51 protein-coding genes, 1 tRNA gene, 5 pseudogenes and 1 riboswitch (1 of these 58 only partly in view) are annotated in these 56,871 nt (G+C 59.0%); of the genes and pseudogenes, 15 read left to right on the forward strand and 42 right to left on the reverse strand.

Annotation, left to right across the window (positions count from 1 at the left end):
- Window positions 1-271: 271 nt before the first annotated feature.
- A pseudogene (locus FHR87_RS12915) lies at window positions 272-863 on the reverse strand (transposase); the annotation flags it as partial.
- Here FHR87_RS12915 and FHR87_RS12925 point away from each other — a divergent pair.
- Window positions 841-1,598: pseudogene (locus FHR87_RS12925) on the forward strand (IS630 family transposase). The pseudogenes FHR87_RS12915 and FHR87_RS12925 sit on opposite strands and share 23 nt — an antisense overlap.
- Window positions 1,599-1,610: 12 nt before the next feature.
- Here the strand turns inward: FHR87_RS12925 and FHR87_RS12930 are convergent.
- Both FHR87_RS12930 and FHR87_RS12935 read right to left on the reverse strand, forming a co-directional pair.
- Complete coding sequence (locus FHR87_RS12930; protein WP_183167148.1) at window positions 1,611-3,428, reverse strand: ABC transporter ATP-binding protein/permease; 1,818 nt, start codon at window positions 3,426-3,428, stop codon at window positions 1,611-1,613.
- Window positions 3,429-3,627: 199 nt separating this feature from the next.
- On the reverse strand, window positions 3,628-4,818 hold the full coding sequence (locus FHR87_RS12935; RefSeq protein WP_183167149.1) for an N-acetylmuramoyl-L-alanine amidase: 1,191 nt from the start codon (window positions 4,816-4,818) through the stop codon (window positions 3,628-3,630).
- Window positions 4,819-4,932: 114 nt separating this feature from the next.
- Between FHR87_RS12935 and FHR87_RS19255 the strand changes: the two are divergent.
- Window positions 4,933-5,184 (forward strand): annotated as a pseudogene (locus FHR87_RS19255) (IS4 family transposase); the annotation flags it as partial.
- Window positions 5,185-5,340: 156 nt separating this feature from the next.
- Here FHR87_RS19255 and FHR87_RS12940 read toward each other — a convergent pair.
- From FHR87_RS12940 to btuB, 15 genes are all read right to left on the reverse strand, one after another.
- Complete coding sequence (locus tag FHR87_RS12940; protein WP_183167150.1) at window positions 5,341-5,817, reverse strand: Hsp20 family protein; 477 nt, start codon at window positions 5,815-5,817, stop codon at window positions 5,341-5,343.
- Window positions 5,818-5,990: 173 nt separating this feature from the next.
- A complete protein-coding gene (locus FHR87_RS12945) occupies window positions 5,991-6,377 on the reverse strand; it encodes a septal ring lytic transglycosylase RlpA family protein (RefSeq protein WP_183167151.1) in 387 nt (128 codons plus the stop codon).
- A 252-nt stretch (window positions 6,378-6,629) separates the two neighbouring features.
- Window positions 6,630-7,358, reverse strand: coding sequence for an adenosylcobinamide-GDP ribazoletransferase (locus FHR87_RS12950; RefSeq protein WP_183167152.1), 729 nt, complete (start codon window positions 7,356-7,358; stop codon window positions 6,630-6,632).
- On the reverse strand, window positions 7,343-7,936 hold the full coding sequence (locus FHR87_RS12955) for a histidine phosphatase family protein (RefSeq protein WP_183167153.1): 594 nt from the start codon (window positions 7,934-7,936) through the stop codon (window positions 7,343-7,345). The genes FHR87_RS12950 and FHR87_RS12955 overlap by 16 nt, the downstream gene beginning before the upstream one ends.
- The gene (gene cobT / locus FHR87_RS12960; protein WP_183167154.1) at window positions 7,933-8,991 is read right to left on the reverse strand and encodes a nicotinate-nucleotide--dimethylbenzimidazole phosphoribosyltransferase; all 1,059 of its coding nucleotides are present in this window, start codon (window positions 8,989-8,991) and stop codon (window positions 7,933-7,935) included. The genes FHR87_RS12955 and cobT overlap by 4 nt, the downstream gene beginning before the upstream one ends.
- Complete coding sequence (gene cobU, locus FHR87_RS12965) at window positions 8,988-9,509, reverse strand: bifunctional adenosylcobinamide kinase/adenosylcobinamide-phosphate guanylyltransferase (RefSeq protein WP_183167155.1); 522 nt, start codon at window positions 9,507-9,509, stop codon at window positions 8,988-8,990. Before cobU ends, cobT begins: the two co-directional genes overlap by 4 nt.
- 43 nt (window positions 9,510-9,552) lie before the next feature.
- Window positions 9,553-11,004, reverse strand: a complete 1,452-nt coding sequence (locus tag FHR87_RS12970) for a cobyric acid synthase (protein WP_183167156.1) — start codon at window positions 11,002-11,004, stop codon at window positions 9,553-9,555.
- Window positions 11,001-11,987: a threonine-phosphate decarboxylase CobD gene (cobD, locus tag FHR87_RS12975; protein ID WP_183167157.1), complete on the reverse strand. Its 987-nt coding sequence runs from the start codon at window positions 11,985-11,987 to the stop codon at window positions 11,001-11,003. The genes FHR87_RS12970 and cobD overlap by 4 nt, the downstream gene beginning before the upstream one ends.
- Window positions 11,980-12,897, reverse strand: coding sequence for an adenosylcobinamide-phosphate synthase CbiB (gene cbiB, locus FHR87_RS12980; RefSeq protein ID WP_183167235.1), 918 nt, complete (start codon window positions 12,895-12,897; stop codon window positions 11,980-11,982). The genes cobD and cbiB overlap by 8 nt, the downstream gene beginning before the upstream one ends.
- Entirely contained in the window at window positions 12,897-13,541 is a 645-nt protein-coding gene (bluB, locus tag FHR87_RS12985) for a 5,6-dimethylbenzimidazole synthase (protein WP_183167158.1), read from the reverse strand. The genes cbiB and bluB overlap by 1 nt, the downstream gene beginning before the upstream one ends.
- Window positions 13,538-14,833: a cobyrinic acid a,c-diamide synthase CobB gene (locus tag FHR87_RS12990; RefSeq protein WP_183167159.1), complete on the reverse strand. Its 1,296-nt coding sequence runs from the start codon at window positions 14,831-14,833 to the stop codon at window positions 13,538-13,540. The genes bluB and FHR87_RS12990 overlap by 4 nt, the downstream gene beginning before the upstream one ends.
- A 205-nt stretch (window positions 14,834-15,038) precedes the next feature.
- Window positions 15,039-15,347, reverse strand: coding sequence for a hypothetical protein (locus tag FHR87_RS12995; protein ID WP_183167160.1), 309 nt, complete (start codon window positions 15,345-15,347; stop codon window positions 15,039-15,041).
- 1,017 nt (window positions 15,348-16,364) lie between these two features.
- Window positions 16,365-16,973 (reverse strand): cob(I)yrinic acid a,c-diamide adenosyltransferase, encoded by a 609-nt coding sequence (cobO, locus tag FHR87_RS13000; RefSeq protein ID WP_338021251.1) that lies wholly within the window; start codon window positions 16,971-16,973, stop codon window positions 16,365-16,367.
- On the reverse strand, window positions 16,970-17,542 hold the full coding sequence (locus FHR87_RS13005) for a hypothetical protein (RefSeq protein ID WP_183167161.1): 573 nt from the start codon (window positions 17,540-17,542) through the stop codon (window positions 16,970-16,972). The genes cobO and FHR87_RS13005 overlap by 4 nt, the downstream gene beginning before the upstream one ends.
- 25 nt (window positions 17,543-17,567) lie before the next feature.
- Window positions 17,568-19,448: a TonB-dependent vitamin B12 receptor gene (btuB, locus tag FHR87_RS13010; RefSeq protein WP_183167162.1), complete on the reverse strand. Its 1,881-nt coding sequence runs from the start codon at window positions 19,446-19,448 to the stop codon at window positions 17,568-17,570.
- 81 nt (window positions 19,449-19,529) lie between these two features.
- Window positions 19,530-19,755, reverse strand: a riboswitch (cobalamin riboswitch).
- Between the two features lie 265 nt (window positions 19,756-20,020).
- Here btuB and FHR87_RS13015 point away from each other — a divergent pair.
- Entirely contained in the window at window positions 20,021-21,307 is a 1,287-nt protein-coding gene (locus FHR87_RS13015) for an acid phosphatase (RefSeq protein ID WP_183167163.1), read from the forward strand.
- Between the two features lie 52 nt (window positions 21,308-21,359).
- On the opposite strand, the pseudogene FHR87_RS19260 reads toward FHR87_RS13015, so the two are convergent.
- Window positions 21,360-21,464, reverse strand: a pseudogene (locus tag FHR87_RS19260) (CDP-alcohol phosphatidyltransferase family protein); the annotation flags it as partial.
- Window positions 21,465-21,697: 233 nt separating this feature from the next.
- Here FHR87_RS19260 and rfaH point away from each other — a divergent pair.
- From rfaH to gmd (FHR87_RS13035), 4 genes are all read left to right on the forward strand, one after another.
- Window positions 21,698-22,228 (forward strand): transcription/translation regulatory transformer protein RfaH, encoded by a 531-nt coding sequence (gene rfaH / locus FHR87_RS13020; RefSeq protein ID WP_183167164.1) that lies wholly within the window; start codon window positions 21,698-21,700, stop codon window positions 22,226-22,228.
- Between the two features lie 306 nt (window positions 22,229-22,534).
- A complete protein-coding gene (locus FHR87_RS13025; RefSeq protein WP_183167165.1) occupies window positions 22,535-23,899 on the forward strand; it encodes a UDP-glucose dehydrogenase family protein in 1,365 nt (454 codons plus the stop codon).
- Between the two features lie 138 nt (window positions 23,900-24,037).
- Complete coding sequence (gmd, locus tag FHR87_RS13030) at window positions 24,038-25,162, forward strand: GDP-mannose 4,6-dehydratase (RefSeq protein WP_183167166.1); 1,125 nt, start codon at window positions 24,038-24,040, stop codon at window positions 25,160-25,162.
- A 115-nt stretch (window positions 25,163-25,277) separates the two neighbouring features.
- Window positions 25,278-26,402 carry a GDP-mannose 4,6-dehydratase gene (gene gmd / locus FHR87_RS13035; RefSeq protein ID WP_183167167.1) on the forward strand — a complete coding sequence of 375 codons (1,125 nt, stop codon included), beginning with the start codon at window positions 25,278-25,280 and terminating at the stop codon, window positions 26,400-26,402.
- Between the two features lie 123 nt (window positions 26,403-26,525).
- Here gmd (FHR87_RS13035) and FHR87_RS13040 read toward each other — a convergent pair whose 3' ends face one another.
- From FHR87_RS13040 to FHR87_RS13065, 7 genes are all read right to left on the reverse strand, one after another.
- Window positions 26,526-27,236 (reverse strand): SOS response-associated peptidase family protein, encoded by a 711-nt coding sequence (locus FHR87_RS13040; RefSeq protein ID WP_183167168.1) that lies wholly within the window; start codon window positions 27,234-27,236, stop codon window positions 26,526-26,528.
- A 116-nt stretch (window positions 27,237-27,352) separates the two neighbouring features.
- Window positions 27,353-27,535: a hypothetical protein gene (locus FHR87_RS13045; protein WP_183167169.1), complete on the reverse strand. Its 183-nt coding sequence runs from the start codon at window positions 27,533-27,535 to the stop codon at window positions 27,353-27,355.
- 250 nt (window positions 27,536-27,785) lie between these two features.
- The gene (locus tag FHR87_RS13050; protein WP_183167170.1) at window positions 27,786-28,082 is read right to left on the reverse strand and encodes a hypothetical protein; all 297 of its coding nucleotides are present in this window, start codon (window positions 28,080-28,082) and stop codon (window positions 27,786-27,788) included.
- A 52-nt stretch (window positions 28,083-28,134) separates the two neighbouring features.
- Window positions 28,135-28,263, reverse strand: coding sequence for a hypothetical protein (locus tag FHR87_RS19490; RefSeq protein WP_275944079.1), 129 nt, complete (start codon window positions 28,261-28,263; stop codon window positions 28,135-28,137).
- Between the two features lie 233 nt (window positions 28,264-28,496).
- Window positions 28,497-28,790, reverse strand: a complete 294-nt coding sequence (locus FHR87_RS13055) for an alcohol dehydrogenase catalytic domain-containing protein (protein WP_246336029.1) — start codon at window positions 28,788-28,790, stop codon at window positions 28,497-28,499.
- A 15-nt stretch (window positions 28,791-28,805) separates the two neighbouring features.
- Window positions 28,806-30,119 carry an MFS transporter gene (locus FHR87_RS13060; RefSeq protein WP_183167171.1) on the reverse strand — a complete coding sequence of 438 codons (1,314 nt, stop codon included), beginning with the start codon at window positions 30,117-30,119 and terminating at the stop codon, window positions 28,806-28,808.
- A 92-nt stretch (window positions 30,120-30,211) separates the two neighbouring features.
- Complete coding sequence (locus FHR87_RS13065; RefSeq protein ID WP_183167172.1) at window positions 30,212-31,726, reverse strand: mannitol dehydrogenase family protein; 1,515 nt, start codon at window positions 31,724-31,726, stop codon at window positions 30,212-30,214.
- A 628-nt stretch (window positions 31,727-32,354) separates the two neighbouring features.
- Between FHR87_RS13065 and FHR87_RS13070 the strand changes: the two genes are divergently transcribed.
- A complete protein-coding gene (locus tag FHR87_RS13070) occupies window positions 32,355-33,248 on the forward strand; it encodes an AraC family transcriptional regulator (RefSeq protein ID WP_183167173.1) in 894 nt (297 codons plus the stop codon).
- A 1,050-nt stretch (window positions 33,249-34,298) separates the two neighbouring features.
- Window positions 34,299-35,981, forward strand: a complete 1,683-nt coding sequence (locus FHR87_RS13080) for a glycoside hydrolase family 13 protein (RefSeq protein ID WP_476693170.1) — start codon at window positions 34,299-34,301, stop codon at window positions 35,979-35,981.
- A 170-nt stretch (window positions 35,982-36,151) separates the two neighbouring features.
- Here FHR87_RS13080 and FHR87_RS13085 read toward each other — a convergent pair.
- From FHR87_RS13085 to FHR87_RS13130, 10 genes and pseudogenes are all read right to left on the reverse strand, one after another.
- Window positions 36,152-36,453, reverse strand: a pseudogene (locus FHR87_RS13085) (integrase arm-type DNA-binding domain-containing protein); the annotation flags it as partial.
- 171 nt (window positions 36,454-36,624) lie between these two features.
- A tRNA-Arg gene (locus FHR87_RS13090) sits at window positions 36,625-36,701 on the reverse strand.
- Between the two features lie 193 nt (window positions 36,702-36,894).
- The gene (ahpF, locus tag FHR87_RS13095; protein ID WP_183167175.1) at window positions 36,895-38,454 is read right to left on the reverse strand and encodes an alkyl hydroperoxide reductase subunit F; all 1,560 of its coding nucleotides are present in this window, start codon (window positions 38,452-38,454) and stop codon (window positions 36,895-36,897) included.
- 365 nt (window positions 38,455-38,819) lie between these two features.
- On the reverse strand, window positions 38,820-39,350 hold the full coding sequence (locus tag FHR87_RS13100; protein ID WP_183167176.1) for a DUF3299 domain-containing protein: 531 nt from the start codon (window positions 39,348-39,350) through the stop codon (window positions 38,820-38,822).
- Between the two features lie 183 nt (window positions 39,351-39,533).
- Window positions 39,534-39,785 carry a GlsB/YeaQ/YmgE family stress response membrane protein gene (locus FHR87_RS13105; protein ID WP_183167177.1) on the reverse strand — a complete coding sequence of 84 codons (252 nt, stop codon included), beginning with the start codon at window positions 39,783-39,785 and terminating at the stop codon, window positions 39,534-39,536.
- Between the two features lie 105 nt (window positions 39,786-39,890).
- Window positions 39,891-40,982: a 5-(carboxyamino)imidazole ribonucleotide synthase gene (locus FHR87_RS13110; protein ID WP_183167178.1), complete on the reverse strand. Its 1,092-nt coding sequence runs from the start codon at window positions 40,980-40,982 to the stop codon at window positions 39,891-39,893.
- A gap of 57 nt (window positions 40,983-41,039) precedes the next feature.
- Window positions 41,040-41,531, reverse strand: a complete 492-nt coding sequence (purE, locus tag FHR87_RS13115; RefSeq protein WP_183167179.1) for a 5-(carboxyamino)imidazole ribonucleotide mutase — start codon at window positions 41,529-41,531, stop codon at window positions 41,040-41,042.
- Between the two features lie 159 nt (window positions 41,532-41,690).
- The gene (locus FHR87_RS13120) at window positions 41,691-42,830 is read right to left on the reverse strand and encodes an HD domain-containing phosphohydrolase (RefSeq protein ID WP_338021252.1); all 1,140 of its coding nucleotides are present in this window, start codon (window positions 42,828-42,830) and stop codon (window positions 41,691-41,693) included.
- Window positions 42,831-43,117: 287 nt separating this feature from the next.
- Entirely contained in the window at window positions 43,118-44,923 is a 1,806-nt protein-coding gene (gene oadA / locus FHR87_RS13125) for a sodium-extruding oxaloacetate decarboxylase subunit alpha (RefSeq protein ID WP_183167180.1), read from the reverse strand.
- A 60-nt stretch (window positions 44,924-44,983) separates the two neighbouring features.
- Entirely contained in the window at window positions 44,984-46,399 is a 1,416-nt protein-coding gene (locus FHR87_RS13130; protein WP_183167181.1) for an acetyl-CoA carboxylase biotin carboxylase subunit, read from the reverse strand.
- A gap of 191 nt (window positions 46,400-46,590) precedes the next feature.
- Here FHR87_RS13130 and FHR87_RS13135 point away from each other — a divergent pair, with 191 nt between their 5' ends.
- The gene (locus FHR87_RS13135) at window positions 46,591-47,553 is read left to right on the forward strand and encodes a LysR family transcriptional regulator (protein ID WP_183167182.1); all 963 of its coding nucleotides are present in this window, start codon (window positions 46,591-46,593) and stop codon (window positions 47,551-47,553) included.
- On the opposite strand, the gene FHR87_RS13140 is transcribed toward FHR87_RS13135, so the two are convergent.
- On the reverse strand, window positions 47,495-47,710 hold the full coding sequence (locus FHR87_RS13140; RefSeq protein WP_183167183.1) for a PA3496 family putative envelope integrity protein: 216 nt from the start codon (window positions 47,708-47,710) through the stop codon (window positions 47,495-47,497). The two genes, FHR87_RS13135 and FHR87_RS13140, sit on opposite strands and share 59 nt — an antisense overlap.
- 111 nt (window positions 47,711-47,821) lie before the next feature.
- A complete protein-coding gene (gene hexR, locus FHR87_RS13145; RefSeq protein ID WP_183167184.1) occupies window positions 47,822-48,703 on the reverse strand; it encodes a transcriptional regulator HexR in 882 nt (293 codons plus the stop codon).
- Window positions 48,704-48,823: 120 nt separating this feature from the next.
- Here hexR and zwf point away from each other — a divergent pair, with 120 nt between their 5' ends.
- Complete coding sequence (gene zwf, locus FHR87_RS13150) at window positions 48,824-50,269, forward strand: glucose-6-phosphate dehydrogenase (protein WP_183167185.1); 1,446 nt, start codon at window positions 48,824-48,826, stop codon at window positions 50,267-50,269.
- Between the two features lie 92 nt (window positions 50,270-50,361).
- On the opposite strand, the gene FHR87_RS13155 is transcribed toward zwf, so the two are convergent.
- The 3 genes from FHR87_RS13155 to gpmI all read right to left on the reverse strand — a co-directional run bounded on the left by FHR87_RS13155 (window position 50,362) and on the right by gpmI (window position 54,761).
- On the reverse strand, window positions 50,362-51,675 hold the full coding sequence (locus tag FHR87_RS13155) for a S41 family peptidase (protein ID WP_183167186.1): 1,314 nt from the start codon (window positions 51,673-51,675) through the stop codon (window positions 50,362-50,364).
- Between the two features lie 28 nt (window positions 51,676-51,703).
- Window positions 51,704-53,041 (reverse strand): murein hydrolase activator EnvC family protein, encoded by a 1,338-nt coding sequence (locus FHR87_RS13160; protein ID WP_183167187.1) that lies wholly within the window; start codon window positions 53,039-53,041, stop codon window positions 51,704-51,706.
- A gap of 184 nt (window positions 53,042-53,225) precedes the next feature.
- Window positions 53,226-54,761 carry a 2,3-bisphosphoglycerate-independent phosphoglycerate mutase gene (gene gpmI, locus FHR87_RS13165; RefSeq protein ID WP_183167188.1) on the reverse strand — a complete coding sequence of 512 codons (1,536 nt, stop codon included), beginning with the start codon at window positions 54,759-54,761 and terminating at the stop codon, window positions 53,226-53,228.
- A gap of 175 nt (window positions 54,762-54,936) precedes the next feature.
- Here gpmI and FHR87_RS13170 point away from each other — a divergent pair, with 175 nt between their 5' ends.
- From FHR87_RS13170 to FHR87_RS13185, 4 genes are all read left to right on the forward strand, one after another.
- Window positions 54,937-55,350: a rhodanese-like domain-containing protein gene (locus FHR87_RS13170; RefSeq protein ID WP_183167189.1), complete on the forward strand. Its 414-nt coding sequence runs from the start codon at window positions 54,937-54,939 to the stop codon at window positions 55,348-55,350.
- Window position 55,351: 1 nt separating this feature from the next.
- Window positions 55,352-55,609: a glutaredoxin 3 gene (gene grxC, locus FHR87_RS13175; RefSeq protein ID WP_183167190.1), complete on the forward strand. Its 258-nt coding sequence runs from the start codon at window positions 55,352-55,354 to the stop codon at window positions 55,607-55,609.
- Window positions 55,610-55,668: 59 nt separating this feature from the next.
- Window positions 55,669-56,157, forward strand: coding sequence for a protein-export chaperone SecB (gene secB, locus FHR87_RS13180; protein ID WP_183167191.1), 489 nt, complete (start codon window positions 55,669-55,671; stop codon window positions 56,155-56,157).
- A 91-nt stretch (window positions 56,158-56,248) separates the two neighbouring features.
- A complete protein-coding gene (locus FHR87_RS13185) occupies window positions 56,249-56,704 on the forward strand; it encodes a nucleoside deaminase (protein ID WP_183167192.1) in 456 nt (151 codons plus the stop codon).
- Window positions 56,705-56,723: 19 nt separating this feature from the next.
- Here FHR87_RS13185 and FHR87_RS13190 read toward each other — a convergent pair whose 3' ends face one another.
- Window positions 56,724-56,871 carry the 3' portion of a tRNA (cytidine(34)-2'-O)-methyltransferase gene (locus tag FHR87_RS13190; RefSeq protein WP_183167193.1) on the reverse strand. It continues 380 nt past the right edge of the window, so 148 of the gene's 528 nt are visible here — the last part of the coding sequence; its start codon lies beyond the right edge, outside the window; its stop codon occupies window positions 56,724-56,726.

Below are 56,871 nucleotides of genomic sequence, written 5' to 3' on the forward strand. Positions count from 1 at the left end.
TCGGTGTAGCGACGACGGGTAATACGTTGCATGGGAACCTCCAGGTTGCGATCAAAGTATCGCTTCCTGGCGTCCGCTCTGGTGGGGCAGGTTCAAACTGCTGGGAAGCATGGGATTCGGCTCTCCAATGGAATCGGGGGCTGTCGCGACAGACTGTCGCTTAAGGGTAATCCCGAGCAGCCCTTCGATTCAGTGAGCTATTCCCCGATTTCGCCCTTGCCGGCAGGGCGTGAGTCCTATAAGCGCTTTTTCACTCTTAAAGGCATGCCTTTCAACGTCTTTTCCCCGCGCCCTTGATGACCCGATCGGTGGAAACATGGGAGCTGGCAATGGAGTCACTGACATAGCCGGCGTTAGGTCGCCCAGTCTTGGGCCCACGTTTGCTGGTGGTCAACTGCTTGGGACTGAGGCGGGCGGCCAGCGCCAGCAAGCGTTGCAGCAGGCGTTGCGGATCAGAGTCGGCACAGGGCAGATGCTCGGGCGGCACGCTCGCGATCATGCCCTCATAGGTGCTGTTGATCTCCACCGTGAGGTGGTAGGTGGACACATCACTTGCGGATGCGTTGTCCGATGGGTCTGCTCGATCACGGCCTTGAGCAGCGACAGCACGTTTATACGCCAGCACCGCCACGGCAAAGCCCAGCAGGGCCGCGCGCGGATGGCCCAGCGTCTTGGATCTCACTGTGCAACAGCGACTCCAGCCGCCCGAACAGGCCCTCGATGCGCCAGCGTTTGCGATATAGCCGCGCGATGGTGGCCGCGTCGATGGCCGCCGGCAGGTTGCTCCACAGGGCCATGATCTGGTCGCCCGATTCGGTGGGCCTAGTGAGCTGGATTTCGATGCGCCGCCAGGGCGGCGCCCGGCCAGCAGCCCCTTTTCTCTTGAACCCCGGTGATGTCGATAAGCTGCAAGGCTGGCTGCGCATGGGGTCGCTGCCTCAGCGCATCGGCCAGCGAGCCAGAATTCTGTTGCTGCTGGCCAATAGCCTCACGCCCAAGGAGATCAGCGAGCAGTTGCACGTCTGCGCGCCAGTGATCTTCAAATGGTGCAAGCGCTATCAGAAGGCTGGCCTTGAGGGACTGAGTGATCTGCGGCGCAGCGGAGCACCGCGCAAGCTCGACGCGGCGAAGATCAAGGAAATCCTGACGCTGACGACCCAGCGGATGCCGCGCGAGGCTACCCATTGGAGCCTGCGATTGATGATCAGATACGCTGGGGTCAGCATCTGGCAAGTCGCACAGGTGTGGGCGGCTGCCGATCTTAAGCCACACCGGTTGAAAACCTTCAAGATCAGTAACGATCCGCACTTTGCAGACAAAGTGGTCGATGTCGTCGGGCTGTACTTGAATCCGCCCGACAACCCAGCGCCTCATGGCTGAACGCCGTGGAGGGCTGGTTCGCTCAGCTGGAAAGACGGGCGCTTTATCGTGACGCCTTCAACAGCGTGACTGATCTGAGAGCGGCTATTCGTCGGTTCATTGAGGCTCATAACGAACATTCGGCCAAGCCGTTCCGCTGGAACAAAACGGCTGAGTCGATTATCGGTTCAGTGCATCGAGCAAAGCTGGCAGTTATTCGGAATGAGTTATTGGATTAACCAGACAGGCCACTAGGTGCGCTCCTCAACAGTCGTGTGCTGCTCCGTCAGCCTCCATGTGCCTTGTGCCTCCAGGTCCAGGCGGTGAGTGTGGAAGTTGGCCAAGGTGGCGCGGTGGCCGACGCTGACCAACATGGTGTCGCCCATCGCGTTGCGCAGCAGGGAGTAGAGGGCGTGCTCCAGACCTTCGTCCATGGCTGAGGTAGATTCGTCGAGAAAGACGATCTGCGGCCGGTTGAACAGCACTCTGGCGAAGGCCAGGCGCTGCTGCTCGCCGATTGAGAGGATGCGCGACCAGTCGTTGGGCAGGTCCAGCCGGTCCACTAGGTGGGCCAGGTTGACCTGGCGCAGCGCCTGCTGCAGACGCGGCTCGTCATCCGGCCCGCTGGCGGCGGGATAGGCGATGGCGGTGCGCAGGTCGCCCAGGGGCAGGTAGGGGCGCTGAGAAAGGAACAGCGCCGCGGTGCCGCCGGGACGTTGTACCTCGCCCTCGGCGTAGGGCCAGAGGCCGGCCAGGGCGCGTAGCAGGGTGGTCTTGCCGCTGCCCGAAGGGCCCTTGATCAGCAGCGCCTGCCCCGGTTTCAGGCTAAGGTTGAGATTCCTCAGCAGTCGGTGGCCGTCGGGGCGCAGTACCTGCATGTCGCGAATTTCCAGGGTCTGGTCGTGGTCAACCCGGCTCACTCGCGGTAGCTCGTGGGCCTGGCGGTTGGCGTCGAGGAAACCGGTGAGGCGGTCGAGGGTGGCACGGTACTGGGCGAAGGTATCGTAGGAGGAGCGGAAGAACGACAGCGAGTCCTGCACCTGGCCGAAGGCCTGGGAGGTCTGCATCACATCGCCCAGCTTGATGGCGCCGCTGAAGAAGCGCGGCGCCTGGAGGATGAAGGGAAAGACCACCGCCACCTGGCTGACGGCGAGGTTGAAGCCATCGAACTTCAGGCCTCGGAAAACCAGCGCCCAGACGTTGCTGATCAGCGCGGCGAAGCGGCCCAGCAGGGTGTTCCGCTCGATCGCGGTACCTTGGTAGAAGGCTACGTTCTCCGCGTATTCGCGCAGGCGCATCAGTGCATAGCGGAAGTTCGCGGTGAGCTTCTCGTTGAGGAAGTTTAGGCGGATCAGTGGGCGGCCGAGGCGGAAGGCGATCCAGGTGGCGATGATCACGTAAATGTACACCGCGAACACCATGGCCCGGGGGATCTCCACACTGGCGACTTGCAACGGCGCCGAGAGCCCCCAGAGAATGGCAGTGAAGGCCACCAGCGAAACCAGTGCGCTGACTGCACCGAGGACGAGGCTTACCGAGCCGGTGACGAAGGAATTCACATCCAACTCGATGCGTTGGTCGGGGTTGTCCACCGGCTCGTCGAGGAACTGCCCGCGGTAGTAAGCGTCGCCTTCCATCCAGTCGCGGGTCAGGCGGTCGGTGAGCCAGATCCTCCAGCGGATACTGAACGCCTGGGTCAGGTAGTAGTTGAACAGCGCGCGCAACACATGGATGGTGGCTAGCACCGCGAACACCCCGAGCAGGTACCAGAAGACCTTCTGATCCAGCTCCTGCAGGGCGCTGTAGAAGCCGTTGTACCAGAACGAGAAGAGCACGTTCATGCGTACTGAGAACAGCGCCAGCACCAGCAGCAGGGCGAACACCAGCAGCGGATGCCAGCTGTGCTTCGGGCTGAGGTAGGAGCCGGCGATCTGCCAGAATTGGCTACCCCAGCGGGTGAAGCGTACCGCCAGGACCGCCGCGGCGGCGCAGGACGCGAGGGTAATGAGCGATGCGCCGGCGAGCCAGTGCAGGCTATCTTGCAACGCCTGATGCCAATCCATTTCCATGATGATTATTCGGGGGCCGTGTGAGGGGTGATTTGTCCAGGGTGTCGAGTGTCGTGCTCGATGGCGGATCGACTGGCTAGAGGCTTAGGTGGGGGCGCTGGACCTAGCGTCGGAGCCACGATAGTAGCATCGCGTCTGGGCTTGCTCATGCTGTGTTGGTTCACCGTTCGACTTCCGGTTGGGGGAAGCCATGACGGTTTCAAACGCTTTGGCTCTCCTTCATTTTTGCCAAGAGTGTGCCCTGTGGTGGTCTGGTCCTGAAGTGCTGATGCAGGCCCTCGAAGATAGCGTTGGCCACTTTCTGTTGATGACGTGGGTCAACCAGCTTCTTGCAGTCACCCGTGTTGGACATGAAACCAGTTTCCACTAGCACCGAGGGGATATCCGGTGACTTGAGGACAGCGAAACCGGCCTGTTCGACGCGTTTCTGGTGCGAGCCGGCAACGCTCTGCAGGCTACTGAGGATGTTCTTGCCGAGGTCGAGGCTGGTGGATATGGTTGCCGTCATCGACATGTCCAGGATGACTCCTGCAAGCACCGGGTCCTTGCCTTTTAGGGACAGCAAGTGCTGTGAGCCGAGTAAGTCGACGCGATTCTCACGCTCCGCAAGCCAGCGTGCTGTGGTTGAAGTAGCACCGCCTTGCGATAGAGCAAAAACCGATGCTCCGGATGCGCTACGGCGTGGCGCAGCATCAGCATGTACGGAGATGAACATGTCGGCATTGTAGCGACGGGCCACCTCGACACGCTTGCGCAGAGGTACGAAAACGTCTCCGTTGCGCACCTGGCGGGCCCTGAATCCACGCTGGTCATTGACCTTCTTCACCAGCAGGCGGGCAATGGCCTGCGCCACCACTTTTTCCTGCTCGCCTTTAAGACCTACTGCACCGGGATCCTTGCCGCCATGACCGGCGTCGATCACCACGACGATATCCCGTTGCCCGCTGCTGGCAGGAGAGGCGGGGACGACGAGATCGGCCAAGAGCGATGGTGTGCGCGGTTGGAAGTCCAGCACCAGGCGATGCCCTTTCCCTTCGGAAGGTGACAATAGAAAGCTGGTCATCTGGACGGGAGTGTTCAGATCGAACACCAGTCGTGTATTGGCTTCCTGCGACCCGCTACGCACTGACCGAATAGGGCTGTGAGCGAGTGGTAGTTCAGCGAGGTTGGTGTTCAGGCGTGTGTTATCCAGATCAACGATCACCCGCTGTGGCGCGGCCAGTTCGAAGGTCTGGTGCTTGACCGGGCCACTGAGATCCAACACCAGACGCAGCCTGTCGGAGCTGCGCCAACCCCGGACGCTAATGATTTGCTGGACTGCGTGAGCAGGGCCGGAAAAAGGCAATGCAAGGCCGACAAACAAGAGCCTCAGCAAATGACGTCGGTGCATGGGGCGGCTCCATCATTGGAAGAAAATGGATTACTATATATTTGTTATAACATAACATTTATCTTGTCCGGCCATAACTTATGTGATCTTGTGTAGGCGCCTTAAGTGAGGGGCAAGCAATTGGAGTCGCTGCTGCACAGCGAGATCCAAGGCGCTGGGCCATCCGCGCGCGGCCCTGCTGGGCTTTGCCGTGGCGGTGCTGGCGTATAACGTGCTGTCGCTGCTCAAGGCCGTGATCGAGCAGACCCATCGGACAACGCATCCGCAAGTGATGTGTCCACCTACCACCTCACGGTGGAGATCAACAGCACCTACGAGGGCATGATCGCGAGCGTGCCGCCCGAGCATCGTAAACTCGCACGCGAGCCCGGTCCGCTTCCTCAGCCATTTTCGCCTTGTCTGGCCTTAGCTCGCGATACTTTGAACAGGCTCTTAGACCAGTCCGCTGGCGAGACATTGTGGTCATCGCATTGACGCAGAAAGGGGCGCCATGCGCCCCTTCTGTATAAGTGCTCCGTTCATTCATTGTCGGGATTGCGTTGGCTCGTCAGTTGCCAGAGCCAGTTTTTCCTCTTCGTCGCTGTTGATCTGAATTTGCCTTGGTTTGGCTTCTTCCGGCACGACCTGTTCAAGGTCGATATGCAGCAGTCCATTGACCATTCCCGCATTGCGGACTTCGATATGGTCGGCCAGGCGGAACGAGAGCTTGAAAGCGCGCTGGGCGATACCTTGATGCAGGTAGGTCGCATCCTGCGTTTCGCTTTCCTGCCTGCTGCCGCTGACGGTGAGCACGCCGCGCTCGACCTCCAGGTTCAGATCCGCGCTATCGAAACCGGCTGCCGCAATCACGATACGGTACAGGTTATCGCCACGTTTCTCGACATTGTAGGGCGGGTAGGTACTGCCTGTCTCATTGCGCAGCGCGGATTCGAACAGATCATTGAACCGGTCGAAACCGATGGATTGGCGAAACAGTGGAGCCATGGAAAACGTGTTCATTTTCGATCTCCTGAATATCAGCGAGTTCAGTTATCGCGGGACCCAGATCTCGGCATCCCGTGTTTCATACATAGGGATGCTGCCAGGGGTTTCAAGAGAGAATTTTCCGGCCGGGAGACGGACGGTCATGGTTGCTCAAGCTGCAGGCGAGATGCTGCGGCCCTGAGAGATATTCAATCGATTCTCACGATTCGAACCGGGGCTGTGCCGTCTTCCAGCAGGTCGATTTTCTTCGCCGCTGCACGCGAGAGGTCGATGATCCGGCCTCGTTTGAAGGGGCCGCGGTCATTGATGCGCACGGTTACGGCCTTGTTGTTTTGCAGGTTGGTCACCTGCACTTTGCTGCCGAGAGGGAGCGTTTTGTGGGCCGCGACCAGCTTGTTGTTATTGAAGATTTCACCGCTGGCCGTTTCTTGGCCATGGAGGTTGCGAGCGTAGTAGGAGGCCTCGCCTCGCTGTCGGAATACGGATTTTTCACTGGCCAGTGCGTCCGGGTGGACAGTGCAACCGATCATCAGGACAAACAGGGCAGGGATGTTCAGCCATTTATTGATTCGCATGCTTCAATCCTCTTCACTACCATTGCCGTGGACGCGGGAAGATCGATTCGAATAGGTGTTTGCTGTCGCTTTTATCTGCTGTCTTCCGGCGTGCATTGATTTTTGGAGCTTTTTTTCCAGCGTATTGTTCACTCAAACGCTGGTGCGGTTCTTTCAGGATATTGCAAGGGGGCGAAGTTTGCGGTTTTTGGCGATTGATCGCCACCTATTCGTGTTTTCGGGGTCGTGGCGAGGATGCGGAATGTCGTGCATTTATAGCGTCCAGCTCACCAATACTGCGCATTCCAGCAGTTCCACCAGCGCGCCGGCGGTGTCGCCGGTCGTACCGCCCAGGCGTGACAGCAGGCTGCGCCGGATGAGCAGGAACACCAGGCTGGCGACCAGCAGCGACTTCAGGCCCTGTCCGCCAGCGGCCAGCAGCACGCCAACGGCGGTTACCAGCAGGATGAGCACGGCACTTCGGCGCGGCAGGTGTTCGGCCAGCGCCTGGCCGAGGCCTCCGGGACGGACGTAGGGTGTCCCGGCAAATAACGCTGGAAGCGCCGCGCGGCCCAGTAATGGAACGACCAGCAGGGCCTGGAGCTGGCCGGCTTCGAGCAGTGCCACGAGCGCCGCGAACTTGAGCAGCAGAACCAGCAGCAGCACCACCACGGCGATGGGACCGCTGCGTGGATCCTGCATGATGGCGAGGGTCCGTTCGCGATCTCCCAGGCCGCCCAGCCAGGCGTCGGCGCTGTCGGCCAGACCATCCAGATGCAGCGCGCCGCTCAGGGCTACCCACAAGGTCAGCAGCAGAGCGGCCTGCAGCAAGGTCGGCGTGCCATGGAGCAGCAGGGCCGTCAGCCACAAAAGATTTCCCAGCAGCAGGCCGACCAGCGGGTAATATAGCAGTGAACGGCCAATATCCCGGGGTTCCGGCAGGCCGGGTAGCTGGACTGGCAGGCTGGTAAGAAATTGCAGGGCGATCAGGAAGGGGTACATGGGCATTCTTCCAGATGCAGCACCTCTTGCAGGCTGACGTGCAGCCGGAACAGCGCGGCGTGTTTGACCTCCACCTGCAACAGGCAGTGGCGTTGCAACTGGCGGGCGCGGGCGAGCAGCAGGCGAATCACTCCGGCATGAGTGACCAGCAGCAGGTGTTCACCGGCGTGTTGCGCGGCCAGCCGCTGGAGCGCGCCGAGTACGCGGGCCTCGAAGGCCGATAGCGGTTCGCCCTGTGGCGGCGTGAAACTGTAGGGATCGCTCCAGAAATGCCCCAGCTCGATACTATGGGTCTCCATCAGCGCGGCAGGCGTGAGGCCTTCCCAGGCACCGAATTCCAGTTCGCGCAGATTTCGCTCCAGGCTCAGCGGCAGCTGTCTTTGCTCGGCCAATTCGGCGGCGAAGGCAGCGCAGCGTTGCAGGGGCGAGCTGATAATCCGTGTCCAGGGGGCATGATTATTCACGGCTGCGCGTAGCTGAGCCCAACCGATGGCGCTCAACGGGTCATCCAGGCTACCGCGAAAACCGGGAGCGGTGCCGGTATCGCCGTGGCGCAGCAAGTCCAAGGTCAGGCTCATCTCGGGCGCTCCGAAACCGCGGCTTCGGCAAAGGTGGCCATGCCGTTGTGCAGGGCGCAGGCCTGCCGGAGCAGCGGTACTGCCAGCGCCGCGCCGCTGCCTTCGCCCAGGCGCAGGTCGAGATCCAGCAACGGCTCGGCTGCCAGCCGGCTCAGTACCGCCTGATGACCGAGTTCGGCGGAGCGGTGGGCGAAGATCAGCCAGGGGCGACACGTGGGGTTGAGCTGCACGGCGCAAAGCGCGGCCACGCTGCAGATGAAGCCATCGACTAAGGCTGGCACCCCGTGTTGGGCGCAAGCGAGATAGGCACCGGCGAGCGCCGCCAGTTCGAAGCCGCCGAGTCGGCGCAGGGTTTCCAGGACGTCGCGGCAGTGGGCTTGATGTAACGTCAAGGCCCGTTCGATCACCTGTGCCTTGTGCTGCACGCCCTGCATATCGAGCCCGGTGCCGGGACCGCTCAGGCCCTGCGGCGGCAGTTCCAGCAGCACGCAGGCGAGCGCGCTGGCGGCCGTGGTATTGCCGATGCCCATCTCGCCGCCGATGTAGAGCTGGGTGTTGGCTGCCAGCGCGCGCGCGACGCTGGCGCGACCGGCTGCCAGCGCCTGTTGGCACTGCGCGGGTGTCATGGCCGGTTCGTGGGTGAAGTTGGCCGTGCCGGCGCCGAGCTTCAGGTGCTGCACGCCCGGCAGTTGCAGCGGCGTCACGGTGCCGAGATCGATTACCTCCAGGGTGGCGCCCAGTTGCCGTGCCAGTACGCTGATTGCCGCGCCGCCGCGTACAAAGTTACGCAGCATTTCGCCGGTTACCGCCTGCGGATAGGCCGAGACGCCTTCTGCCACTACGCCATGATCGCCCGCGAAGACGGCGATCCAGGTGCGATCGACGGTCGGTGTGGCTGAATCTTGCAAGCTGGCCAGGCGGATGGCGAGTGCTTCCAGGCGGCCCAGCGCGCCACGGGGTTTGGTCAATTCATCCTGGCGTGCTTGCGCCGCTTGCCGTGTTTGTTCGTTCGGCAGGCGGCAGGATGTTTGCCACCAGTCATTCGGTGCGCTCATGACCGTTCCCCCTTGAGCAGCAGCGGCAAACCCGCCACGGTCAAGGTGACGCGCCCGGCCTGTGCGGCGATGGCCTGATGCAGCCAGCCGGCTTCGTCGACGTAGCGGCGGGTCAGCTCGCCCAGCGGCACGACGCCCAACCCCGTCTCGTTGCTGACCAGAATGATGTGTCCCGGCAGTTCGGCCAGCGCATCGAGCAGGGCCGCACGCTCGTCATCCAGGCGCTGCGGGTCGTCCAGCATCAGCAAGTTGCTCAGCCAGAGGGTCAGGCAATCCACCAGCAGGCAGTGTGCGTGGCTGGCGTGTTCACGCAGGACGCGCGCCAGTGCCATGGGCTCTTCCACCAGCGCCCAGGTGGCCGGGCGCCGGGCACGGTGGGTCGCGATGCGCGTCTGCATTTCTGCATCCAGCGGCTGGCTGGTGGCGATATAGGTGACGGCCAGGCCACTTTCCTTGGCCAACTGTTCCGCCAGCCGGCTCTTGCCGGAGCGGGCGCCGCCCAGAATCAGTTCGATCATCTTCAGTTCTACTCGTTGGTGTCTGGTCCGGCAGGCCGGAAAATCAAAGGCCGCAAAGCTGCCGCAAGCGTTCGGTATCCAGATGTTGCTCGACCAGATCGGCCAGTCGTTCGATATCCCGTTCGCGCAGGGCGCCGTAGTCGAAGGGCTGCACGTTCTGCAAGCCGGCCCAGCGCAGCAAGGCACTGCAGGCGGCGGGGGTTTCGAACAGGCCGTGCAGGTAGGTGCCCAAAATCTGGCCGTCCGCGCTCTGCGCACCGTCCTGGCGGCCGTCCGCCAAGTGTACGGCGGCACGTCGCAGCGCCGGCCCTTGGCTGACGCCCGCATGGATTTCATAGCCGGTCACTGCCGCCTGTTCCAGGCAGAGCTGTCCGCTGACGTTGCGTAGCTGCTTTTGCGCGGCCAGTTCGGTCGAGAAATCCAGCCAGCCAAAGCCGGTGCTGCTGCCGGCCGGACCTTCAAGGCCCAGTGGGTCGCTGATGCGAGTACCGAGCATTTGCAGCCCGCCGCAGATCCCCAGTAGCTTGCCGCCATAGCGCAGATGCTGCTGGATCGCCGCTTCCCAGCCGTGCTCGCGCAGCCGGGCGAGATCGGCGCGCACGCTTTTCGAGCCGGGTAGGATGATCAGGTCGGCCGGAGGAATGCTCTGGCCCGGGCTGACGAAATGCAGATCCACCTGTGGATGCATGCGCAAGGGATCGAAGTCGGTGTGGTTGCTGATGCGCGGCAGTACCGGGACGATGACCTTGAGCCGCTGCCCGTCCTTGGCGCTCTGGCGGACGTCGATGGCATCCTCGGCGTCCAGATGCAGGTCCAGCAGATAGGGCAGCACGCCCAGCACGGGTTTGCCGGTGCGTTGCTCCAGCCAGTCCAGCCCCGGTTGCAGCAGGGCGATATCGCCGCGAAAGCGGTTGATGATGAAGCCCTGTACCCGCGCCTGCTCGCTTGCCGAGAGCAGTGCCAGGGTGCCGACCAGATGAGCGAACACACCGCCCTTGTCGATATCGGCGATCAGCAGCACCGGGCAGTCCACCGTCTCGGCGAAGCCCATGTTGGCGATATCGTTCTCACGCAGATTGATTTCGGCGGGCGAGCCAGCGCCTTCCACCATCACCACCGCGAACGCCGCACTGAGCCGTTGATGCGATTGCAGCACGGCGTCGCGAGCCACGCGCTTGTAGTCGTGATAACGGCGCGCATCCATATTGCCCCGCGCCTGGCCATGGATAATCACCTGGGCACCCACATCGGTGTTGGGCTTGAGCAGTACCGGGTTCATGTCGGTATGCGGGGCGAGACCGGCCGCTTGCGCCTGCAGGGCCTGGGAGCGGCCGATTTCGCCGCCATCGACGGTGACCGCACTGTTCAACGCCATGTTCTGCGGCTTGAACGGCACCACGCGCACGCCCTGGCGCGCCAGCCAGCGGCACAGGGCGGTGACCAGTGTGCTTTTGCCGGCATCGGAAGTGGTGCCTTGCACCATCAGGGTGGTCATGCCGCTTTCCAGCCGGTAAGCGCCTGCTCCAGACGCGCCCAGCCTGCGACATCGGGCGGCAGGCCGAGGCGCAGGCTGGATGGTGCGTGGAACAGGCGGGTGAGAATGCCCTGGCGGGCCAGCGTGGCATGCAGCTCGGCTGCCTGGGGATGGCGCAGCCACTGGAACAGGGCGCAGCCGCCCGCCGGTGGCAGAGCATGTTGGGTCAGCAGGTCCGCGAGGCGCTGACCGTCGCTGTGCAAGCGTTCACGCTGCCGGTGTTGACCCACGGCATCTTGCAACTGGGCACAGGCAATCACGCGCGTCGGGCCGGCAATGGGCCAGGGACCGAGTTGTTCGTTCAGGGCTTCGAGCAGGCTTTTTTCGCCCAGCACGAAGCCGAGGCGCGCGCCCGCCATGCCGAAGAATTTGCCGAAGGAGCGCAGCACGATCAGGCCGGGCAGACCGGTTTGCCTTGCCAGGCTGGCTTGCGGTGTGCAGTCCATGAAGGCTTCATCGACGATCAGCCAGCCACCGCGCCGAGCGAGCCACGCTTGCCATTCCAATAGCCGTTCGGGAGCAAGCAAGCGGCCGCTGGGATTATTCGGGTTGACCACGAGCAGCACGTCCAACGTGTCCAGCGCTGCGGGCAGGTTCTGTTCATCGAGTTGAATCAATTCATGCCCCGCACGCTGCCAAGCCTGTGCATGTTCGGCGTAGCAGGGTGCCAGGATGCCGACCCGTGACGGGGCGCGCAGCCGCGGCAGTGCCTGGATCGCCGTCTGCGAACCGGCCACCGGCAGCAGCGAAGCGGCGTTGTAATAGGAACGGGCAGCGGCTTCCAGTTCATCGTCCGGCTCCGGCAGGCGCGCCCAGGCCGTCAGGGGAATGTCCGGCAACGCCAGGCTGTAGGGCGCAATGCCGGTGGACAGATCGAGCCAGTCCGCCCGCGTGATCCCGTAGCGCCGCGCCGCCTGGTGCAGGCGTCCGCCATGTTCAAGCATGCAGGATGCTCCCGGCGAGGGCGATCAGCAGCCACAGGCCGACCCCCTTGTGGACCAGACGCAGGGCCCGGCCGATATCGCGTGCGGTGGGCGCCAGTCCGTCGCCCAGCAGTGGACGTTCATGCCGTTCGCCATGGTAGATCGCCGGACCGCCGAGGCTTACCCCCAGCGCGCCGGCCCCGGCTGCCATCACCGGGCCGGCGTTGGGGCTGTCCCACAAGGGTGCCTGCCGGCGCCAGCAATGCAGGGCCAGACGAGGGCGGCGACCGAGCAGGACATAGGTCAGGGCGGTCAGGCGGGCCGGAATATAATTGAGCGCATCGTCGAGTCGCGCCGCCGCCCAGCCAAAGCGCTCGAAACGCGGCGTGCGATAGCCCCACATGGCATCCAGGGTATTGGCCAGGCGGTGCAGCACCACGCCCGGCGCGCCGGCCACGGCGAACCAGAACAGGCTGGCGAACACCGCGTCGGCGCCGTTTTCCAGGGTGGATTCGGTCGCCGCGCGCGCCACGCCGGCCGCATCCAGCTCGCGAGTGTCGCGGCTGACCAGACGGCCGACGCGCAGCCGCGCTTGCGGCAGATCGTTCTGGCGTAGCGCCTGGGCCACCGGCCGCACATGCTCGTCCAGACTGTGCAGGCCGAGCGCGGCGTAGAGCAGGAGAATTTCCCAGAGCCAGCCAAGGTACGGCACCTGGCTTGCCAGCCAGGCGAGAAAAGTCAACGGCAGGACGGCGAGACACCAGCAGAGGAGGCCGTACAGGCGGGCCGCCGACTGTGCGGGGGCGCGATTGCCACGCCGCTCGAGGGCATTTGCCAGCCGGCCGAAAGCGACCAATGGATGTCCGCGCTGTGGTTCGCCAAGCACGGCATCGAGCGCCACGCCAGCGCAGAGAATCAGACCTAGGGTGATCATGTTTTCCAGTGATCCTCGAATAACAGGTCGCCCAGCGGGCGCGGGCGAATCCAGCCTTCCAGCTCCAGCATCGGCGCCGGATAGAAGCCATCGACCGGGCCCAGGCAAAGGATCGCCAGTGGCTTGGCACCGGGCGGCATCTGCAGGAGCTCGGCCAGCGCGATGGGATCGAACAGCGAGACCCAGCCCAGGCCAAGCCCTTCGGCGCGAGCGGCCAGCCAGAGGTTCTGGATGGCGCAGGACAACGAGGCGACGTCCATTTCCGGCAGGGTGCGCCGGCCGAAGATGTGTTGTTCGCGGCCATCCATCAGCGCGGCGACCAGCAGTTCGGCACAGTCGTGGATGCCCTGCACCTTCAGCCGCATGAATTCTTCACGCCGCTCACCCAAAGCGTCGGCGGTCTGGCAGCGTTCTTCTTCTACCAGTGCATGAATGCTGGCGCGCAGCTCGGGCGCGCGGATGCGGATGAAGCGCCAGGGTTGCATGAGGCCGACGCTGGGGGCCTGATGCGCCGCTTCCAGCAGGCGGGCGAGCAGTTCCGGCGCGACGTCGCCCCCCGAGAAGTGGCGCATGTCGCGGCGCTCGGCGATGGCCCGGTAGACCGCTGCCCGTTCTTCGGCACTGAAGGCGCGATCGTTCATGGTGCGAGCAAGGCGGCCGCCGCCTGGGGGTTGGCGGGCAGATAGAGATGGATATAGGTGGCGGTCAGCCGGCCCTGGCGGTAGACAGCCTCGGCCGTGCCCCGGCCATTGGGGCATTCGGCCCGGGCCAGCGGCTGCAGCCCGGTTTCCAGGCGCGAATGATGGAAGGTATGGCCGCGCAGGCGACCTTCGGGCAGTTCCACTGCTTGCAGCGCCAGCGCAGTGAGGCGCGGCTGCATGCAGGCTTCGCCGGGCAGCAAGCCGAGTAATTCCGTGCGTTGGCCCTGGTGATCGGTCAGCGCATCGAGCAAGTAGAGCATGCCGCCGCATTCGGCAAGAATCGGTTTATTGGCCGCGTGGTGCGCGCGAATCGCCTGAGCCAGCGGCTGGTTGGCCGCCAGTTCGGGCAGATGCAATTCCGGGTAGCCGCCCGGTAGATAAAGGCTGTCCACGGCTGGCAGGCACGGGTCTCGCAACGGCGAGAAGAAATGCAGGCTGGTGCCGAGGCTGCGTAGCAAATCCAGATTGGCCTGATAGAGAAAGGCGAAGGCGGCGTCCCGCGCCACACCGATACGCAAGCCTTGCAACGGCGTATTCGCTGGCGTTGGCACGGGGGCATCGAATTGCACCATTGCCGGCAGGCGCGCATCGGCACTGCTCGCCAGGGCGTCGGCCGCCCGATCCAGGCGTTGTTCGAGATCGGCCAGTTCCTGCGCCTGAACCAGGCCCAGGTGGCGGCTGGGCAGTTCGATCTCGGCGCTGCGCGGCAGGCTGCCATACCAGGGCAGCGTCGGCGGCAGGCTCTCGCGCAAGAGTTCGGCATGGCGGCTGCCGCCGGTACGGTTGGCCAGCACCCCGGCGAACGGCAGCCCCTCCTGGAAGGTTGCCAGGCCGTGGGCCAGAGCGGCGAAGGTCTGGGCCATGGCCGAGGTGTCGATCACCGCCAGTACCGGCACACCGAAATGCCGGGCGAGATCGGCGGCAGACGGTGCGCCATCGAACAGTCCCATTACCCCTTCGATCAGGATCAAATCGGCTGCAGCAGCGGCTTCCCACAAGAGGCGGCGGGATTCCTCGACACCGACCATCCACAGATCCACCTGATACACCGGCTGACCGGAGGCGCAGGCGAGCAGCATCGGATCGAGGAAGTCCGGCCCGCACTTGAATACCCGTACCCGCTTGCCCTGCCGGGCATGCAGGCGCGCCAGGGCGGCGGTGACCGTGGTCTTGCCCTGGCCGGAGGCCGGTGCGGCGATCAGCAGGGCGGGGCAAGAGCGAGGGGCAGTCATGGATGAGACTCTTGGGGTAGGGTGAGTAATCGACTGTGCCATCTTGTATTAGTGCGGCTAACTAAGCACCAATTGATCGATAAAATCCTAGCAAAATATTCTTTCTTGGACTTGGTTAAATTAAAAGTTTCTCACGACTTAGTGTTGTTTAATGTGCTAACTATTAAGAAATAATAAGATTGGTTTTCATGGTAAAATATTCGAATTAGTAAAGCCAGTAGCTTTCAGATAGACATGAGTTATAAAATTTTTCCCTTATTTTATCTGGAGTAAGACTTTTATATTCATGGAACATTTTTTCTATCATTTGCCCGCTTCTTATACTGCCCACTGTCAATTGAGCTACTGATGACTCTGGTATTCCTTCATCTCTCATAATGGCCGCACTCTGCATCATTTCTGCTTTGCTTTTACAATTATCCGGTGTATTAGTAATTCCGTTTTCATTAAAAGACATTATTTGGCATGCTTGCAGACTAATTATTCCTAGAGTTATAGTAAATTTAATTTTCATACGATTCGTTTGTGTTGGTTAAAGATAACAGAATCTCATGCATTACATACAATTTTGAGCTGACCCTTTCATCAATACAGAGGCATGGATCTGGCGTCCGTCTTTATCTGGTTGGCGTATTCGTACAATTAATCGAGATACAAATAGCAGTCCTGATTGGTGCAGAAAACATCTGTCAATTATCGCTCCATTAGATGGTATAAGGCGGCCTTATCAAATAATGACAACCCAGAGCGGAGTAGCATGGTACTTTCCTTGTTCAATGCTAAAGTACGCAAAAAAATTTAGTAAAATTGTAGTCTGCTCCTAATTTTTACTTAAGTCATTTTGTTTCCCGATGCATCACTAGTTACTACGAATATCTCGATCAAGGCCCATAGAGTAAAAACTATAAGAGCGATTAGAGAAAAGGCTGAATAGAATCCAGTTGTTGCGTCAAGGAAAAAAACTACCATCAGAACCCCGAATTTTATACCTCCTAAAAGATAGTATCCTGCGTAAAAATTATGAAACCCTAGTCCGCCAAAAAGTATTCCGAGGATTATATATATGCCTCGGCTTTTTGATAAATGTACTAATGACGTTGAGTTTATAGGCGCTGAGTTGTTGGTGGTTTGTGAAGACGCTACTGCGATCAGACTTGGTTGGGAAATTGGACAGCCACAAGATGGACAGCTCGCGGCTTTATCTGAAACTTGCGTTGAACATTCAGGACATTTTATAAGGGCCATTTCATTTCCTTGAGAGGTACTGCTGTTAAAATATTAATTTTTTAGAAGGGCGTTCTCAAGGAGTAAATACAACAGTTTATACTGCACTTGCTCCTTGAGAACGTCCACTTTTGTTAGGAGGGTTACGCCAATCCCTAGAATGATGTCTGTAGGAGAGCTTTTTGGTTACTTTTTCTTGTGCACACAAGAAAAAGTGAGTCGCTGTGCGCTGTGCAAGGCGAAACCTGTTGCCTACCTCCCGGAAAGTGCACCGATCTAGCCCCACACCCCATCACACAAAAAAATATCAAAATTCGATTCCCGCCTGCGCCTTCACTCCCGCCTGAAAAGCATGCTTGATCAACTGCATGTCGGTCACGGTATCCGCTGCGTCGAGCAGGCCGGGCAGGGCGCCGCGACCTGTGACGATGACATGTTGGCGGCGCGGACGGGCCTGGATATCGGCCAGGACGTCGTCCAGGGTCAGGTAACCGTGTTTCAGCGCGATATTGAGTTCGTCGAGCAGCACCAGGGCGATGTCCTCGCGTCCGAGCAATTCGCGCGCCACGGCCCAGGCTTCACGTGCCTTGGCGATATCGCGTTGGCGATCCTGGGTTTCCCAGGTAAACCCCTCGCCCATCACGTGGTAGCTCACGAGGTCGGGAAAGCGGCGGAAAAACACTTCTTCGCCGGTCGTGGCGGCACCCTTGATGAATTGCACCACGCCGGCTTTCAGGCCGTGCCCCAAGGTGCGGGCGAGCATGCCGAAAGCGGCGCTGCTCTTGCCCTTGCCGTTGCCGGTATGCACCAGTAACAGGCCATGTTCGTCCTGCGCCTGGGCGATGCGTGCGTCGATCACGGCCTTCTTGCGCTGCATGCGCGCCAGATGCCGGATATCGCGGCCCGCATCGGTCACGCGCGAAAGCCGTGACGTTGCTGGATGCTGCTCCAGATGCGGATGCTGATGTAGACCAGCGTGGCCAGACCGACATAAAACGCCAGGCTGCCCAGATAGCCCGGATAGTAAGTGGCGATGCGCTCGCCCAGCATGGCCAGGGTCGGTTCGGGATAGCGGCCGGAGAAGAACAGGAAGCCACCGCCGGAGAACAGGTAGCAGATGAAGGCGCTGACGCTCATGCAGACGACCAGCGTCGCCAGGCTGCTTGGCTGGTCACGATGCCATTTGCCATAGAGCCGGCCACCCAGCCACAGCGAACCATAGGCCGGCACCAGCATCCAGTAGGCCGGTGATACGCACCAGTCGCTGACGCCTTGCCAGTGGATGGCGGCAAAATCGAGCAGCGAGGCCTCGATGAACAGGGCCGGGAACACCCAGCGCGGCGCGAGCAGCAGGCCGGCGAGGAAGAATACCGCCCAGGACGCGCCCGGCAGGTTGATGCCGTCAAAGTGGTGGCCACGGCTAATGGCCATCAGCGCGGCGAGGGCGAGGCCGGCGCACAGCTGGCTGCGGGGGGAAAGGTTCATCGGTAAGCGTCTCCTGCACAATGCTTCAAAGGGCCTGGTAGCGTAGGGTCAGATACACCGCTTGCCCAGGCTGGTTGTAGCCGGCGGCGGTCTCGTAGTCTTTGTTGAACAGGTTAGCCACCCGCGCCTGCAGGCGCCAGCCCGGGCTGACATGATACTCGCCGCGCAGATCGAGGGTCGCGAATCCGGCCAGTCTGGTCTGGTTTTCCAGATCGTCATAGCTATGGTTCTGGGCATGCAGGGTGGCGCCGATATCGAAGGCGCCGAAGCTGCGGTCCAGGTCCAGATTGAGCATCTGCGACGGCCGCCGGTTCAGATCCTTGCCGTAATAGCGAATGCCGCCACGGCTGCTGCGCTTGGAGCGGTTTTCCGCATCCATGGCCGTGTAGTTGGCATTCCAGGCCCAGCCCCACAGTTCGCTGCCGAGCGTCAGTTCCAGTCCGCGGATACGCGCCTTGTCGACGCCTTCGCTCTGGCTGCGGCCGTTGACGGTAATGGTCGAGATCAGGTCGATGATCCGGGTGCGATAGAGATTGAGCGACCAGTGCCCCCAGTCGTGCTGACCGTTGAAGCCGGCTTCGATCGTGCGCGATTTTTCCGGCTTGAGATCGGGGTTGCCGAAGTTGGGGTAGTACAGCTGGTTGAACGTGGGGGCCTTGAAGGCCGTGCCCCAACTGAGGAAGGTGCGCACGCTGTCGGTCAGTGCATAGCCCCAGGCCGCACTGCCGGTCTTGTGGCTGCCGAACTCTTCGTCATCGTCATGCCGGGCGGCCAGTTGCAGGTCATGGCGGCCAAAACGGCCAACGTACTGGAGGAATGCGCCGTCGTCGGTGCGGCTATCTTCCCGGTAATTGGTGGAGCCATTGACCTCGTCGCGCTGGTGATCCGCGCCTAGGGTCAGGGTATGGCCTTCGGCGAGGGTGAAGTCGTTCTGCCAACTGATATGGTCGCGGCGGGTATCGAAGCGCGAATAGAATTTGCCGTCCTGGTAGGCGTCGGATTTGTCTTCGCTACGGCCAAACTGCAGGGTGGTCTGCCAGGGATCGAGCGGGGCGAAGCGAATCCGCCCGCTCACCAGATTCTGTTTGTTATCGGCATTGGCGTTCTTGCCGGTCTTGCCATACAACGAGTCGTAATCATTGTGCGCGCTGGTGCGCATCACGGTACCGTCGAGTTCCAGGCCATTGTCGAAACGGTAACCGGCGCGCAACGTGCCGCCCAGGTTGCGGTAGCCGTCGGCGTCGTTCTCGTAGCCGCTGGAGCCTGGGTCCTTCGCTTCGATGCCATCGGTATCCATGGCATTGAACGCCAGGGTGAACCAGCCGTGGCCGTTGCCGCCGCTGACGCCGCCGCTGGTTTCATAGGTATCGTGCGTGCCGTAGCCGGCGGCAAAGAACGGCTTCAAACCGCCATCCTGCGCGCCTTTGCGGGTGAAGATCTGGATGACGCCACCGATGGCTTCCGAGCCGTACAACGTCGAGCGCGGCCCGCGGACCACTTCGATCCGCTCGATCAGTTCCACTGGCAGGTCCTGATAGGCCGTCTGACCCGAGGTAATGGAGCCGACCTTGACCCCGTCGATCATGACCAATACGTGGTTGGAGTTGGTGCCGCGCATGAACAGTGAGGTGGTCTTGCCGGGCCCACCGGTGTTGGAGAGCGAAATACCCGGTACCTTTTTGAATACGTCGGTAAGCGACTGCGCCTGGCTGCGCTCGATCTCCTCACGGTCGATCACGGTCACGGCGGCCAGGCTCTTGCTGGCTTTTTCTTCCAGGCGCGAGGCGGTCACGATCTGCTCGTCGAGGTTGAGGGTGTCTTCGGCAGCTTGGCCGACAGGCGTGAAAAAAGGCGGTGCGCCCAGCAGCGCGAAGGCTGCCAGCCGGCTGGAAAAAGTACGATTCACAATGTTTGCTCCATCGCGCGCCCCGCGCGACAAGTAGGGCGAACGGCAGGCGCAGGGCCGGTTTCCTGGGGCCTGCTGCACTGCCAGCGATTGCTACAGGCCGGTCTCCGGGCTTACGAGTGGAATGCGCCATTCCCGTAACCACGCCTTCCCATGCGCAAGCGGCACAGTGGCTGTGTGTGGTTACTCGACTCGTTTACCGTTGCGGGGGCAGCGCCGGCCTTGCTGCGCGAGGATCGCGACAAGCGCACCGGCTTCCCAGTTTCACCCCCGGCGTGGCGGGGGCACCTGAAGCAAGGCGGGGAGGGTAGTGGCAGGCGGGGCGGGCGTCAATTTCCTTTTCTGAGAGGCTTCGATAAGTGTGATTCATGCTCACCGGCTGACTCAGGTCCACTACCGGGCAATCAGCGCCGATTGCCCGGGAGAGTCAGCAACGCCGGTACGTGGCAGAGGGGGTCTCCAGGGAGCGAGGCGGGCAAGGTGAGTCCAGAACTGTCACATCGTGTGGCTAAAATCCGCAGCGGATGCCGTATTTCAGGTGCCAGTCGGAAAATCCATTGAAGGATTCGCTCATGCATAGCAACAATTTTGTCAGTGCGCTGATCATCTCCAGCGTGCTTTTCGCCCCCGCTGCCTTTGCGCGTGGGCCGCTCGCGCCGGCACAGATAGCACCGCTTGCCGATACGGTTACTGCCGCCAATCCGGCAGACAGTTACCAGGCTCTTCTGGAGGCGGAACGCAAGGGGCTTGTGGCGGCGCTCGGCGCGGGTGCAGGTGGCACGATCACGCAGGACGCCATCGACAAGGCCAAGCAGGAGGTCCCCTTCGCGGATACCGGCTGGCTCAAGGCCAGCGGCTACGATTTCACCGTGAAGAACAATCAGGATGCAGGGATCAAGGTGCTGTCCTCCTTCATCACCCTGCCACGCTGGCAGCTCGAACGCAGCCTGATGACCGTGGCCGAGATCAACCACGGGGCCACGCCCGCACAGCAGCAGCATGCCATCGTCGATGCTCAGGGGCAGTCCTTCCTCTATTTCCTGCCCGAGGCGCTCGGCCCGCGGCTCGGCGCAGCTTTCCTGCGCGTGTATGAGATGGGTGAAATCGGCAAGGCCGTTGCGCTGATCAAGGCGAGCGAGATCAGCACCGGTGCCGCGAAGTCTTATTTCAACTATCCGCGCCCGTTCCTGATCGACGGCAATTCGATCGGCAAGGTGCCGGACAATTCGGTGGTACAGGATGGATCCCCGTATAAGGCCACCGGCGGGTCTTATCCGAGTGGCCATACCAACACCGGCTACACCGATGCGCTGTTGCTGGCCGAGATGCTGCCGGAGCGGTTCGTCCCGTTGCTGAATCGGGCGGCGGGCTACGGCTATTCGCGCGTCGTGCTCGGTGTGCATTATCCGCTCGACGTGATCGGTAGCCGCATGGTGGTGGAGCGCAACGTCGCGCATTTCCTTAACGATCCAGCCTACAAGACGCTGTTCGATACGGCGCGCGACGAGTTGCGCGCGGCGCTGGAAAAGGAATGCGGTGTCTCGATCACGGAATGCGCCAGGGTGACGGACTCCGCCTCGGACCCCTGGGCGACTCTGCAACTGCAGGATTTCTACCGCTTCACGATGACCTACGACCTGCCGCAGAGCGGCGCACCGGGCGTCGTGATGCAGGTGCCCGAGGGTGCGCAAGTTCTGCTGGGGACGCTGCTACCGAACCTGTCGGCGGAGCAGCGCAAGGATCTTCTTGCGCGCACGGCGATCGACTCGGGCTATCCGCTCGACTCCCAGGATGCGCAGTCCGGTTTCTGGCAGCGCATCGATCTGCACGCAGCGGCGCTCGCGGCCCATTCGAACTGATAAAAGGCAGGATCAGGGCACCATCGGAAATCACCTCGCGCCGTTCGTTCAGAAGAAGCCCTATCTGATGGACGGTCGCGCCAGCGCTGTACAGGCGCTGGATCAATGGGCGCAGCAGGCTCTGGAATCGTGATTTCAATGGGTAGATGGAGGGTATTTCGGTATCTGTGCGGCCATGGAACGGGTTGAATCGGAGTGGATGTCGATGCCAAAACGCCGGCTTTTCCAACTCGAATGGGCAAACGCCGGGAAATCGGTTTGTCCGAGCTTGCTCGAACTTATCCAAGCGAGACTGGTCTAGTGGAAGCCAGCCACCCTGTCGGCGCTGGCTAACTGGTCAATAAGTAGTAAAGAAACTTCTCGCGGCGATTCGCTGGCTAGGGACAAGCTATGAACAGGTATGAAGAATTGCCGGAAGAAGCCTGGTATCTGGTGCAGTGCAAGCCTCGCCAGGAGGCTCGGGCGCTGGAACACCTCGATCGCCAGGGCTTCGAATGCTTCTACCCATCCGTAGGGATCGAAACGACGCTCAAGGCTGGTAAGACCAGGCATCAGGAGCAGCCGCTGTTTCCCGGTTATCTATTTATTCATCTGGGCCTGCACGATAACTGGAGCACGCTGCGTTCCACGCGTGGCGTAAACCGGATCGTCGGTTTCTGCAATCGACCGTGCCGTGTCAACGACTCCATTATCGAGCACCTTCGGCAGCGCTGCGCCCTTGGCGGGAGCGCCGGTATAGCGCGCGATGATGAAAAAGGAATCCAGACCAAGGCCGGTCCGCTGGCCGAAATGGATGCGATCTTCCTATCCATGGATGGTGAAAAGCGGGTCATGCTGCTACTGAATATGCTCGACCGCGAGCAGCAAGCTCAGGTCCGCCTGGCCAGTTTGCGTGTGAACGGCGTGAAAAGCGCCGCGTAGTTGCTTCTACAAAAAAGCGCTTTGGCGCTCGCTGCAGCATGGTCCCGGACAGAGTATCCCGGGTTCGTAGGTTCTTGATTCGCTACAACTGGTTGCTGTCACCTACAGGGATGAATGAGGCCCCTGGGGCGGTAGCGTGCCTGGGCGGAGCATGCCGTTTCGCCATAGGGTTTTCGGCTGTTTCCGGAATATCCCGCAAGCCTTGCAGGCAAGCCATGGATAATAGTGCAGCGCACACCGGATAGCGCCGTTGGCGGACTCTCGCATGCAGTGCTGCCGAATTACGTTCGAATCAAGGATCCAGTCATGAATATTACTGTCGTCGGGACCGGCTATGTGGGGCTCGTCATGGGCGCGTGCATCGCGGAAATGGGCAACGTCGTTTTCTGTGTCGACATGGATTCGCGGAAAATCGAAACCCTGAAACAAGGCATTCTGCCGATTCATGAGCCGGGGCTGGAGAATATCGTCACCGAGAATCATGCTTGCGCACGCCTGCACTTCACCACGTCGCTGGCCGAGGCGATGGCCGACTCTGCCGTGATCTTCATTGCCGTGGGCACCCCGCCGGGAGAGGACGGTTCCGCCGATCTTGGCCATGTGCTGGAAGTGGCGCGCCAGATTGGCAGCCTGATGGACCGGCCGACGATGGTGGTGAACAAATCTACCGTGCCGGTGGGCAGCGCCGACCGGGTTCGTGCGGTCATCGAGCAACAGCTTCAGCAGCGCGCAGTGGACGTGGAATTCGATGTGGTGTCCAACCCGGAGTTTTTGAAAGAAGGCGCGGCGGTCAACGATTTCATGCAGCCCGATCGCGTCATCGTCGGGACCGACAGCGAACATGTCCGGCAGTTGATGACCGAGTTGTATGCCCCCTTCATGCGTAACCACCCGCGCATCCTGTTCATGGGGGTTCGCGATGCGGAAATGACCAAATACGCGGCTAACGCCATGCTGGCCACCAAGATTTCGTTCATGAACGAGATTGCCAGCCTCTGCGAGCGACTGGAAGTGGATGTCGAAAATGTGCGCCTGGGGATCGGTTCCGACCAGCGCATCGGCTACCACTTCATTTACGCCGGTTGCGGTTACGGCGGCTCTTGTTTCCCGAAAGACGTGAAAGCCTTGATTCGGATCGCCCAGCAGAGCGAGTTCGAGCCGCGGTTGCTGCAGGCAGTGGACGCGCGCAACGAGCTGCAAAAACAGTCACTGTTCGAAAAGCTTGTGGCTCGTTTTGGCAGCGATCTGAGCGACTGCACCTTCGCTGTCTGGGGGCTGGCGTTCAAGCCGGGCACCGACGATATGCGCGAAGCTCCCAGCGTGGCGCTGATTAACAGTCTGGTCGGTGCGGGCGCCAGGGTTCGGGCGTTCGATCCGGTTGCTGGCCAGGCCGCTCGGCGCGAATTTCCCGAACGCTGGTTCGCCGAGGAACGCCTGGCCATCGTCGAGGGTCAGTACGAGGCGACTATCGATGCCGATGCACTGGTGCTGGTCACGGAGTGGAAGCCTTTCCGGCATCCGGACTTCAAGGCGCTGAAACGCTTATTGAGAAATCCGCTGATTCTCGATGGCCGCAACCAGTACGACCCGGCCCAGGTCAGCCGTGAAGGTTTCGAATACTGCGGCATCGGTCGCAGAGCGATCCGGGCAGGGGAACAAAAGGTCTTGTAAAGGCAGGCGATACACCCGTTTTCCGGCCTGCCGGAAAACCGGCCGCTACTCGATAGCGCCAGGTCTGCTGGGCTGGTGCTATCGAGTAGCGACAATTTCGACACATGTTTACGTTTTGGACATAGCAGGTACCACACAATGGAAAGAAAGAAAGCGCTGATCACAGGAGTCACAGGACAAGACGGCTCTTATTTGGCCGAGCTGCTCCTGGAAAAGGGCTATGAAGTCCACGGCATCAAGCGCCGGGCCTCGCTGTTCAACACCCAGCGGATCGATCACATCTACCAGGACGCGCATGTCCAGAACCAGAACTTCTTCCTGCACTACGGCGATCTGAGCGATTCGTCCAACCTGACGCGCATCCTCAAGGAAGTGCAGCCTGATGAGGTCTACAACCTGGGTGCGCAATCGCACGTGGCCGTAAGCTTCGAAGCGCCGGAATACACCGCCGACGTGGATGCGATGGGCACGCTTCGCCTGCTCGAAGCGATCCGCTTCCTGGGCCTGGAAAAGAAAACCCGCTTCTACCAAGCCTCGACCTCCGAGCTGTATGGCCTGGTGCAAGAGATTCCGCAGAAGGAAACCACCCCCTTCTACCCGCGCTCGCCCTATGCGGTAGCCAAGCTCTATGCCTACTGGATCACGGTGAACTACCGCGAGTCCTACGGCATCTATGCCTGCAACGGCATCCTGTTCAACCACGAATCCCCGCGCCGTGGCGAAACCTTCGTGACGCGCAAGATCACCCGAGGCCTGGCGAACATCGCCCAGGGCCTGGAAACCAGCCTGCACATGGGCAACATCGATTCGTTGCGCGACTGGGGCCATGCCAAGGACTACGTGCGGATGCAGTGGATGATGCTGCAGCAGGAGCAGCCGGAAGACTTCGTGATCGCCACGGGCAAGCAGTACACCGTGCGCGAATTCATCACCTGGTCGGCGGCGGAACTGGGCGTGAAACTGCGCTTCGAAGGCAGCGGCGTGGACGAGCGCGGCATCGTCGAGCAGATCGACGGCGACAAGGCTCCGGCGCTGAACGTGGGTGATGTGATCGTGCGGATCGACCCGCGTTACTTCCGTCCGGCGGAAGTGGACACCCTGCTGGGCGATCCGGCCAAGGCCAAGCAGCGTCTGGGCTGGGTACCGGAAATCACCGCGCAGGAAATGTGCGCCGAGATGGTTCGCGAGGACCTGAAGGTTGCCCGTCGCCATGCGTTGCTGAAGGAACACGGCTACGACGTGCCGGTTTCCCTGGAAAATTAAGGATGAGTCGAAGCCTGCGGGAAAAGTACTCGATCTTTCCTTGCAGGCTTTCATTCGTCTTCAAAGTCAAAATACCGACATCTCCTTACGTTTTGGACATAGCAGGTACCACACAATGGCAAGAAAGAAAGCGTTGATCACAGGAGTCACAGGACAAGACGGCTCTTATTTGGCCGAGCTGCTCCTGGAAAAGGGCTATGAAGTCCACGGCATCAAGCGCCGGGCCTCGCTGTTCAACACCCAGCGGATCGATCACATCTACCAGGACGCGCATGTCCAGAACCAGAACTTCTTCCTGCACTACGGCGATCTGAGCGATTCGTCCAACCTGACGCGCATCCTCAAGGAAGTGCAGCCTGACGAGGTCTACAACCTGGGTGCGCAATCGCACGTGGCCGTAAGCTTCGAAGCGCCGGAATACACCGCCGACGTGGATGCGATGGGCACGCTGCGCCTGCTCGAAGCGATCCGCTTCCTGGGTCTGGAAAAGAAAACCCGCTTCTACCAAGCCTCGACCTCCGAGCTGTACGGCCTGGTGCAAGAGATTCCGCAGAAGGAAACCACCCCCTTCTACCCGCGCTCGCCCTATGCGGTAGCCAAGCTCTATGCCTACTGGATCACGGTGAACTACCGCGAGTCCTACGGCATCTATGCCTGCAACGGCATCCTGTTCAACCACGAATCCCCGCGCCGTGGCGAAACCTTCGTGACGCGCAAGATCACCCGAGGCCTGGCGAACATCGCCCAGGGTCTGGAAACCAGCCTGCACATGGGCAACATCGATTCATTGCGCGACTGGGGCCATGCCAAGGACTACGTGCGGATGCAGTGGATGATGCTGCAGCAGGAGCAGCCGGAAGACTTCGTGATCGCCACGGGCAAGCAGTACACCGTGCGCGAATTCATCACCTGGTCGGCGGCGGAACTGGGCGTGAAACTGCGCTTCGAAGGCAGCGGCGTGGACGAGCGCGGCATCGTCGAGCAGATCGACGGCGACAAGGCTCCGGCGCTGAACGTGGGTGATGTGATCGTGCGGATCGACCCGCGTTACTTCCGTCCGGCGGAAGTGGACACCCTGCTGGGCGATCCGGCCAAGGCCAAGCAGCGTCTGGGCTGGGTGCCGGAAATCACCGCGCAGGAAATGTGCGCCGAGATGGTTCGCGAGGACCTGAAGGTTGCCCGTCGCCATGCGCTGCTGAAGGAACACGGCTACGACGTGCCGGTTTCCCTGGAAAATTAAGTGTCACCCGGACGGCGGGCAGCGATGCCCGCTTTGTCCAGTCCTGCCTGCCGGGCTCCATTCATGCGCAGCTCACGCCTCTGAGCCTGTTTCTGCGTTCCACAACCCACTGCTTCACGTGGCTTACAGAAGTGGAGCCGGAATCGGCCGAATTCGTTCCGCTCCTTCATTGCGTACATTACCCACGCCTTTATCGACCGGATACCACTCGAATGCGGTCACCGGTAACGCATGTTGTAATGCCAGCTCTTCTGCCTGCGCCGCTGGCAGATCATGGTCGAGCCATTCTCTCGCTGCTTCCGGCGTCAGTACCAGTGGTCGCCGATCATGAATCTCGGCCATTCCCGCAGCGCTGGCCATCGTGACGATCACGAAGCCATCTCCCTCCCGTTCCTCGGCACCACCCTCACGGGCGAACTGCCCAAGCGCGGCAAAGAACAGTGGCTCACCTTGCTTGAGCCTGATGAAATAAGGCTGCTTGCGCTTGGCATCGTGCGGGTCCTTCTTCCACTCATACCAGCCATCCGCGCCAACCAGTGCTCGATCACCCCTTTGCCAGATGGTGTGAAAGAAGCGACTGCTGGCCATTGTTTCGACGCGAGCATTGATCGCCGGGGGCTTTTTTCCACGCGCCCAAGACGGTGCATAACCCCAGGTGACTGGATCGAAGCACAGCCCGCTTTCGTTGCGATACAACAACTGCACCTTCGAACGTGGCGCGACGTTGTAGCGCCCGATCGGTTCTGGTTCGAGCCCTCTGGCCAGCGGAACGGCGTCGCCCAGCGCTTCGAGGTAGTCGATCATCGCCCGATACTGACTGAATCGTCCGCACATGGCAGTTCTTCCGTAAAGGGTCTTATCCGTAAGACCATTGGCAAGCCAAAAAGCATGAAGAAAAACAGCGCAGGCGGTGTTCAGCTATTCCGGGTGCGTCATGGCAGGCCCATGCTCTAGCGGCGTGGCCCCCATCTGAAATCCCGCCCATTTTCACGATGATCCCGATCATGGCCGCGGTGATCGTAGTGCCGTTCTTTGTCATCGTGCCGGTCGTTATCGCGGTGATGATGGGCACAGCTGGTAATTGCCAGCAATACGCTTACCAGTGCAGCAGCTTTTACCAATTTACTTTTCATGGCCTGTCTCCTGCTCGAGGTTCCGTTACACCATGAGACGCCATGACCACGTAAAGAGAGGTCAGAGGACAGTAAACGTAAGGTAAACAGAGATACCGAGCTTCAAGCCCGATGTCCGATAGTGTGGAGAGAGAGGAACAGTATCGATGCTTGGAGGCGTTGGTTGTCTTTCCATCCCTGGAAAGATCACGCTCAAGCAAGGTAAAGATGGTTTGGGGATATGCACGACAAGCCGCTTACAGCTTCATGCCTATCTGCGCCAGGTTTGCCAGCTTGTCTTGGGGATCATGCAGTTCATCAGTTTCTTACGGTTCGACAGATTTTTATCCTGCTTCAAAAGCTTTAAAAGATTAGCGATGACAGTCCGCCAATTGGATTTTCCGGTGTTTTTCATCATCGAGCTTTCCTCCCGTTTGGATATCGTGTCTTCCCGACTGGCTACCTGATGAGACAAGCCAGAAGTGGCAACTGGAGACATTTCGACAACCTTGAAAGCGAGTGTCTCTGGTTTCTTGCCGACGCCAAATTTTTCTCTGAGCAACGTCATGAGAGTCCCTCTTTTTTATGGTTATGAGGTTACGACTCCATATTGGCCGAATTCATTCCGCTTCAAAAGCTCCATTAAGCGGATCGGAAAAACCGGACGAGAGATAGATAACGCTCCACGGATCCTGGAACACAGCCAGACGGGTGTTTTTGTCTGTGTCGAATTCTTCTCGAAGGCTCATGGTGTTATTTGCGCTCCAAAGCATGGTCGTGGGCTCGGCAGGTCACTGCCGAAAGCGCCAACCATGTCTCCGCATACCTGTCACCTATGTGTCCGGTCTGTGCGGGCGGTTGCCACAGATACCCCGAGGGATACATGGTGCTCGGGTATAAAGGGATATAGCAGGAGACAGCCAGAAACAACAAAGCCCGCACGGGGCGGGCTTTTGAGGGGGGGTTGTAGACTGTTAGAGGCTTAAAGATACAAAGGATGGGAATGTCGGATTCCATGCAGACGCGGTTTCTCTTGGTCAAATGCGTCACATTGCCGTCGATTTCGATGACCGTACCGGGCCACCTCGTGCCCCAGCACCATCGGTTGATCGACGCTGAAATGACCGATCCGACCATGGGTGTAGTAATGAACATCGCTACCGCACACGCCTACGGTATGGATGCGGATACGTACATCGTCCCGCCCCAGGCTCATGGGCATGTCGATATCACGGATCTTCAGGTCGTGTTGCTTTTTCAGAACGAGAGCTTTCATGAAGAGGCCTCCTACTTATATTGCTTCGCCGACTTCCGAGCGCTTCGAAATATCGAGACTTGGCATCACCTTGTACTCAAGTCCAGGTTGGTCAACATGGATGAAATAAGTCAGCACTATCCCCACGACATAAAGCAAGGCGTAGACCCAGACGATGCCTTCTACACCTATCGTGGAGATGCCCAAGGTGGCGATGGCCGGTCCCATGAAGCTGGAGAGCCCGGCAGCCAGATTATGTGCGGAGATGGCAGCCCCTTTATGCTCTGGGGCCATAGCCGGAAAAATCGCTCCCATGGGGACAAAGGCGGAGACAAAAACGCCTAGAGCAACTGCTCCCACCAAGGCTGCCAAAAAGCTACCGTTGTATGTAAGTGGCAAATAGTAAAAAGCCAATGTAGCGAGTGCACATCCGCCACAGCCGAACCAGCGCATCTGGAAGACCCAGCCGATCCGGTCGCCAATCAACCCCCACATCACATTGGTGAAAATGGTAACGATGAACAGGGCACCCCAGATACGCAGCCATTGTTCCATCGTGAAGCCCGCCTCGGGAGAGGTGAAGAACAAGGGCATAATAACGGGAAAACCGAACAGTGTTAGATTACAAATAATCCGCACAATCGCAGTAATGAGAATACTGCGATTTTCAAACAAGATAGTGGCACCACGGCTCAACTCATGGAGGCGCTCGGTAAGCGTCGGATTAGCGTCAGCACGAGTAGCTGCCACTTGCCACTCTCTTACCAAGAATATGACCATGGCGCCCGCTACCGCCACCCAAGCGACAGCCATCCATAGAGTGCCCATGAAACCAATATAGGGAATGCTGAAACTGGGCAGGTAAGTTCCCAAGAAGCCGATACCGATCGAATACATCGTCCAATACCAGCCCATGGCCGAGGCCTGCCGCTCGCGCGGGGCCACCTGTGCTACCCAGACCAGGAAGGAATAGATGAACAAAGGATAGGCCAAGCCGCGTATGCCATAGAACAAGACCATCAAGGCATAGTTCTTTTCACTCAAGCCGAAGAGCAGAAAAAGAACATGAAATACGATCCAGGCAATCACACCGATGCGCATGATCCGGCGAGGCCCAAAGACTTCAGCCAATACGCCAGAACTCCAACTGGAAAGAGCTGCCAGTAATCCATAGATCGTGAAGAGAAACGATGCTTGTGTAGCTGAGAAACCAAGGTCGACGATATAACGAGAGAGAAAAGCCAGCTCGATGCCGTCTCCCGTCATGAATAAGGCAATAGCGATATAACCCCAAATCAGGGACAAAGGCATGCCAAATAGCAGTCCTCGTGACTCTACACGCTGAATCATAATGGTTTTCCTTTATTGTATTTGTAATTTAAGAGTCGAATAGATAATTGCTGCCAGCTTCTGATTGGCTATTTTAAATAGCCCGCTCATATTTAAATGAAAGCTGCAAAGTTCTTTTCGTCTGTTTCGATTCCTTTCGCCATCGTCAACTCAAGTGCAGTGCGCACACCCAATGTTTGCAGACGCTCAAGCTGCAGGCGGAAGGTTGTCACGAATGCTGCGGAAGCCGAAATCTTGTTCCCGAACACCTCTTCGAGTCCCAGGAAATTCTCAACCAGACGCTCCTTGGCGCATGCAGCCTCCTGTAGCGAGACGGCACGCGGATCGAGAATCGGATAGGTTTCACCTTGCTCGTCGAAGCCACGCAGATAGTGGCACCAAGCGGCAATGATCAGCACGGTGCGCCGCATGTCAGCTCCAGACTCAATCTGACCAAGCAGGGTCGGCAGGACAAACTTCGGAAGTTTGGATGAACCATCGGAACAAAGCCGGCTGATCTGGTCGTAGATTGCGCTGTTGGAAAAGCGTTTGATCAGCGTGCTCTTGTATTTCTCCAGATCAATGCCGGGCACTTCGGCCAGCAGCGGCGCGACATCCCGATCCATGTAGGCGCGGACAAATTCCTGCAACTGCGGATCCTGCATCGCCTCGTGCGCATAGCGGTGACCCAGCAACGCGCCGAGGTAGGCCATCGCCATATGGCTACCGTTGAGAAGGCGAATCTTCATCTCCTCATAGGGTGTGACATCGTCGGTGAACTGCACGCCGACCTCCTCCCAAGACGGGCGGCCGTTGCAGAACTTATCCTCCACCACCCACTGCAGGAAAGGCTCGGCCACCACCGGCCAGGCATCCTCGATGCCGGTTTCCTCATACAACTGCGAGCGATGCGCGTCGCTGGTCATCGGTGTGATCCGATCAACCATTGCATTCGGAAAGCTGACGTTGGCGGCGATCCAGTCATGGAGCCCGGCGTCACGCAACCTGGAAAAACTCAAGAGGGCATTGCGAGCCACTTGACCATTGTGCGGCAGGTTATCGCAGGACATCACGGTAAACGGCTTGATGCCGGCCGCACGACGGCGGGCCAGGGCCTCGCTCAGAAAGCCGAATATCGTCTCGGGCTGCTGTGGATTGGCCAGGTCATGGCGAATCTGCGGTAGATTGGCATTGAACTGGCCGGTACTGTCGTCGGTGCAGTAGCCGCCCTCGGTAATGGTCAGCGATACGATCCGGGTTTCGGGATCAGCCAGCTTGCGAATCAGCGCTTCGGAGCCGTCCTCGGCGAGCAGAAAATCACCCAGGACGCCGACGACCTGGATCTGCGTGTTGTCGCTGTTGCCCAACTCATAGAGGGTATAGAGATAGTCTTGGGACGCCAGGGCTTCCTGCATGGCTCGATCTTCCGAACGCAGCCCCACCCCGCAAATGCCCCACTCGCGGGCTTTGCCCCGGTTGAGTAGCCTCTCGGTGTAGATCGCCTGATGGGCACGATGGAAACCACCGACACCGATATGCACGATTCCCTGCTTGACCTGCTTACGATCATATAGAGGGCGCTGGACACACTCAGGGAGTTGAGACAGATTTTTGGTATCAAGTTTCACGTTTTGCTACCTCTGGATTGCTCAGGTTTGTCTGGGCTCGGCGGAGCTCTGCCTTTCGTCAGGCAAAAAAATCCCAACGCGCCTGAAACACGCTTCAAGAAAAGAGCACAAAGTAAAAAGTTGTGTTGGGAGAGAATCAGTCCGTTTTGGCCGATGCCCCTGACGTAGGCAAGGTCATAGATACGTCATTTCTGGCGGACCAATAAAACCGGCGACGAATTGTTTTGCTGATGGGTAATAAAACTCGAGCAGGCTGAGGCTGCCCGGTCGGGCTTAATAAGTATTTCATTATTATTCACTCCACTGCCGATCACATGATCAGCTTATTTTTATCTTTCTTATTAGCCTCCTCCACGAATAATGGAGCATTCGATGGAGGATTCAGGATGGAGGGAATTACACCGGGCATTCACGACCAAGGCAAACTCATAATTGCCCAAAAACATATACTTTTTTGCACAAAAAAATAGCGATCCAGCTAGGAAATATTTCATGAAAATAAAGAAACCAATAAAAACCAATGAGTTAATATTGAGCACTTATTTGCAGTAATCAGGAACTGTACAAGATTTTTTTCTTTATATATGTTTGCAGCACATGCGTTCTGACAAGATCCAGGCTCAAAATAATGAACAAGCAAGCCACAACACGTCAGTCATCCCCTTCCTACGAGCTGATTCCCCCCAAGGAGCACAGTTCGATTCTTTATCGAAAGCATGGTTTTCCCGACCATCTGGTCCGCTGGCACTACCACAGGGAATACGAACTACACTTGATTACCCACAGTAGTGGCAAAGTATTCATCGGAGATTATATCGGTAACTTTTATCCCGGTACTCTGTTCCTGGTTGGTCCCAATCTTCCCCATAACTGGATCAGTCATACGGAGGAACAGAAAATCTACCCGGAGCGGGACCAGGTTGTCGTATTCACCGATGACATGATCCAGGCCGCACGCAATGTTCTTCCGGAGCTCACTGAACTGACTGGTTTACTACAGCGAGCCAGCTTCGGCATCGAGTTCGAAGACACTGTTACGATCAGTGAAGCACAGAGCCTAATGGAGAAAATAGCGACCTCCAACGGATTGGAATCCCTTGCTCACTTCTTTTCCATCATGGGGCTTCTTGCCAAGGCAGATAAGTACCAACTACTTTCCAGCGGACATTCTCTGACCATCAGTGGTGAAAAGAACCAGCAGCGTGTAAATCAGGCGGTCAATTATATTTTCAATCATTACCAAGAGAATATAAGTTTGGAGGAAGTTGCCGAAGAACTCGGCATGCAAGTCACTTACTTCTCAAAGTTTTTTCGACAAGCCACTGGGCGGCGCTTTGTAGAGTTCGTCAACAGCCTACGTATCACCCGAGCTTGTGATCTACTGGTACACAGTGACCTGCCGGTTACAGATATCTGTTTCGAAGTAGGTTTTACCAATATATCCAATTTCAATCGCCACTTTATGGCATTCAAGGAAATGACTCCATCCCACTATCGTAAGCTGGCGAGTATTGCTGGCTAGCTTGCTTATAGTTAGGTATACGATGCTCACTGTCGTGGCCGTAGGCGCCATCGCATTCTCTTTACCCTTACCCTGCAACGTTCGACCGCGCCGACTTCCGCGACGTCTAGTCTTTTGTGCCTAGCGAGCGTCGGTGGTGCCATCCTGCCGCTAATCTTCGCCAAAATCGAAGCAATGACAGGTTCCAAGTCGATCGCCTTCATCGCACCACTGATTTGCTGGGTTTATGTTCTGTGGTTTGCTTTAGCTGCGAGAAAGACTCCGACCCACGCTATTAAGGCCAACTGGCCGGACAGACTCGAGTGGCAAGTGAGTCACGAAACGATCTATACCTTTCCCCGTGGAGAGCTCAAGGGCCAGCTCATCGGCTACCTGCGCTAGGGCAAGCAATGCCCGTATACCCGCAATGCCAGCCGGCGCGAGCGTTATCCGGCCCCTGGCAGCGTAGCAGTAACGAGAATACCGATGGCCTGCTGTTTTGTGCAAAAAAATACATATTTTTGAATGAAAATGAGTTTGTTTCTTTAGCGAGTATCGAATGTAATCCTTCTCGCTCTGGATCTCGTCGAATGCCCATTCATTCGTGAGAATTATAATTAAAACAAAGATAAAATCAGACTGATCAAGCGATCAGCGAAGGAATAATAATGAATTATCCACTAAATCCGACCGCGCTTTCGCTTTCCATTACACTTCTATCTCGCAAATATCCAAAAAATTTATTCCAACTTTTCTAATGGATAATGGGATTAAACCCTTCAAGGCTGATTAAGCCTGCTTGGCAGAAGGCGTGGCCATGATCCAGTCGTTCAGGTTATGTCACCGCACTACAACTCATGGCGACGCCCCCTGCTTAAGTGGGTAGCCTGGAGATATATCTTCGTTCTTTAGCTTTCTTATAGCCAGCCCGTTCTGGAAAGCCTCTAAAATCAAAATCTTGAAGAAAATCGTATTACGCAAAAGAATGCGCACATTGCTTACCCATAATCCCAACAATAGGAAGCTTGTATGTTTCGTCGTAAATTTCTCGGTACTACTGTTATGACCGCTATGGCGCTGTCTTTGGCGTCAAGTACATTTGCTGCCACTCCTATAGCAATACAGACTGGAGGGAATTGGGCGCGCGATTCAGTAATCTATCAAATTTATCCACGTTCTTTCGCCGACAACGATGGTGACGGTATTGGTGATATGCCAGGAATTATCTCGCGCCTGTCCTATCTGGACCAGTTGGGTGTAGATGCGATCTGGCTGTCGCCCTTCTACAAATCGCCTCAGGCCGACGCCGGCTACGACGTAGCCGACTACCGACTGGTCGACCCGATGTTCGGCAACAACGAGGACTTCGAGCGCCTGCTAAAGGAGGCTCACGCACGAGGTATCAAGGTGATCGTCGACCTGGTGCCCAACCACACTTCCGATGAGCATGCCTGGTTCCAGGCCGCGCTGAAGTCGCCGCCCGGCAGCCCCGAGCGCGCCCGTTACATCTTCCGTGACGGCAAGGGCAAAGACGGTGAGCTGCCGCCCAACAACTGGCCAAGCATCTTCGGCAAATCTGCCTGGGATCGGGTACCGGGCGAGAAGCAGTGGTACCTGCACCTGTTCGACAGCAAGCAACCCGACCTTAATTGGGACAACCCGGAAGTGCGCGCCGAATTCGAGAAAGTGCTGCGCTTCTGGCTGGACCGCGGTGTGGACGGCTTCCGGGTCGACGTAGCACAAAGCCTGATCAAGGAGAAAGGACTACCTGATATAGACGAAAGCCAATATACGAACGAAGGTGCAATGGTCGGCCCCATGTGGAATCAGCCTCCCGTGCACGAAATCTACCGTTCCTGGCGCAAGATTCTGGACAGCTATCCCGGCAAGCGCATCATGGTGGCCGAGGCCTTCGTCAATCCGCGCGAACAGTTGGCCGACTACATCCGCCCCGACGAGATGGACCAGGCGTTCAACTTCGAATACCTGATGACCAAATGGGACGCGAGCGCCTATAGGAGCATCATCGACAGCTCGATGGCCTTGCCCGCTTCGGTGGGAGCACCGACCACTTGGGTGACCTCCAACCACGACATCGTGCGCGCGCCTTCGCGCCTCGGCCTGAAGGAGCTGGGCAGGCATGCCTTTCCGGGCAACGGCATCGACGCCAGCATGCCTCAACCGGACGAGGTGCTGGGTTTGCGCCGGGCTCGTGCCCTGGCCATGCTGACTCTGGGTCTGCCCGGCTCGGCCTACATCTACCAGGGTGAGGAATTGGGCTTGCCTGAACACACCACCATGGAAGGCAAGTACCGTCAGGACCCCATGTTCTTGCGTGCCAAAGGCAAGGGTCTCGGCATCGGCCGCGACGGCTGCCGCGTACCGTTGCCCTGGAAGGTAGACGCCCCGTCCTTCGGCTTCGGCCCGAGTGACAAGACCTGGCTGCCGCAGCCGGCCTCGTACGCGCGTTATGCCGTGGACCGCCAGGAGGACGCCGCCGACTCCACGCTGAACCTGTACCGCAAGGTTCTGGAGTTGCGCCATGACTACAAGCTTGGCGACGGTAAGCTGCAGTGGGTTGACGCTGGCAAGGACGTGCTGGCCTTCGACAACGGTGACCTTCGGGTTGTGATCAACATGGGTGAGCAGGCCACCGCGCTGCCGGAAGGTAGTCAAGTGCTGCTGTCCAGCGAGCCACTGCAGGAAGCGGGCAAATTGCCGGGTAACACCGCAGTCTGGTTGAAGCGTTCATAAACCTTCTCCAGTTGAAGCGCCGCTGTATCCGGAGCTTCAACTGGCCAGAGCTATGAAAGAAGGGCTGGCCACTACCCCTTACTTCCACATGCCTGGCCTGGAGATGTCCTGATGTTTCTTATTCATCCACAGGCTCGTACCACTCCGGCTATTCGTGCTGAAATCACTCGCTCCAATGCACCTATGGTGCGTTTGACTGTGCTGAGCTCCCAGCCTGGTAGGCGTATCTCGATCCACTCTCTGGCCAGTAGCTCGAACGTGCTATTGGCGACCAGCAGCTGCGCCTGCTTGCGAGCCTGCTTGGTTTCGATGGGGTTGGCTCCAACCGATGATTCTGTTCTCAGCTCTGCTGCTTTCTGCCGTGCCAATGCTCCACTCATTTCAGGGTAGGAACCAAGGCCAAGCCAGCTCCATTTGCCGTCAGGTTTTTGTAACGGTAGTTCCAGGACTTCTGCCCATTGGTCTGCGCTTTATGTCTTTACTGCGCATTGTGTGTACACCTGGGTTCGATTTTTAAGCTGGTGTACACGGTAGTCAAGGATAGGGGTAGACAAGTAGAGACAGCCAGAGACAACAAAGCCCGCACGGGGCGGGCTTTTGAGGGTGTTTCGTAGACTGTTGGAGACAGCTGGAAACAGGTAGCTGGCGCATCTGGCGGGATTCGAACCCACGACCCCTGCCTTCGGAGGGCAGTACTCTATCCAGCTGAGCTACAGATGCGTATCGACACCGGTATTACCTGAGCGCTATCCAATCATTGCAATCTCTGATGGGTGGCTCGCGTCGCGGGCGCCATGATACGCATGTCATGGGCTGTCGTCCATGTCGTCGGCTGATTGGTGATGATGGTTCAAACGTGAAAAGGGCAGGCTGGTGTCGCGCCTGCCTATGTTTCTGTTCGGCGTGGGCCGGGTTATTCCGGTGCCGAGCTGCGGATCAGGTGATCGAAGGCCGACAGCGAGGCTTTGGCGCCTTCGCCGACGGCAATAACGATCTGTTTGTACGGTACGGTGGTTACATCGCCGGCTGCGAATATGCCAGGCAGCGATGTTTGTCCACGATCGTCGATGATGATTTCGCCACGCGGGCTCAGTTCCACGGTGCCTTTCAGCCACTCGGTGTTGGGGAGCAGGCCGATTTGCACGAAGACGCCTTCGAGGTCGATGGTGTGAAACTCGTTGGATGAGCGATCCTTGTAGGACAGGCCGTTGACTTTCTTGCCGTCGCCTTTCACTTCGCTGATCTGAGCATTAAGGATCACGTCGACGTTCGGCAGGCTGTGCAGCTTGCGTTGCAGCACGGCATCGGCGCGCAGGGTGTTGTGGGTCAGCAACGTGACATGGGCGACTACGCCAGCCAGGTCGATGGCTGCTTCCACGCCGGAGTTGCCTCCACCGACCACGGCCACGCGCTTGCCCTTGAACAGTGGGCCGTCGCAGTGCGGGCAGTAGGCTACGCCGCGGGTGCGGTATTCGGTTTCGCCCGGAACGTTCAGCTCGCGGTAGCGGGCGCCGGTCGCCAGAATGATGGTCTTGGATTTGAGTACGGCGCCGGAGGCGAAATGTACTTGATGGAGACCGCCTTTGGTGTTCGGCACCAACTGGGTGGCGCGCTGTAGGTTGGTGATATCCACTTCGTACTGGCGGATGTGTTCTTCCAGTGCGGTGGCCAGTTTCGGGCCTTCGGTCTCTTGTACGGAGATGAAGTTCTCAATGGCCATGGTATCCAGTACCTGTCCACCGAAGCGTTCGGCTGCAATGCCGGTGCGGATGCCTTTGCGCGCGGCGTAGATGGCGGCTGAGGCGCCAGCCGGGCCACCACCGACGATCAGGACGTCAAAGGCTTCCTTGGCGTTGAGTTTTTCCGCTTCGCGGGCGGAGGCATTGGTGTCGAGCTTGGCAAGGAATTCTTCCAGGCCCATGCGGCCTTGGCCGAATACCTCGCCGTTCAGGTAGATGGTCGGTACTGCCATGATCTGGCGTTTCTCGACTTCGTCCTGGAACAGGGCGCCGTCGATGGCGACGTGGCGGATGTTCGGGTTCAGCACGGCCATCAGGTTCAAGGCCTGGACCACGTCGGGGCAGTTCTGGCAGGACAGCGAGAAGTAGGTTTCGAAGTTGTATTCACCTTCGATGGCGCGAATCTGTTCGATGGTTTCGGCGCTGGTCTTGGATGGGTGGCCGCCAACTTGCAGTAGTGCCAGTATCAGGGAGGTGAACTCGTGGCCCATGGGCAGGCCGGCGAAGCGCAGGCTGATGTCACCGCCGGGGCGATTTAGGGAAAAGGAGGGCTTGCGCTCGTTGTCGCCGTCGGTTTTCAGCGTGATCTTGTCCGAAAGACTGGCGATGTCTTGCAGCAGTCCCAGCATTTCCTGGGCTTTCGCGCTGTCGTTGAGCGAGGCGACGATTTCTATCGGCTGGGTGACTTTGTCCAGGTAGGCTTTCAATTGGGTCTTGAGATTGGCGTCCAGCATCGTGGCGATTACTCCGTTGTCAAAATGGATGCCCGTTGATTCGGGGCGCAGAAGGTGGAAAGTTTCAATGAAGTTACTTTAAGGCAACGGCTGGTTTATGCGTAAATTGAATAAACCACTTGCGTCGATTCGGTTTCGCTATTTTTTCGGACGAGTCTAGGTGTCCGTGCCCGCACTCAAGCTTCTTCAATACAGCGTTGCCACTGCCCACCATGGCCTTGCTATGCGTCGTCGCGAAAACGCTGCTTATCCTAACTTGAGTTAACCAATCAACCGTACCGAGCAGCAGCATCGAAAGCCGGTTTTCGCTGGAAGGCGTAGCGGCCGCTTTCCAAGGAACGGCCGAATTTGGCCTGGCGTGGGGTTCAAGGATTGTCTTCGGTGATCAGGCGCAGACTGGCGGCATTTATTACGTAGGCGGCGTCGGCCAGTTCATTGCTGGTTTTTTCGATGGCGAGACGGCCTTCGACCTGTAGAGGTGCATAGATATCTTCCAGCGCGAAACCCTTGGGGTAGCGCACCAGCACGATCTGGTTCGGCGGTGGCGGTGGAACGTGAATGCAGGCGCCAGGGTAGGGGACGAGAAAGAAGGCCGTGCTGCGGCCTTTGGCATCGTTTTCCAGCGGTACGGGATAGCCGGCGAGGCGAATCCGCTTGCCGTTCAGCTCGGGTACGGTTCGCGTGGAATACATGACGTCGGGCAGGCCGCTGCCTTGCCTTAGCCCGCCCTTGTCGCTGAAACCGGTATTTTCCGGGGAGTCATGGGTAATTTCCGGCATTTCCTCAAGAGCCTTGCGGTCGCTGGCGGGCATCAGTTCGAGCCAGTCGAGCTCCGGTGTGGCCGCCTGGGCGAGCAGGGCAAAGCAGATGAGAAGGAGTGCAGAGAGTGATCGCATGGAAAACGAGGGTCTTGGATAAAGTCGTGGCGGATCATGCCGGAAAAGGTTCGTAAAGCGAAGGCATGGATAACGAGGACGTTCGATTGCGGCGGTCGAGTTCGCCCGTTTCCGACATGGCGCCGTATTCTGCGATGAATGTGCAGGGCCATATGAAACGGCCCTGCTGGAGAACTGCCTGGTTCAATCTCGGCGGCTGCCGACCTTGGCGAATATCAGCAATAGAAGGACCGCGCCAATCACTGCACCGATAAAGCCTGCCGGTTCGCCGGCACGGTAGATGCCCAGTGCCTGGCCGCCGTAGGTGGCCAGCAGAGAGCCACCGATACCGAGCAGGATAGTCATGATCCAGCCCATGGTGTCGCTGCCGGGCTTTAGAAAGCGTGCAACCAGGCCCACGATCAGGCCGATGATGATGGTGCCGATAATGCTCATGGATAACTCTCCTACGGTCTCGTTTTGCTATGGGGTGTAGCAGTGGACCGGAAGGGAGAAAAGCAGTTCGCGCCGTTGCGTCAAACGGTGCGCTTGGCCGGAGATTCAGCTCCGGTTTGGCTCGATCAGCGCCTGGACAGCCGTGATGGCGCGCTCCAGGGCTGGTCGATCAGCGCAACGCAGCGTGGCATGGCCGACCTTGCGGCCGGCCTTGAATGCCTTGCCATAGTGGTGCAGGTGGCAATCGTCGATGGCGATGATCCGGTTCGGTGCAGGAACTTCGCCAATGAGGTTGAGCATGGCGCTTTCGCCGACCTTGGCCGTTGAGCCCAGCGGCAAGCCGGTGACTGCGCGCAGGTGGTTTTCGAACTGGCTGCATTGCGCGCCTTCGATGCTCCAGTGCCCGGAGTTATGGACGCGCGGCGCGATTTCGTTGGCTTTCAGGCCACCATCCACTTCGAAGAACTCGAACGCCAGGACACCGACGTAATGGAGTTTTTCCAGCACGCGACCGACATAGTCTTCGGCCATGGTTTGCAGCGGATGGTCGGTGCTGGGCACTGACAGGCGCAGGATGCCGTTTTCGTGGGTGTTGTGCACCAGCGGATAGAAACGGGTCTGGCCGTCGCGGGCCCGTACAGCCACCAGGGATACTTCGCCAGTGAAAGCTACGAAGCCTTCGAGGATGCAGGGCACACTGCCCAGTTCGGCAAATGCATCCTGCACATCGGCCTGGCTGCGCAGGACTTTCTGGCCTTTGCCGTCGTAGCCCAGGGTACGGGTCTTGAGTACGGCGGGCAGGCCGATCTCGGCGACGGCGGTATCCAGGTCGTCCTGGGACAGCACGTTGGCGAAGGTGGGCGTAGGAATGCCCAGTTCGCGGAACATGGATTTCTCGAACCAGCGGTCGCGGGCGATGCGTAGTGATTCGGCAGACGGGTAAACCGGGACGAACTGGGAGAGAAAGGCCACGGTTTCAGCCGGTACGCTCTCGAATTCGAAGGTGACCAGATCCACTTCGTCGGCCAGCTGGCGCAGGTGATCCTGATCGCCGTAGTCGGCGCGGATGTGCTCGCCCAGCGCGGCGGCGCAGGCATCCGGGGCTGGATCGAGAAAAGCGAAGCTCATGCCCAGCGGCGTTCCTGCCAGGGCCAGCATACGACCGAGTTGGCCGCCACCGATCACACCGATTTTCATGTATTTACATCTCCAGATTCGACCGCATCGCTGCTCCTGGCGGCCGGTTTGCGGCAATCAGGCTTTACGCGGGTCAGGATTGTCCAGGACGCTGCGAGTCTGCTCTTCGCGGAATTTCTTCAGTGTGGCGCGGTATTCAGGGAATTCATGGCCGACGATGCTCGCCGCCAGCAGGGCGGCATTGACTGCACCTGCCTTGCCGATGGCCAACGTGGCGACCGGTACGCCCGCCGGCATCTGCACGATGGAAAGCAGCGAGTCGACGCCCGAGAGCATGGATGACTGTACCGGCACGCCCAGGATCGGCAGGTGGGTCTTGGCCGCGCACATGCCGGGCAGGTGTGCCGCACCACCGGCGCCGGCGATGATCACGCGCAGCCCCCGGTCGGCAGCCTGTTCGGCGTAACTGAACAGCAGATCCGGCGTGCGATGCGCCGAGACGACCGTGACTTCGTGGGGAATCCCCAGTTTTTCCAGCATCTCGGCGGTATGGCTCATGGTGGACCAGTCGGACTTGGAGCCCATGATCACGCCTACCAGTGCACTCATCGTCGTGCTTCTCCAGAACCTGCGCCGTGGCGCAAAAGCGAAGAGCCACGCAATGGCGTGGCTCGTAATGTCATGATCGGCTTGTCTCGGCCGATCTCGGAACGGAACAGTATATCGCAAAGCGAAAAGTGTCGCCGTTGCGAATGGTTGATGGAAGTCTCAATCGTCGGATAGATAGCGCTGCTGCAGCGCTTCCAGCGCGTCGAAGCGGCCGATCAGGATTTCCACCAGTCGCGGGTCGAAGTGCCGGCCGGCTTGTTCGCGAATGAAGGACTGGACTTTTTCTGCCACCCAGGGTGTCTTGTAGCGGCGCTTCGAGCGTAGGGCATCATAGACGTCGCATAACGCGACGATGCGCGCGGCCAGTGGAATTTGCTCCCCTTCGAGTCCCTGCGGATAGCCGCTGCCATCCCATTTTTCGTGGTGATGCAGGGCGATTTCGGCGGCCATCCTCAGCATCGGCGAGTGCTGGTAGTCGTTCAGGATATCGTAGCCGATCTGGGGATGGCTGTTCATGATCTGGCGTTCGGTGGGGCTGAGCTGGCTGGGCTTGGCGAGAATGTGGTCGGGGATGCCGATCTTGCCGATGTCGTGCATGGAGGCAGCGATGCGGATGTTCTCGATCCACTCCGGCGCTTGATCGAGGTCGCTGGCAAGCAGCGCGGCCGATTCGCCGATACGCACGATGTGATTGCCAGTCTCGTTATCCTTGAACCTGGCCGCCCGGCACAGGCTGCGGACTACTGCCTGGTGGCTTTCGCTCAGTTGCTGGGTACGGATCTGTATCTTCTGCTCCAGGTCGTCGCGCTGATGCTGCAGGCTGCGAGTAGCATGGCTGAGCTGCAGCATGTTGCGTACGCGCAACAGCAGTTCGGGCAGGTCGAATGGTTTGCAAATGTAATCGTTGGCGCCCAGTTCGAGCCCACGCCGGCGATCCCCGGCCTCGGTGTAGGCGGTGACCAGAATCACCGGCGAATGCGGCCTGCCGGCCTTGCCCAGGTGCTGGAGCACTTCGAAGCCATTGGGTGAGGGCATATCCAGGTCGAGCAGCAGCAGATCCCAGGGATTGTCCTGCAACCAAGCGAGCCCTTGTCTGGAATCGCTGAAGGTCTTGATAGCGTGCAGGCCGAACCCCCTCAGGCTGGATTCGAGCAGGCGCAGGTTCACGATGACATCATCGATCAACACTACCTGCGAATGGCGCAAGGCTTCAGGGAGCATAAGCGGGTTGCCTCTGATGCTGGAAACGGCCAGGCGATGTCGCCAACTGCGCCTGGTGGCGCATGGCAGAGTTCGCACGGCCGACGATCCTGTGAGGTGGTGCTATTGGGTATTAGCCGAAATTGGCGTCTGCCATCTGAAATGTATCGGAAAACCGGATGATTGGTACGAGATCCGGCGATTACCGGCTGCCATTCGCCGGATATTCCGGGTAGGTAGTGGGTCGGTTCGAACGCTGGCAGCGCTCTTGAGCTCGACATTTCATACTGAAATGAAACGTGTAGAGGTATCGCTGTTTACCCATTCGCTTTGTACAGATGCAAGACACCACCATGTTGCTCCACATGGCGGCGTCCGTTATTTTTTCAAGCCTCGATTTCGATCAGCACTTCACCTGGATTGATCCGATCGCCTTTGGCGACATGGATGGCTTTGATCGTTCCGGTCAATGGCGCCTGTATTTCGGTTTCCATCTTCATCGCTTCGGTGATCAACAGTGCCTGGCCGGCCTTGACCGTGTCGCCTGGCTTGACCAGCACCTCGACGATATTGCCTGGCATGTTGGTGCTGACGTCGCCCGGAGCGCTGGACTGGCGACGTTTGCCGTCGCTGCCCGCGATGTAGTTGTTCAAGGGTTCGAACACCACTTCTTCCGGCATGCCGTCGATGGATAGGTAGAAGTGGCGCTTGCCCTCGCCCTTGATGCCGACTCCGGTGATATCGACCCGGTAGCTTTCGCCGTGTACGTCGATGACGAACTCGGTCGGCACACCGGCACCACCAGCAGAGGGGCTGTTGGCATCGGGAATCGGCAGTAGCGCTTCTGGCTGTAGCGTGCCGGCTTCCCGTTCTTCCAGAAACTTGCGGCCGATATCCGGGAACATGGCGTAGGTCAGTACATCTTCCTCGGATCTGGCCAGTGCGCTGATTTCGCCACGGAGCTTGTCCAGTTCGGGTTTGAGCAGATCGGCCGGGCGCACTTCGATCAACTCCTCGCCGCCGATGGCCTGGCGCCGCAGTTTTTCATCGACCTTGCCGGGGGCCTTGCCGTAGCGGCCCTGCAGGTAGAATTTCACTTCATTGGTGATGGTCTTGTAGCGCTCGCCCGCCAGCACATTGAAGAACGCCTGGGTGCCGACGATCTGCGACGTTGGCGTGACCAGCGGCGGGAAGCCCAGGTCTTCACGTACCCGCGGGATTTCCGCCAGCACATCGCTCATCCGCTCCAGTGCGCCCTGTTCTTTCAACTGGTTGGCCAGGTTGGAGATCATGCCGCCCGGTACTTGGTTGACTTGCACGCGAGTATCGACGCCCGTGAATTCGCTTTCGAACTGGTGATACTTCTTGCGCACGGCATGGAAGTACAGGCCGATTTCCTGCAGCAGGGCCAGGTCCAGGCCGGTATCGAACGGGGTATCGCGTAGCGCGGCGACCATGGATTCGGTACCCGGATGGCTGGTGCCCCAGGCCATGGAGGAAATCGCCGTATCGATGCGGTCGGCACCGTTTTCGATGGCTTTGAGCTGGCACATGGTGGCGACGCCGGCAGTGTCGTGGGCGTGAATCGCCACCTCCAGCGGTAGCGCGTCTTTCAAGGCCTTGACCAGCTCACCGGTAGCGTAGGGGGTAAGCAGACCGGCCATATCCTTGATCGCCAGCGAGTCGATCCCCATGGCGGCCATTGTCTTGGCTTGTTCGACAAAGGCTCCGATAGTGTGTACAGGGCTGGTGGTATAGCAGAGGGTGCCCTGGGCGTGCTTGCCGCTTTTCTTGACGGCCCTGATGGCGGTTTCCAGGTTACGCACATCATTCATCGCATCGAAGATACGGAATACATCGATGCCGTTTTCGGCGGATCTGGCGATGAATGCTTCGACCACATCATCGCTGTAGTGGCGATAACCGAGCAGGTTCTGGCCGCGCACCAGCATTTGCAGGCGTGTATTGGGCAGGGCCTTGCGCAGTGCCCGCAGGCGCTCCCACGGATCTTCCTTGAGAAAGCGCACGCAGGCATCGAAAGTGGCACCGCCCCAGACTTCCAGCGACCAATAGCCGACTCTGTCGAGTTTGGCGCAGATCGGTAGCATGTCCTCGGTGCGCATGCGGGTGGCTAGCAGCGACTGATGCGCGTCGCGCAGGATGGTATCGGTGACTTGGATTTTTTTGCTCATTTCTCAGAATCCTTGTTGCGCTGGATGCCGCAGGCAAAAGCGCTTCACTTTCCAGCTTTCTTATAAACCTGCATGGGCTGCAATCGCCGTGGATATCGCCAGGGCCAGCTCGCCCGGCTTGCGCTTGATCGAGTAGTCCAGCAGTTGCGGATGACTGTCGACGAAACTGGTGTTGAACTGGCCGCTGCGAAACTCCGGGTTGGCGAGGATTTGCTGGTAATAGGTCGCCGTGGTCTTCACGCCTTGTACGTGCATGTCATCCAGTGCTCGCAGGCCGCGCGCCAGCGCCTCTTCCCAGGTCAATGCCCAGACGATCAGCTTCAGGCACATGGAGTCGTAGAATGGCGGAATGGTGTAGCCGGTATAGATCGCTGTGTCAGTGCGCACGCCAGGGCCGCCGGGAGCGTAGTAGCGAGTGATCTTGCCGAAGCTGGGCAGGAAATTATTGCGCGGGTCTTCTGCATTGATGCGAAATTGCAGGGCGAAACCACGGTATTGGATGTCTTCCTGCTTGACTGACAGCGGCAGGCCGGAAGCGATGCGAATCTGCTCGCGAACGATGTCGATGCCGGTGATTTCCTCGGTGATGGTGTGCTCTACCTGCACTCGCGTATTCATTTCCATGAAGTACACATGCTCGTCAGTGAGCAAAAACTCCACGGTGCCGGCATTCTCGTAGCCCACTGCCTGCGCCGCACGCACCGCCAGATCGCCGATGTAGGCGCGTTGTTCCGGGGTGAGTTGCGGACTGGGCGCAATCTCGATGAGCTTCTGGTTGCGCCGCTGGATCGAGCAATCGCGCTCGAACAGATGCACTGTGTTACCGAAGCTGTCGGCCAGTATCTGAGCTTCGATGTGCTTCGGATTGACGATGCACTTTTCGAGGAAGACCTGCGCATTGCCGAAGGCCTTGGTCGCTTCGGAAATCACCCGCGGATAGGCTTGTTGCAGTTCTTCCTGCGAATCGCAGCGGCGAATACCGCGCCCGCCACCGCCGGAAGTGGCCTTGAGCATCACCGGGTAGCCGATGCGTTCGGCTTCGCGCAGCGCTTCGGCCAGATCGGCGACGTTGCCTTCGGTGCCGGGCGTACACGGCACGTCAGCCGCGATCATGCTGCGCCTTGCCTCGGTCTTGTCGCCCATGCGGCGAATGACTTCGGCCGAAGGACCGATGAACTTGACTCCACGCTCGGCGCAGATCTCCGCCAGTTCGGCGTTTTCCGAAAGAAACCCATAGCCGGGATGCAGGGCGTCGCAGCCGGTTTCCACTGCCAGGTTGACCAGCTTGCGCGGGTTCAGATAGCCGGCCAGCGGGTCTTCGCCGATGAAATGTGCTTCGTCGGCACGTTTGACGTGCAAGGCATGGCGGTCGGCTTCGGAATAGACCGCTACCGAACGGATATTCATTTCCGCGCAAGCACGCACGATCCGTACGGCAATCTCACCGCGGTTGGCGATCAGGATTTTCTTGATCACGAGTCTCAGCCCTCGCTCAAGTGAACAGATGACCGGCAGATACCGGCCTGGATATGACCGCCGGGTGTCCGGCAGTCAGGCGCTCACCCTACGCTGGAGGTGGAAATTATCTCTAATTAATAATTGTTGGGTAATATATTTGCAAAACCTTATAGCTGTCTTTTTGGTCAGAAATACACAGGGAGAATTACTTGCGTAAATCATTGATGCGAATGACATTACGCCAGATGCAGGTATTTCGTGCGGTATGCGATAGCCGTTCCTATAGTCGGGCCGCGGAAGAGATGGCGTTGACCCAGCCGGCGGTCAGCCTGCAGATCCGCCAGCTTGAGGCGCTGGTCGGTCAGCCGCTGTTCGAATATATTGGCAAGACGCTTTACCTGACCGAGGCCGCCGAGGCGCTGATGCGTGCCAGCCGGGATATTTTTGGCCGGCTGGAGAGCTTGGATATGCAGCTTTCCGATTTACAAGGGTCACTGCAGGGGCAACTGAATCTGGCAATCGAGTCAAGTGCCAAATATTTCACGCCACACCTGTTCGCGGCTTTTCGCCAGAGGTATCCCGACGTCAGTCTGCAATTGGTAGTGGTCAACCATGGCCTGGCACTCAAGCGCCTTGGCGCCAGTCGTGACGATCTGTTGATCATGTCCATGCTGCCGGCGGATATGGCGCTGGAATTTTTGCCATTTCTGAATAATCCGATCGTTGCGGTCGCGCCGCCGGAACACCCCTTGTTCGATAAGGGGTTGCTTGCCCTGGAGGATCTTTGCGCGTGGCCGCTATTGGTTCGCGAGTCCGGTTCCGGTACGCGCAAGGCTTGCGAGGAGTTCTGCCACCAGAAGCGTGCGCATTTTTCCCGGATATTGGAAATCGGCTCGGCAGAAGCACAGTGCGAGGCGGTCATTGCCGGGCTCGGCCTGGCGCTGATGCCGCGCCATGCGGTCTATCGCGAACTGGAAAGCGGAGCGCTGGTGGAGTTGCCGGTGGCCGAGCTGCCCTTGATGCGCAGCTGGTGTGTGGTGCATGCGCGTGGTAAACGCCTGAGTCCGGTAGCCCAAGCGTTTTTTGATTTTATCCGCGAGCAGCGTGGGTCGATCAACGCATTGGCTGCACGCTTCGCAAAAGCGCCGCCCGTCCAGCCAGTAGGCCATTGATTTCGCCCAGTTCAGGGTAGTCCACCAGTTGTTCCTGCAGGCGGAGCGACTCTTCGTAGTGCTCGATGGCTCGACGGAAACGCATGCGTCGCTCATCCTGCAGTTTGCGGCGGGCCTTGGCGTCGAGGATGCGGGGTGCTTCAACATATAGGGACATGCGGATCTCCCGGAACGAGAACGAGTTGGCAGGTGCCAGCATCGAACCTGGAGATTAAGATCTGACGACAGCGCCGTGACAGGCCGGTGATTCCTGTTGGCTTGAAGGGGGTCAGCTGCGGTTGTTGTCCGGCGTGGTGTTCTTCAGGGTTTTGGGTGACAGGCGCAGGCTGCGCAGGCTGCGCTTGACGCTTTTGAGGTGATTGACCAGGTCTGGTCCGCGCGCCATGGCCACACCCATGGCCAGTACGTCGATCACGACCAGGTGGGCGATGCGCGAAGTCAGTGGCGTATAGATCTCGGTATCTTCGTGTACGTCGATGGCCAGGTTGACCTGCGCCAGATCGGCCAGGGGGGTCTGGCTTGGGCAGAGCGCGATCAGGGTGGCACCAGACTCGCGGACCACATTGGCGGTGATCAGCAAGTCCTTGGAGCGGCCGGATTGGGAAATGCAGATCGCCACGTCCTGAGGTTTCAGCGTGACGGCCGACATTGCCTGCATGTGCGGGTCGGAATAGGCAGCGGCATTGAGCAGCAGGCGGAAGAACTTGTGCTGCGCATCGGCCGCCACTACGCCGGAAGCGCCAAAACCGTAGAATTCCACGCGCTCGGCTCGGGCAATGGTATCGATGGCCTTCTGCAACGCCGTGGGATCAAGTTTTTCCCGCACTTCTATCAGGGTGTGCAAGGTGGTGTCGAAAATCTTCTGGCTGATATCCAGCACCGAATCCTCTTCACCGATGGAGAATTGGCCGAAACTGGCGCCGGCGGCCAGGCTCTGGGCCAGCTTCAGCTTGAGATCCTGGAAGCCGATGCAGCCGATGGCACGGCAGAAGCGTATGATGGTCGGCTCGCTGATTCCGACCACATGGGCCAGCTCGGCCATCGAACTGTGCATCACCGAGGCCGGGTCCAGCAAGACATAGTCGGCCACTTTAAGTTCGGATTTGCGCAGTATGTTTCTCGATTGGGCGATATGTTGCAGCAGATTCACGGTCGGGGCTCGCTATGGGCGGGGACGGCTTGACGAAACGGCTGTCCAATGGATCGTAAGCGTTTGTAGTTATACTACATGAAGCGCAGTTGCGCCCAGTCAACTTCGAGGAGGACTCCAGTGTCCGTTTCCTGCGACATGCTCGTGTTTGGCGGTACGGGCGATCTGACCCTGCACAAACTCATCCCGGCGCTGTATCACTTGCACCGAGAGGAGCGCTTGCATCCCGATGTGCGGATCATCGCCCTGGCTCGCCGGGAGCTCGATCGTGAAGCCTATCTGGCAACGGCCGAGCATCATTGCAAGGCCCAGGTCGCCCACAGCGATTTCCGGCCGGAGATCTGGCAAAGCTTTGCCAAGCGGCTCGACTACTTCTCCATGGATGCCAGCCAGCGTGACGATTTTGTCCGGCTGGCCCATTACCTCGGGTATGCCGAAGGGCGAGTACGAGTCTATTACCTGGCTACCGCGCCGAATCTTTTCGAGATGATCGCCCTCAACCTGGAGGCCACCGGGCTCGCCGGGCAACAGACGCGCATCGTGCTGGAAAAACCCATCGGGCATTCCCTCGAATCGGCCCTGGACATCAATCTGAAGATCGGCCGGGTGTTCGCCGAGTCGCGTATCTACCGGATCGATCACTACCTGGGCAAGGAGACGGTGCAGAACCTCATGGCCCTGCGTTTCGCCAATGCCCTGTTCGAGCCTATCTGGCGCGCTGGCCATGTCGATCATGTGCAGATCACGGTTGCCGAGACGCTGGGCGTGGAAAGTCGTGGTGGCTATTACGACAAGGCTGGCGCCATGCGCGATATGCTGCAGAATCACCTGTTGCAACTGCTCTGCCTGGTCGCCATGGAGGCTCCGGTGCACTTTGATGCCGACTCGGTGCATAACGAGAAGGTCAAGGTGCTCAAGTCGCTCAAGCCGATCGTCGGCCAAGAGGTATTGGACAAGACCGTGCGTGGCCAGTATATCGGCGGAGCGGTCGGCGAGCAGGGCGTACCGGCCTACCGTTTCGAACCCAATGTCGATAGTGACAGCGATACGGAAACCTTCGTCGCCGTTCAGGCCGAGCTGGATAGCTGGCGCTGGGCCGGGGTGCCTTTCTACCTGTGCACCGGCAAGCGCATGGCCCGCAAGTGCTCGGAGATCGTCATCAGCTTTCGGCAGGTACCGCACATGCTGTTCGGCAGCAATAGCCAGGTCAATCGCCTGGTGATTCGCCTGCAGCCGGAGGAAGGGGTCAGTTTGCAACTGATGGCCAAGTCACCCGGCAAGGGGATGGTGCTGGAGCCGGTCGAGCTGGATCTGAACCTGGCCAATGTCTTCCAGCAACGACGCCGCTGGGATGCCTACGAAAGGCTGCTGCTGGATGTGATCGAGGGTGATTCGACATTGTTCATGCGCCACGACGAAGTGGAAGCGGCCTGGCGTTGGGTCGATCTCATTCTTGCTGGTTGGCAGAGTTACTATCGCAAGCCAAGCCTGTATCCGGCCGGTACCAACGGCCCCGAACAGGCACGGCAGTTGCTAGCGGGCGAAGGTCGTCGCTGGACTGTATAGGCTGGAAAATACTGACCGGAACAGCTGTTCCGGTCCGCATGAACGCCGAGTGTTGTCCAGGAAGCGAGCGCTTGCGCATCCTGGATTTTCCATTAATCGCGGCGAGTGAAGCTCAGGCCTTTGAGCAGGTTGAGGGCCTGACCGAGCTGGTAGTCGTCGTCCTGCGGACGTGTCGAATCGCTTGCCGCCTGGATGTTGCTGGGCCGCTCCGTGCCGCCGTTGCCGTTGCCCAGGTGACCGAGCAGATCGGCTTCCCGGACGGTTTCGTTGCTGGTGTCGCGGGTCAGTCTGGCCCGCGACACTTCGATATCCGGTTCGATGCCCTGGGCCTGGATGGAGCGCCCCTTGGGGGTGAAGTAGAGCGCTGTGGTCAGTTTCAGCGCGCGGTCGTTGTTCAGCGGCAGGATCGTCTGGACCGAACCCTTGCCAAAGCTTTCGGTACCCATGATCACGCCGCGCTTCTGATCCTGCAGCGCTCCGGCGACGATTTCCGCTGCCGAGGCGCTGCCGCTGTTGATGAGGACGACCAGCGGAACCCGCTCGCTGGCGTCGGCCGCATCGGCGGAAAAGCTCAGTTCGGAGTTGGCGATCCGGCCCTTGGTATAGACGATCAGGCCACTGGTCAGGAAATGGTCAGCGACCTCGACCGCCGATTGCAGCACGCCACCTGGATTGTTGCGCAGATCCAGCACCAGTCCTTCCAGCTTCTTGCCCTTGTTGTCTTTCTTCATGCGAGCCAGCGCCTTGCTGACCTCTTCGCCGGTATTCATCTGGAACTGAGTGACGCGCAAGTAGCCGTAGCCTGGCTCAAGTAGCTGGGATTTGACGCTCTTGACCTTGATCACGGCGCGCTTGAGCTTCAAGTCGAATGGCTGGCGGCCCTCGCGAACCAGGGTCAGGGTAATGGGGCTGCCGGATTTACCGCGCATCCTTTCTATCGCTTCGTTCAGCGAAATACCCTTGGTGGGGTGGCCATCGATCTTGACGATCAAATCGCCCGCCTCGATACCGGCTTTCGACGCCGGCGTGTCGTCGATGGGCGAGACGACCTTGATGAAGCTGTCTTCGATGCCTACTTCGATGCCCAGTCCGCCGAATTCGCCACTGGTGGTTTCCTGCAAGTCGCTGAAAGCCTGGGGTTCGAGATAGGCCGAGTGCGGATCGAGATTGCTGAGCATGCCCTTGATGGCGTTTTCCAGCAGGGTTTTATCGTCGATGGGTTCCACATAGGCGGATTTGATTCGGTCCAGTACTTCGACGAAGGTACGCAACTCGTCCAGGGGCAGCGGCGCCTTCTGGGAGGCTGTGGTGGTTTCGGTTGCCGGTTGCTGAGCCCAGGCACTACCGCCCAGGAGCATGGACAGGGCAAGAATCGGGAAACAGGCGAGATGGCGCGGGTGCAGCATGTCTGACTCCAAGTATGAAGAGGGTGCGCTATCCTTGGGCGCGACACCATTGCGCCGGATCGCTCGGGCGACCGTTTTGACGAATGGCAAAATACAGAGCGGCGCTCTCCTGGCCACCGCTATTGCCGACGGTTGCGATGGGCTCGCCGGCCTTGACAATTTCTCCGGCATTGCGCAGCAGGCTTTGATTATGCCCGTACAGGCTGAGATAGCCGTTGCCGTGGTCGAGAATTACCAGCAATCCGGCGCCGCGCAGCCAGTCGGCAAACACTACCCGGCCACCATGCACGGCGCGTACCGTTGTTCCCGCCGCTGCGCCAATCATCACCCCATCCCAGGTGCTGCGCTCATCGGTGCCGCGTGGCGTACCGTAATGGGCAAGCAGACGACCGTTCACCGGCCAGGGTAGCCTGCCCCTGGCCTGCTGGAAGGCACCCTCGAATCCGCTTCCGGCGGAAGACACCAATTGGGATGGCTGTGCGACGATCGGCGACCGAGTCGTAGGTGGTGACACGACTGCTTTTTCGGCTTCTTTTGGTGCAGCGTTGGCCAGGGCCTTGCGTCTGGCTTCTTCTTCCTCGCGGGCGCGCTGCTCGCGCAGGCGCGCTTCGGCGAGGGCACGTTGGCGGGCTTGCTCGGCCTCACGGGCCTGGCGAGCCAGGGTTTCCTCGATGGTCTTGAGGACCTTTTCCAGTTGGGCCTGTTCTTCGCGTCGGGTCTTGAGCTTCTGCTCGCGAGTGGATTCTTCCTTCTCCAGCTTGGCCAGGGCGTCACGCCGCTCCTTGCGCACTTCAACGAGCTTGATATGGCGCTCGTCCAGATCCACTTGCTGGGTACGCAGTTGCTTCTGCTGGGTATCGATTTTCTCACCGACGCTGGCCAGCTCGTGCAGTGTCTTGTCGAGCGCGGCAATCTGCTCGAAGCGGGCTTTGCTCAGATAATCGTAGTAGGTCAGGGTACGGCTGAGTTTTTCCGGGCTCTGCTGGTTGAGTACGAGCTTCAGGTATTCCTCGCGGCCGTTCTGGTAAGTGAGCCTGGCTTGTAGCGCCACCAGTTTCTGCTGTTCCAGGCGAGCGCCTTCAAGCATGGTTTTCTTTTCATCCAGCTGTTGCAGTTCGGTTTGGCTGTTCTTGATTTCCTGCTGCAGCTTGTCGATCTGTTCTTCCAGTTGGCCAATCTGGCTTTCGGTTGCCTTGAGCTTATTTTGCGCCCCGCTTTTTTCCTGATCGATCTGCTTGAGCAGTTTCTGCAGTTCGGCGATGTCCTGGCGAGCAGTTTCTATCTGCTGCCTGGTGGCAGAGGTCTCGTCTGCCTGTGCGGTACCAAGCAGGCAAAAAAGAACGAAGACAAGGAGTATGCGTGGCATGAGGGCGAGGCTACGGAAATCGCGACCGCCGTAGTATGCCTAAAAATCTGGCGACAGGCTGTGGCAAAAGGCCCGACTGTCACGCGAAATGCCATCAGGGGCTGAACGGAAAAGCGAAAGGTTCCTGCAAGGCCGCTTTTCCGTTCATTTCATCAGCGTTCTGCGTTTTAGGCAGTTCCCGGAATTACTGCTCAATCTCGATGATGGATTTTCCGGTCATTTCCTCCGGCTTTTTCATTCCGAGCAGGGTGAGCATCGTCGGTGCCACGTCGGCCAGTACGCCACCTTCGCGCATTTTCAGCTTGCGTTTGCCAATGTAGATGAATGGCACCGGTTCGGTGGTATGGGCGGTATGTGCCTGGCCGGTGGAGTCATCTTCCATCTGTTCCACGTTGCCGTGGTCAGCCGTGATCAGCGCCTCGCCACCGACTTTGTCCAGCGCAGTCGTAATGCGGCCCAGGCATTCATCCAGGCATTCCACCGCCTTTACGGCTGCATCGAATATCCCGGTATGCCCGACCATGTCGCCGTTGGCATAGTTGGCGATGATGACATCGAAGCGCTGCTGTTCGATGGCTTCGACGATCTTGTCGGTGACTTCCGGGGCGCTCATCTGGGGTTGCAGGTCATAGGTCGCGACCTTGGGCGAGGGAATCAGGATGCGCTCTTCGCCCTTGAATGGTTCTTCGCGGCCACCGGAAAAGAAGAAGGTGACATGGGCATATTTTTCCGTTTCGGCGATACGCAACTGGGTCTTGCCATTGTTTGCCAGATATTCGCCCAGCACGTTGTGCAACTCCGATGGGGGAAAGGCGCTGGGTGTCGGAATGCTTGCCGAATACTGGGTCAGCATGACGAAATGGGTCTGTGGCTGGCGGTTGCGCTTGAATCCGTCGAAATCTGTTTCGACGAAGGCGCGAGTCAGTTCGCGGGCGCGGTCGGCGCGGAAGTTCATGAAGATCACCGCATCGCCGTCTTCGACTTTCGCGGGTTCGCCGATAGCCGTGGCCTTGACGAATTCGTCGTTTTCGTCGTGTTCGTAGGCCGCGTTCAGCCCGGCGACTGCCGAGTCGACATGGCGTTCGGCTTTACCGTCGGTGATCAGGTCGAATGCCGCCTGGACACGATCCCAGCGGTTATCGCGATCAAGGGCGAAGTAGCGGCCGATCACGCTGGCGATGCGGCCTTTGCCTAGCTTGGCAAAAACAGCGTCCATTTGCTCCAGGAACGGTTGCGCGCTTTTGGGCGGCGTATCGCGGCCATCGAGAAAGGCGTGCAGGTAGATTTTCTCGGCACCGCGCCGGACGGCCATTTCAGCCATGGCCGCGATATGGTCCTGGTGGCTGTGCACGCCGCCATCGGAGAGCAGGCCCAGGATATGCACCGCCTTGCCAGCGGCTACAGCCTTGTCCACGGCGGCACCGATGATCGGGTTGTCGAAGAACTCGCCATCGCGGATAGCCTTGGTCACGCGGGTGAAATCCTGATAGACGACACGGCCGGCACCGAGGTTCATATGGCCGACTTCGGAGTTGCCCATTTGTCCGTCAGGCAGGCCGACGTCCATGCCGCTGCCGGAAATCAGGCCATGCGGGTAGCTGGCGTTGAGGCGGTCGAGCACGGGGGTCTTGGCCGCATATACGGCATTGTATTTGGGGCTTTCACTGTGGCCGAAGCCGTCGAGGATGATCAGTACCAGAGGTTTAGGCGCGGCGTGCATGATTTCCGGCTCCTTTAATTACGCAAGGTAATCAATCTTGGAATTTTTCGAGTAGGCGCCAGCCAGTCTAACGTGCTGGCCGGATCCAAGTCACGATTCGTCGGGTCGTCAGGGTTCAGCCGGTTGAGGGGGGTGTGTATACTGCGGCCATTTTCTCGCCCGGATACACACCTCGATGCTCTCCAAGCTGATCGAATTCGCGTCTCATCACTATGTGCTGGTCCTTCTTTTCATCGTTCTGCTGGCTTTGCTGCTCATGCACGAATTGCGCAAGGGCGGCAAAAGCCTCAGTAACCGTGAGCTGACCACGGCGGTCAACAGTGGCGAAGGCATTGTGTTGGACGTTCGTGACAAAAAGGAGTTCTCCGCCGGGCATATTGTCGACGCCTTGAACATTCCTCACGACAAGCTGGCCAGCCGGATAGCAGAGCTGGAAAAGCATCGGGGCAAGACTTTGATCGTGGTCGATGCCATGGGTCAGCATGCCGGAGCGGCTTGTCTGGAATTGCAAAAAGCCGGTTTCACGACTGCCAGGCTGTCTGGGGGAATGGGCAACTGGCGTGGCGAGAATCTGCCCGTGGTGAAGTGATATGACGCAAAAAATAGTCATCTATACGAGCGCCTGGTGTCCCTACTGCATCAGGGCCAAAGGACTGCTGGAGAAAAAAGGCGTCGCCTTCGAGGAAATCGATGTCGACGGCAAGCCTGCCGTACGGGCGGAAATGTCCCACAAGGCCGGCAGAACCTCGGTCCCACAAATCTGGATCGGCGAGCATCATATCGGCGGCTGCGACGATCTCTTTGCCCTGGAGCGGGCCGGCAGGCTGGATGAGCTTCTACAAGCCTGAGCCTTGCTCTTTACCCGTATTCACTTATCGAAGCCATTTACCCACAAGGTCTGGATATCATGATTGAGCAATCCTCCAACGACGCCATGGCAGATCAGAGCGCACAAGGACCGCAGTTCGCCTTGCAGCGCGTTTACGTGCGCGATCTTTCCTTTGAAGCACCGAAGAGCCCGGAAATCTTCCGTCAGGACTGGACGCCTGGCATCTCTCTGGATATCAACACTCGGCAGAACAACCTGGAAGGCGACTTCTACGAAGTGGTGCTGACCTTGTCGGTTACGGTCAAAAATGGCGAAGACGTGGCTTTCATTGCCGAAGTCCAGCAGGCTGGTATCTTCCTGATCAAGGGGTTGGACGCTCCGAGCATGAGCCATACCCTGGGTGCTTTCTGTCCGAACATCCTGTTCCCCTATGCGCGGGAAACGCTGGATAGCCTGGTGATTCGCGGCACGTTCCCGGCATTGATGCTGGCTCCGGTCAACTTCGATGCCCTCTATGCCCAGGAGTTGAGCCGCCAGCAGAATGTCGGCAGCGATAGTATTCAGTAAGGAATGATCCGGCGCTCTCGTCGCAAGGGTGCCTATACAGTTGCGCGATCTCTGTGGCATAACCCGCCAAATCGAATAGCGGAGGATGAATATGGATGCCCATATGCAAGCAGCCATCGAGGAAGCGCAACTGGGCCTGCAGGAAGGTGGTATCCCCATCGGCTCGGTAATCGTACACAAGGGACGTGTCATCGGCCGCGGTCATAACCGCCGGATTCAGCAGGGCAGCGCCATCCTGCACGGTGAAATGGATGCCTTGGAGAAGGCTGGTCGTCAGCCTGCCGCTGTCTATCGCGAATCCGTTCTCTATACCACGCTCTCGCCTTGCTCCATGTGTACTGGAGCGATTCTCCTGTACGGCATTCCGAAAGTGATTGTCGGTGAAAACCAGACCTTCATGGGAGAAGAGGATCTGTTGCGCTCCCGTGGCGTCGAGGTCGAAGTACTGCAGGATTCCACTTGCATCGAGATGATGCGCGATTTCATTGCCAAACGGCCCGAGCTATGGAACGAGGATATCGGCGAAGTGGCACCCTGCGAGCACTGATCGCCGTTCCTGCTTCGGTTCATTCCAGCCTGAAGCCCAGTTGTCGCCAGCCTTCGTAGACGGCCACGGCCACCGTATTGGATAGATTCAGGCTGCGGCTATCGACTCGCATGGGAAGCCGCACGCGTTGCCCTTCTGGTAGCGCATCGCGAATCGTTGCGGGTAAT

Origin of the sequence: Azomonas macrocytogenes (assembly GCF_014191985.1) — a bacterium.
Lineage (GTDB): Bacteria > Pseudomonadota > Gammaproteobacteria > Pseudomonadales > Pseudomonadaceae > Azomonas > Azomonas macrocytogenes.

Bases quoted from the DNA above. Each gene is read 5' to 3' on its own strand.
- FHR87_RS12930 (WP_183167148.1), bottom strand. From the start codon at position 3,428: ATGGAAATGGATTGGCATCAGGCGTTGCAAGATAGCCTGCACTGGCTC.
- FHR87_RS12935 (WP_183167149.1), bottom strand. From the start codon at position 4,818: ATGCACCGACGTCATTTGCTGAGGCTCTTGTTTGTCGGCCTTGCATTG.
- FHR87_RS12940 (WP_183167150.1), bottom strand. From the start codon at position 5,817: ATGAACACGTTTTCCATGGCTCCACTGTTTCGCCAATCCATCGGTTTC.
- FHR87_RS12945 (WP_183167151.1), bottom strand. From the start codon at position 6,377: ATGCGAATCAATAAATGGCTGAACATCCCTGCCCTGTTTGTCCTGATG.
- FHR87_RS12950 (WP_183167152.1), bottom strand. From the start codon at position 7,358: ATGTACCCCTTCCTGATCGCCCTGCAATTTCTTACCAGCCTGCCAGTC.
- FHR87_RS12955 (WP_183167153.1), bottom strand. From the start codon at position 7,936: ATGAGCCTGACCTTGGACTTGCTGCGCCACGGCGATACCGGCACCGCT.
- cobT (WP_183167154.1), bottom strand. From the start codon at position 8,991: ATGAGCGCACCGAATGACTGGTGGCAAACATCCTGCCGCCTGCCGAAC.
- cobU (WP_183167155.1), bottom strand. From the start codon at position 9,509: ATGATCGAACTGATTCTGGGCGGCGCCCGCTCCGGCAAGAGCCGGCTG.
- FHR87_RS12970 (WP_183167156.1), bottom strand. From the start codon at position 11,004: ATGACCACCCTGATGGTGCAAGGCACCACTTCCGATGCCGGCAAAAGC.
- cobD (WP_183167157.1), bottom strand. From the start codon at position 11,987: ATGCTTGAACATGGCGGACGCCTGCACCAGGCGGCGCGGCGCTACGGG.
- bluB (WP_183167158.1), bottom strand. From the start codon at position 13,541: ATGAACGATCGCGCCTTCAGTGCCGAAGAACGGGCAGCGGTCTACCGG.
- FHR87_RS12990 (WP_183167159.1), bottom strand. From the start codon at position 14,833: ATGACTGCCCCTCGCTCTTGCCCCGCCCTGCTGATCGCCGCACCGGCC.
- FHR87_RS12995 (WP_183167160.1), bottom strand. From the start codon at position 15,347: ATGAAAATTAAATTTACTATAACTCTAGGAATAATTAGTCTGCAAGCA.
- FHR87_RS13005 (WP_183167161.1), bottom strand. From the start codon at position 17,542: ATGAACCTTTCCCCCCGCAGCCAGCTGTGCGCCGGCCTCGCCCTCGCC.
- FHR87_RS13015 (WP_183167163.1), top strand. From the start codon at position 20,021: ATGCATAGCAACAATTTTGTCAGTGCGCTGATCATCTCCAGCGTGCTT.
- rfaH (WP_183167164.1), top strand. From the start codon at position 21,698: ATGAACAGGTATGAAGAATTGCCGGAAGAAGCCTGGTATCTGGTGCAG.
- FHR87_RS13025 (WP_183167165.1), top strand. From the start codon at position 22,535: ATGAATATTACTGTCGTCGGGACCGGCTATGTGGGGCTCGTCATGGGC.
- gmd (WP_183167166.1), top strand. From the start codon at position 24,038: ATGGAAAGAAAGAAAGCGCTGATCACAGGAGTCACAGGACAAGACGGC.
- gmd (WP_183167167.1), top strand. From the start codon at position 25,278: ATGGCAAGAAAGAAAGCGTTGATCACAGGAGTCACAGGACAAGACGGC.
- FHR87_RS13040 (WP_183167168.1), bottom strand. From the start codon at position 27,236: ATGTGCGGACGATTCAGTCAGTATCGGGCGATGATCGACTACCTCGAA.
- FHR87_RS13045 (WP_183167169.1), bottom strand. From the start codon at position 27,535: ATGAAAAGTAAATTGGTAAAAGCTGCTGCACTGGTAAGCGTATTGCTG.
- FHR87_RS13050 (WP_183167170.1), bottom strand. From the start codon at position 28,082: ATGACGTTGCTCAGAGAAAAATTTGGCGTCGGCAAGAAACCAGAGACA.
- FHR87_RS19490 (WP_275944079.1), bottom strand. From the start codon at position 28,263: ATGAGCCTTCGAGAAGAATTCGACACAGACAAAAACACCCGTCTGGCT.
- FHR87_RS13055 (WP_246336029.1), bottom strand. From the start codon at position 28,790: ATGAAAGCTCTCGTTCTGAAAAAGCAACACGACCTGAAGATCCGTGAT.
- FHR87_RS13060 (WP_183167171.1), bottom strand. From the start codon at position 30,119: ATGATTCAGCGTGTAGAGTCACGAGGACTGCTATTTGGCATGCCTTTG.
- FHR87_RS13070 (WP_183167173.1), top strand. From the start codon at position 32,355: ATGAACAAGCAAGCCACAACACGTCAGTCATCCCCTTCCTACGAGCTG.
- FHR87_RS13080 (WP_476693170.1), top strand. From the start codon at position 34,299: ATGGCGCTGTCTTTGGCGTCAAGTACATTTGCTGCCACTCCTATAGCA.
- ahpF (WP_183167175.1), bottom strand. From the start codon at position 38,454: ATGCTGGACGCCAATCTCAAGACCCAATTGAAAGCCTACCTGGACAAA.
- FHR87_RS13100 (WP_183167176.1), bottom strand. From the start codon at position 39,350: ATGCGATCACTCTCTGCACTCCTTCTCATCTGCTTTGCCCTGCTCGCC.
- FHR87_RS13105 (WP_183167177.1), bottom strand. From the start codon at position 39,785: ATGAGCATTATCGGCACCATCATCATCGGCCTGATCGTGGGCCTGGTT.
- FHR87_RS13110 (WP_183167178.1), bottom strand. From the start codon at position 40,982: ATGAAAATCGGTGTGATCGGTGGCGGCCAACTCGGTCGTATGCTGGCC.
- purE (WP_183167179.1), bottom strand. From the start codon at position 41,531: ATGAGTGCACTGGTAGGCGTGATCATGGGCTCCAAGTCCGACTGGTCC.
- oadA (WP_183167180.1), bottom strand. From the start codon at position 44,923: ATGAGCAAAAAAATCCAAGTCACCGATACCATCCTGCGCGACGCGCAT.
- FHR87_RS13140 (WP_183167183.1), bottom strand. From the start codon at position 47,710: ATGTCCCTATATGTTGAAGCACCCCGCATCCTCGACGCCAAGGCCCGC.
- FHR87_RS13155 (WP_183167186.1), bottom strand. From the start codon at position 51,675: ATGCTGCACCCGCGCCATCTCGCCTGTTTCCCGATTCTTGCCCTGTCC.
- FHR87_RS13160 (WP_183167187.1), bottom strand. From the start codon at position 53,041: ATGCCACGCATACTCCTTGTCTTCGTTCTTTTTTGCCTGCTTGGTACC.
- gpmI (WP_183167188.1), bottom strand. From the start codon at position 54,761: ATGCACGCCGCGCCTAAACCTCTGGTACTGATCATCCTCGACGGCTTC.
- FHR87_RS13170 (WP_183167189.1), top strand. From the start codon at position 54,937: ATGCTCTCCAAGCTGATCGAATTCGCGTCTCATCACTATGTGCTGGTC.
- grxC (WP_183167190.1), top strand. From the start codon at position 55,352: ATGACGCAAAAAATAGTCATCTATACGAGCGCCTGGTGTCCCTACTGC.
- secB (WP_183167191.1), top strand. From the start codon at position 55,669: ATGATTGAGCAATCCTCCAACGACGCCATGGCAGATCAGAGCGCACAA.
- FHR87_RS13185 (WP_183167192.1), top strand. From the start codon at position 56,249: ATGGATGCCCATATGCAAGCAGCCATCGAGGAAGCGCAACTGGGCCTG.